The following is a 55250-nucleotide window of genomic DNA, read 5'->3' on the forward strand; positions in this document are numbered from 1 at the left end:
CGCCGAGGCGGTCGAGCGCGGCGATCACCACCACAAGCAGCAGCACCCCGTTGGCGATCGAGAGGATGAAGTTCTGCAGGATCTCGTCGAGCCCGGCACGCTCCAGCAGGCGGCGGATGATTGCGATCACGCCTTTCGCGATCCAGCGGCCGACCACGAAGACGGCCAGCGCGATGAGAATGTTGATGCCCCAGGGGAGCGCGTAATCATTGATCCATGCAGTGGATGCCATCTTGTCGAACATGTCTTTCCTGTTGGTTATTGAAGTTGTTGGGCGGCACACGCGTCGTCGTGGGCCGTGGCGATGCGCAGCTGCGCTGCGCGCCGTCCGCGCGGGACGGAACGGCCTCGCCCTTTCCTGACGCCTGCGGGTGGCGATGGTTCCGCAGTGCAGCAACCGAAGATGCGGCTATCGACGCATCAGCGTCGACTTTCCGAACATGCTCTCGATCAATTCCACCGCGACTTCGGCGGTCCGGTTGCGCACATCCAGGGCCGGGTTGAGCTCGACCACGTCGACTGAGGCGAGGCGTCCGGTGTCGGCGATCATTTCCATGCACAGCTGGGCTTCACGGTAGGTGGGGCCGCCCGGCACGGTGGTTCCGACGCCCGGCGCGATGTCCGGGTCGAGGAAGTCTACATCGAAGCTGACATGCAGGTGGGTGCGGCTGTCGACCAGCGCCAGCGACATCTCGACCGCATCGCGCATGCCCATCTCGTCGATGTAGCGCATGTCGAACACCTCGAGTCCGACATCGTGCACCAGTCGCTTCTCGTCGGGATCGACCGAGCGGATGCCGAGCTGGCGGATCTCGCCGGCCGAAATTGCGGGAGCGCTGCCGCCGAGGCGGGTGAGCGCGTCCGGGCCGTGACCGCACAGGCAGGCTACCGGCATGCCGTGGATATTGCCGCTGGGGGTGATCGCACTGCTGTTGAAATCGGCATGGGCGTCGAGCCACAGCACCCGCAGGCGCTTGCCCTGCCGACGGCAATGCTGCGCGACCGCGGTGATCGAGCCGATCGCCAGGCAATGGTCGCCACCGAGCAGGATCGGCAGGCGGTCGTGTTCGAGTTCGCGCGCCACCGCGGCGAACACAGCCTGGTTCCAGGCGGTCACCTCGGGCAGGTGCCGATAGCCCTGTTCCGGCGGCAGCCAGGGGTTGTGAGGGCCAACGAGATTGCCGGTATCGATCACGTCGAGCCCGCGCGCGCGCAGGCGGGCCTCAATGCCTGCCACGCGCAGTGCTTCGGGGCCCATCGAGGCGCCTCGGGCGCCCGCGCCGATATCGGTCGGCGCGCCGATCAGGCTGACAGTCGTGCGCATTGTGCGGCCTCCACGCTGGCGAACGCGGACGAGTGTGGCACAGAGTCGTGCCGCTGTTTAGTCACCGCCCTAAAGTCCACCGCTATCCTGCCGTTGGTGGCTCAGCGGGCCGCCCGGCCCGCGAAACTTCGAACGGCATGGCGGGTGCGGTGAATCTGAAGGCGGCGGTACATTCTTTCGTGCTGGATATCAGCAACGAGTTCCGGGAGGGCATGAATTGGCGTGCCCTCATCGTCACGCTCGCACTGCTCGCCGGTGCCGGCCTGCTGGCCTGGATGGCGGGCAGTGTCGACCCGCGTTATCACAGCTTCTGCAGCCGGCCCAGCGATACCGAGATCCTGATCTTCATGTCCGGCCTGCCCTTTCTTGCCGGCGCCGCGGTATGCGCGATCGGGGAACTCATGCTGTGGTCGCGGGAGCGCCGACGCGGCCAGCGGCGTGCGCTGCGCCACGCCTGGCGTGCGGCCACCTGCGGTAGCGTGGCGGTCCTGCTGGGCGCACTTGCCATCTGGCGGTTCAGTACGCTCTGTCTCTGATTTCCGGGCTGTGCCGGCGCATACGGCGGTCAGAAGCGCGATCGTTTCAGGCGCTGGTGCAGCGCTTGTAGCGCCTTGCGCAGGGCTTCCGGCTTGAAGGGCTTGAGGATGTAGCCCTGGACGCCGATCGCCATGAGCGTTTCGATCTTCGCGCGGTCCGCTTCGGCAGTCACCATGATGACCGGCGTGGTCGCACCGCGTGCACGCAGCTCGCGCACGAATTCCTCACCGTTCATGTTCGGCATGTTCCAGTCGCTCAAGATCGCGTCGAATCGCCTCATCGCCAGGGCCTGCAGGGCCTGTTCGCCGTTCGAGGCCTGGGTGACGTCGAAGTCGCAATCGCGCGCGATCGAGCTGACCACGCTGCGCATCACGTCCATGTCGTCAACCACCAGCAATTGTTTCATGTTGCGCTCCGGCGCCGGGTGCCAGGTTTGTCTGTGTCGGGGTTCGATGTCTGCGGCACGGCGGCGCCACGACGTTTGCTGCCGGCTCGCAAGGCGCGCCGGCCAATGCTTCATCTATCGGCACGTTCGGTGCCGCGCTTTAGACCGGCCTGCGATCGGGTATCCTCGGCGCTTTCCTGAAAACGGCCCGGGACGGCACCGGTGTGACCCAGCCAGCACTTCGTTCTCTTTCCGACCGGCTTCGCCAGATCGCGCTTTTCGAGCTGGGCGGCCTGTTCCTCATCACTCCGCCATTCACCTGGCTGAGCGGGGTACCGATGGAGCAGTCGGCCGGCCTGCTGGTGATGATGGCGATCATTGCCGCGCTCTGGAACGGCAGCTACAACACTGTCTTCGACTGGATCGAAGGGCGCCTCACCGGCCGCACCGCGGACCGGCGTCCATTGCGGATGAGGATCCTGCACGCGACCGGTTTCGAAGGCGGGCTGTTGCTCATGTCGCTGCCGGCGATCGCGTGGTGGACCGGAATGGGATGGATGGAGGCGCTGCTGGCCGATCTCGGCCTGAGCGCGGCCTATCTGCTCTACGCCTTCTGTTTCAACCTGCTTTACGACCGGCACTTCCCGATCGGCGCATGAACGGTCTTTTTTGGCCGATGTGCGGTATGTCGTGACGCATTTCCGCATTCCGTAGGCTGCGCCAGCGTGACAATTCGTCACACTGCAGGCCCCTTTTCCGCCTGCGGAAAGTACGGGGAGCAGTGTGGCGATAGCGGCGATGTGGCGAATACTTCTGGCGGGCGTGGCGACGATCGGCGTGGCCGGCTGCCTGCAGGGCGCGAATCCGCCGGAACATGAAGCATACCGTGCCGCTTCCATACCGGCGGCGGCGCGGGTCGCGCTGGTGCTCGGCGATGGCATGGCGCCTTATCTGGATGATATCGAGAAGGGCGCGCAGGCCGCTGCCCGGGAGAATCACGTCGAAGTGCTGCGGGTCGACGGCCGGGCCGATCCGTCCGGCGAGGTCGAGCGGCTCAGGCGCTCGGGAGCCGGCGCCATCGTCTTCGTTTCGGCGAGCAGTGCGGGGCACGAGTCACTGTTCGACATGGCGCGCCGGGCGGGCATTCCGCTCGTCGCGGTCGGCGCGGTGCCTGATCCCGCCGCGGCGCTGCCCTATGTCGCCGTCGATGACGAGCAATCCGCCTATCTGGCAGTCACGGCGCTGCTTGCGGGGGATGTGGATGGGTTGCAGGTGGCGGTGCTCGAGAGCGGTAGCGAAAGCATCCAGACCCGTGCGCGCCGGGCGGGCATCGATCGGGCGCTTGCCGAGCATGGCGAGGTACAGGTGCTCGCGCGGCAGAGAGCCAATGGCAGGATTGACCAGGCCTACGAAACCACCCGCCAGCTCTTTGCCGCCCATCCGCAGATCGACCTGGTGATCGGATCGAGCGACGCGATGGCGCTCGGCGCGCTCAAGTATCTGCGCGACAGCCGCAGGCCGCAGGTGCGGGTGGCGGGTTTTGGCGCGCTGCCCGAGGCGCGTGCGGCGCTGACCGGGGGCGGTTTCGCACTCACCGTCGATCCGCGCATCGAAAAGCAGGCCTATCTCGGCGTCGAATATGCGGCCCGCAGCCTGCGGGGCGGCGACGTGCCGCCCGTGACCCTGCTCGAAGCCGATCTGCTGCTGAGCCCCAGGCCGCGCCCCTGAGAGACTGCGGTTCCGGTTGATGCAATAGGCGGGTACCATCCGCACTCCGCGTAGCCCCGCCCCGACATCCAGTCATGCAGCAGATCCAGCGCGATTTTCCCCTCCAGGCACTCAACACCTTCGGCCTGCCCGCCCTTGCGGACCGTTACGTCGTGGTCGACTCGGTGGCCGGGTTGCAGGCACTTGTACGGGCCGGTGCGCTGGCCGGCACGGCCCAGCTGGTGCTCGGCGGCGGCAGCAACGTGATCTTCGGTGGCGACTTCAATGGCCTGGTGCTGAAGGTCGCCATCAAGGGCCGGCGGCTCGTGCGCGAGGACGACGAAGCGTGGTATGTCGAGGCGGGCGCGGGTGAGACCTGGCACGACTTCGTGCGGTGGACCCTGCAGCAGGGCTGGCCGGGCCTCGAGAACCTCTCCCTGATCCCCGGCACCGTGGGTGCCGCGCCGATCCAGAACATCGGTGCCTACGGGCTGGAGATGTGCGCGCGCTTCGAGTCGCTCGATGCGGTCGATCTAGGCAGCGGCGAGTCTCGCCACATGGACGCCCCGGCCTGCCGCTTCGGCTACCGAGACAGTGTCTTCAAGGGCGAAGCCGCCGGGCGTTATCTGATCACCTCGGTGGTGTTCCGCCTGCCCAAGAGCTGGCAACCGATCACCGGTTATGCCGATGTCGCGCGCGAGCTCGAAGCGCAGGGCATCGCCCAACCGGATGCGCTGCAGGTCTCCGATGCGGTAATCGCCATCCGCAGCCGCAAGCTGCCCGATCCGGCGGTGCTTGGCAATGCCGGCAGCTTCTTCAAGAATCCCGTGGTCGACATGCCCACTTTTGCGCGGCTCGAAGCCGCCCATCCCGGCCTGCCGCACTACGCCCAGCCCGATGGTCGCCAGAAGCTGGCCGCCGGCTGGCTGATCGAACAGGCCGGCTGGAAGGGCCGTGACCTGGGGCCCGTCGGTGCCTTCGAAAAGCAGGCGCTGGTCCTCGTGAATCGCGGCGGCGCACGGGGTGAGGATGTGCGGCGTATCGCCGAGGCGATACGCGCCGATGTGCGGGCACGGTTCGGAGTGGAGCTGGAGGCGGAACCGGTATTCGTGTGAGGCGCGTCGACACGCTGCCTGCCTTTGCGGCGGGCATCCCGTTGTCGGCACGGTGATGGCGCGTCGGGCTGGCAGGCGTACGCCAGCGGGCGATCGCCTGTCCGGGCGCGTCGCGCGTTGCGTGGTTTCAGTCAGCGGCGAGGCGCACCGTCACGCGGCGGTTGCGGGCACGCCCCGCGGAACTGGCGTTGTCTGCCACCGGTTGGCTTGCGCCCCGACCGACCGCCTCGAGGCGTCTTTCGTCGGCGCCGTGGCGCACAAGCTCGGCGAGCACCGCGCGTGCACGCGCGGCCGACAGGGCGGAATTCGCAGCCACGCTGCCGCGCGCGTCGGTATGGCCCTCGATGATCAGGCGCCGCTGGGGCTCGGCCGCATGGAAGGCCAGGATTTCCTGCAGCGCCGGGCCGCTCTCGTGACGCAAGGTGGCGCTGGCGAAGTCGAAATAGATGCCGTACACGTCCACCTTGCCGTCCCTCCTGAGGGCAGCGGCAAGACCCGCGGGTCGCGAACCGTCGTCGTAGGCGGCAAAGGCGGCAAGCTCGGTCCAGGTGTCGTTGCCCCAGTTGCCGGTGATCACGAACTTGAGCCAGCGGGCTTCCACGGGCGCGATCTGCACTGCCTGGTCGTTGCGGTTGCGCTCCAGCTCGAAGGAGGCCACCCGGGTGAGCCGATCCGGGCGTTCGCTTCCAACCCAGACCTCCACATGTCGCGCGGCGATTCCCGGGTAGGCCATCTCGTCGTTGAGCGCATTGTTGAAGACCAGGGTGGTGAGCCACTGCCTGCGCCGGAACTCGAACAGCACCCAGTGAGGGAAGGGGGCCTGGTCGGCGCTGCACCACACGAAATCGTTGAGGTCGACACCGGCCTGCTCGAGAAGCGCACGTGGAGGCAGCAGCACGTCGAGATCGGCGCCGCCGGCGGCGGAACTGAAGCCCGCCACCCGCGCGCCCGACTCCTGCACGAGCAGGTTGGGCGGCGTCCCGGCACGAGCGACAAGGGCCAGCATCACGGCCGCGAGGCCTGCGAGCCGCCTCATCGCGCGGCGCATGTGCGTCTCGCGCCCGTGACGCGTGCCGACCGGCCAACCCGGCCGAGCGCTGCGAGGCCGCCCAGCAGCAGGGCCAGCGAACCCGGTTCCGGTACCGAGGTGGGCGGATCCTGCGCTTCGGGCAGTACGGCGCCGGCGCGGACCTCGAAGACGTAGCGCCCCATGACCCCGGAGTTCCGGGAATTGTGGATCAGGCCGGTGTCCTGGTTGGTGTCGAGCAGCGCGCCGTGGACTCCCGAGCCCTCGAACTCGAAGGCCTGGCCGGTCAGCGGGTTGACCCATCCCACCCTTGCCACATCGGGTGTCCGGTCGGGGTCCCACCAGGCGGCGTCCGAGGTGTCCCAGCCGATGTGGTCGTAGTTGAACTCGAAATCGAAGGCGCCCGCGCCCGCGTCGAGGCGCTCGGTGATGATCAGCTGGAAGCTGTTGGTGAGCTCGGGCCGGTTGTTGTAGGCACGCACCTCCAGCCACTGCGCACCGAGCACGCGGCGCCCGTCGAGCTCGTCGAAACCCCACTGGATGACCCCGCCGTGGCGGTTGTCGACGTTCGCAAAGAAGGGTGCGAGCATCGGGGTGATCTGGGTCAATTGGTTGAAGTTGATCGGCCACAGGTTGCCGTGGGAGATCACCCCGTTGCTGTTTACCGACAGGCTCTGCGCCTGGGTGCCGAGGAAGTTCAGCGGAAAGCTCGCGAAGCTCCCCGAATTGTTGTCATCGAATGGCATGAGGGTGTGGTCCACGAACAGGGCGGTGTCGCGGATGGCGCCGGCCGAGACCGTGGCGGAGGCGAGGCCGAGCGTGGCCGCGAGCAGGACTTGCTTGATTCGGACGTTCATGACGAGTAGGCGTTCGGTTTAGGTGATTGGGGAGGCGCACTCAGTTGCGTGCCAGGGCCCCTGACGGGCTGCGGGGCGTGAAATCGACATAGGGTGTGCGTACCGCTCCGCCGGGCGGCACGTAGGCGGGCACAGCCTGGCCGGCCGGCCCAAGACCGCGGATGAAGCGATACACCGCCACGAGGTCGGCATCGGTCATCGCCCGCAGGCTGGGCGAAGGCATTGGCGGGCGCAGTGGCGTACGCGCGAGCGCAAGCCAGGCAGCCTCGTCCAGCGTCGCTGCGCTGGCGCGCAGGTTGCCCGCGTAGGTGGTGCCCCACGGCCCCTGGAAACCGACATTGCTCCCGGTGAGCCACTCCGCTTCGGGAAGCGCTCCGCCGGATTCTGCATAGCCCGGGCTGTGACAGTCGTTGCAGCCGCCGACGGCGATCAGGTAGCGACCGCGTGCATGCTCGGTCGTGGCGGCCGGGTCCGCGGCGAAAGCGGTGTGGGTGATGAGGAGGCCGGCGAGAAGCGCCGTTGCGGATCGTGCGTTCATGAATTCGTCCCTTGGCTGGTCTTCGAGGAGGACTCCTGCCCGGTTCCGGAAGGTGTCCATGTCTGGTGTGCACAGACTAGGGAGGAGGCGGCTTGCGGGCATCGCCCATAAGAGCCACGAGGCGTGCCGCTGCGGGCCACGCCGAAGTGCCGCGAAGGCGGTCGAACTTGGTCACACCGGCGCCGGCGATGCGCGGTAATCTTTCGATCTGGAGCCATTCTTCGACAGAACCCGCCGCATGCCGACGCTCGACTACGCCGCCTTCGCCCGTGCCAAGATCCAGCAGCCGCGCCTGCGCATCGAGCAACTCGAGCGGCCTGCGCTAGAGCAGCGTCTCGAACACGCGCTCGGCGCGCGCGCATTGGTGCTCGTCAGCGCACCCGCGGGCTATGGCAAGACCGTTCTGGTGAGCAGAGTGCTTGGCCGCTGCGCCTTGCGCCACGCGGTGGCGTGGGTGAGCGCCGACGAGGACGACGATCTCCAGCGTCTGGTGCACGCCCTGGTGATCGCGCTCGAGCCCTACGACCTGCCCTGGCGGATGGCGCCGGAAGCTCTCGGCACCCTCGCCGCCGCCGGCCAGCGCCAGTCTCTCGATGTGCTTCACGATGCGCTGGCAGGCGCCGAGATCGGTCGCGGCGTGATCGTCATCGAGGACGCCCATCGCCTCGGCGACCCGTCGATCTTCGAGTGGCTTGATCGGCTCGTCGAACGTTTGCCGGCCAACTGGAGCGTGGCGCTCACTTCGCGCGTGGATCCGCCGCTGTCGCTCGCGCGCTTGAGGGCGCGCGGCGAGCTTGCGGAATTCCGCGCCGAGGACCTGCGCTTTTCCCGCGACGAGGCTGAGGCCCTGGCCGCCACCCTGGCGCCCGAGGCCGGTCAGCGCGTCGTTGCGCTGTGGCAGCGCACCCACGGTTGGCCTGCCGGCCTGCATCTGGCCCTGCGCGCGGGAACGGCGGGCAGTGGCTGGAGCGGCGACCGCCACACTTTCGACTATCTTGCGAGCGAAGTGCTGGCCGACATGCCGCCCGGCCTGCAGGTTTTTCTGCAGCGTTGCGCGGTGCTGCCGGAGCTCACCGCGGGCCGTTGTGCGGCGGTGAGCGGTGACGGCGAAGCGGTACATTGGCTCGACGAGATCGAGCGGCGCGCGCTCTTCGTCACGGCGCTCGAGAGCGGCGAGCGTACGCTGCGGCTCCACGACCTGTTCCGCGATTTTCTCGAGGAGCGCCTGCAGCGCTACCACGCTGCGGAGCTGCCGGCGCTGTTGCGTCGTGCCGCTGAAACCGAACCCGATCCGGTGCGCAAGGTGGGTTACCTGCTGCGTGCCGGCGATCTCGCCGCCGCCGAACGAGCCCTCGCCTCGGCCGCTCCCGTGATGCTGCTGGAGGGTGCGGCCGCCCAGGTGCTGCGCCTCATCGAGCTCTTTCCCGGCGCCCGCCGCGAATCCTCGGCCACTCTCGCCTATGCGCATGGTCTGTGCGCGTGGCCCAACTTCGACTGGGTAACCCTGCAGCGCACCATGCGCATGGCCGCCGACGGCTTCGAGCGCAGTGGCGAGACCGCGCAAGCGCTGCAGGCGCGCGCCTTCGAGACCATGGCCCTGCTCAACCTGGGACGGCTCGACGAGGCTGCCGTCCGGCTCGCCGCGCTCCCGCCGCATCCCGATGATCCCGAGCTGGGCGCCTTCGCCGAGTTGCTCCGGTACTGGGACAGCGGCGCCCGCGGTCCCATGGAGGGCCCGGCGCGCCACCTCTCGCGCATGATCGACCGGCTCGAACAGCATCCCAGTGCGGAACTGTGGCTGCGTTGCCTGCCGCATTTCCTGTTCCTCGGCCATCCCGGCGTGAGCGCGCAGATGGCGCGCTACGTGGCGCACGCGCTGGCTCTCGCCGGAGAGACCCATCCGCAGCTGCGAGCCGGCGCCAACACGCTCAAGGCCTGGCTGGCGATGTGGGATGCCCGCCTCGATGACGCCGAGGCGCTGCTGCGCGAGGCCGAGGCCGACGCCGAGTGGCTTGGTCGTCCCAACAACCTGCACCACGCGATCACCGTGGTCCATGGCGTGATCCACGGGCTGCGTGCCGAGCGCGAGGCGCGTGACGAAGCCGTGCGGACCCTTGCCGCGGTGGACACCGATGGCGAGCGGCGCCGCACCTGGCAGGGCATTTATCTCTACCAGGTGAGCCGCTGGTATCTGGTCAGCGATGACTGGTCGGCCATCGGCATGCTGCGGGGCCAGCTCAATGCCAAGAGCACCGATGGCGAATGGCCCTACGTGGCGGTGGCGCGGGCCGCCCTGAACGGTCTCTGGGCCCTCAACGAAGACGATTCCAGCGGTGCGCTCGAGATCATTGCGCCCTGGCTCGACGCTGCGGATCGCTACGACATCACCGCCACCCGCAGCAATGTGCGTCTCACCGCGGCGCTGGCGATGGCGCGCCTCGGGCGGCTTGCCGAGGCCTGGGACACCGCCGCGCCCGCCATCGCGCTGTCGCGCCAGCCCGGGGAGAAGCTCTCGCTCATGTTATGTGGTGCAGCCATGTTGCGGGCCTTCGCCGATCAGCCCTGGGGGGCCCTGGCGCCCGCCGAGGACCTGGCCTGGGTGCGCTCACTGGCCGAACTGGGGCTCGCGCTGCGCCGTGCGGCACCCGCCCCGGCGGCGGGGGTGCGCACTACTCTCAGCGAACGCGAATGCGAAGTGCTCGACCACATCGCGGCCGGTCACAGCAACAAGCTGATCGCCCGCGCGCTCGCACTCTCACCCCACACCGTGAAGCGGCACGTGGCCAACATCCTCACCAAACTGGGGCTCGAAACCCGAGGCCAGGCCGCCGCCTGGTGGCACGCGCAGCACAACGCCGACCCGCCACGCGTGCCCGTCATTCCCTGACGAAATCCCAGTCCACGCCGAGATCCCTGGCGGCGCAGCTCCAGCTCCCGGACAGGTGGTCGGGATTCGTGTGGTAGAGCAGGTCCCCGCCCGACGGACAGGTTCGCGAGTCTACCCAGGCCGCTACCGTCGAGGCGGGGATGGTGACCGACTGGCCACTGCACTCGAGCGTAAGCGTCGCGCCTTCGGCCGGTTCCACATAGAAGAAGTAGGCGTTCTGATAGGGTGGGCTCGCCAGATCGTTGAACACCGACATGCGCGTCGCGGGCGAATCGGCACTGCCCGCCGAGACCGCAATCGAGAATGGCAGGGGTGCGCAACCCGACATCGTGAGCGTGCCCTGCAACACACCGCTGCCGGTGTAGTCGCTCACATCCACCTGCTCGTCGGCAATGTTCCAGTTGATCGTGGCGGTCGCATCCAGATCGCTGCGACGAATACGCGCGCTGCCGCTGTAGCTGCGGCCATCACCGATGATGGTGAGGTTGGATACCAGCGTGGTCCGCTTGCTCGATCCCAGGTGCTGAAAGTCCACACTGACCGCCACGACGGCCGGATCGGGCTTGACGTCCGGGGCCAGATACTCGAGATCCGTGTTGCTGACGGCATTCACGAGGTCGATCAGGCCCACCGAGCCGTTGCCCCACTTGATGCCATTCACCGACCAGCCGTCGCCGCCGTAGAGCATGTAGTCATCGTCATCGATCGGGCGGCAGCCCGGAAGGAGAACGTGCACGTCGACATCGTCCACGAGCGGCGCGACGCACTCGAGCACTCGCAGGCGCAGCGACTCGCCCACCTTCACGCCCGCTTCGGGCGGTGACAGCAGCAGGCGGGCGATCAAGGACCAGTCGCTGAAATGGGCGGTCTGCACCGATACCGTCCCTGCCTGAGGATCGAGTGTCGGCGTGCCCGCGACTTGCCAGATGCCGTCAGCCCGCTGGTAGAGAGGCATCAGCTGATCGGCTGAGCTACCAGCCACGTCCGCGGCACCATAGTGGAAGCTTAGCGTGACCGGCAGTGCAAAGTTTTCGCCGTGGGGCGACAGGCGGTAGGCGGTGCCATTGCCCTGCCGGGTCATGTCGCTGATCGGCTCGATGCTCACGGTGGTGTCCGTCGTGAGCGCTCCCGCAGGTATCTGGATGGACAGGCGGCCATCGGGTGACGCCAGGCTGCCTCCGGCGGCACCGATCACCGTGCTGCTGGCTTCCCCGAGGCTCTGGCCGACAGCGGTAGCGCCGGGCGGCTGCGGTCCGTTCCCCCCGCCCAAGGCTGCATCCTTGCCACCCCCGCCGCCGCACGCCGCAAGCAGCATTGCGCCTGCAAGCATGGCGCCGCGCCACATCGTTCTCTTCATGTGCATTTCTCCTGATCTTCAAGATTGACGAACGAAAGGCGCAGGCAGAAAAGCGCCTTCCGGTGATGATCAAGAGTCGCTCGATCCACCCCTCGGCGACATCGCCCGATGGAGCCATCCGCATGGCCCGCGGCGGGCCATGCGGCGGAAACGCGGAGCCCGCTGAGGAGGGCGAACGGATCGGCCGATAACGAGACTCCGGTTTCCGCAGGTGTTGTTGCGCGTCATTCACGACGGGACAGCGATCGGCTCGGCATGACGGGCGGGGCGGACAGGGCTTGAGCACGGGGTCGGAAGAGGGGCTGCATTGAACGGTGTCCAGCGGCTGAATGCTGGCGTGCGCTGCGTATGCGAGTTAGATTTTCGAGGTGTCGGGTCCGGGCCACAGAACCGGATTCCGTTCATGACCCAGCTGTACTGCAAAAGCCATGGAGGTCACGGGAAAATCATGCAGAAACTCATCGTGTCGGCAATATTCGGCGTCCTCGTCTTGCAAGGCGGCAAATACTGGGAAGCCGGGGGCCATCAGGCCGCAGCCGCGGTTGAGGTGGCCGAGCGTGCGGAGGCTCCGCGGTCCCGGCCTCGGCCGCTCGATCCGCCGCCGCAGTCTGAGAGCCGTAAACGCTTCCGCTGCGATGGTCGCCAGTATTGCTCGCAGATGCATTCGTGCGAGGAGGCCACCTTCTTTCTCCGGAATTGCCCCAGCGTGAAGATGGACGGCGACCACGACGGCGTGCCTTGTGAAAAGCAGTGGTGTAACTGAGTTCGGCCTGCCCGAGGGCGCGAGTGGCTGGCCGCTCGCGACGCACGGTGATTTTCGAACGCGGTGAACCGGGAAAGAGCGCGACCCGACCGCCGGGCCTGCCGGAAGCGTTCAGGGCCGCTCGCCGCCCTCTTCCCGCGGCGCGACCGACAGGCACGCCATGATTCCCGTGGCGATCCCGTCCGCCATGCGGGCGCGGCGGGCGGGGTCCGTCAGGGCCAGCTCCTCGTCACGGTTCTTGATCACCCCGGCTTCGAACAGCAGCGCCGGCAGCGCCGTGCGGTAGAGGACCACCAGGTTGTCGTAGTAGTGCACCGCCAGCTGCTGGTCGGCCCACGGGCGACGGCGGGCGTTCTTGTCGGTGGGGACGAAGCCCATGTGCTGCAGGCGGGCGCCGATGCTGCGGGCGCATAGCAGGCTGCGCGGCAGGTCGGGGTTGTCGCGCGAGACGAATAGCGAGTGGCCTTGCCACACGTCAGAGTAGGTCTGCGGCTCACCGTTCCAGGTCCACGGCTCGAGTTCGGATTCACTGACCGAGTCGTGATGGATCGAGACGAAAAGGTCGACCTCGCCGGCTGCCTCGGGACGTGCGGCAAGCGAGGGGATGAGGCCGTCGTCGTTGATCAGGGTGACGACCGCTCCACGCGCATGCAGGGCATCGACCAGATCGTGGGCGAGATCGCGGTTGAACTCGAATTCGGCCCGCCCGCGGGCGCTGGTTGCGCCCCCCGCTGCCTGGGTGTGGCCGATGTCCACCGCGACCCGCGGGACTGGCGCGGCGCAAAGGGCAGGCGCCCCCCAGAGCGCGGCGGCGAGGGCCAGTGTCGGGAGCAAAGCGTTCATGGGCCAGAGTCTAGCCGGTTTCGGTCGCGGCTCGTCGGTACAGGCTGTGACGCCGATTGGCGCTATTGCGGTAGCGCGGCCGCACCGCTCACGCCGGCGCGCAGGGCTTGCTCCCGGATCGAGCGTGCCGCGGCCGGGTTTGTCGCCCGCAGCCGCGCGTAGGGTACTGCGGCGCTTTGCGCATCGCCTTGCATCAGCCAGCCCATGGTCTGCAGGGCGAGCGCGCCGGGATGGTTCGGACTGCGTTTGAGCACGAGGCCGCTATGCTCGCGTGCCTTGGCGGGCTGACGGGTGGCGAGGCAGGACTGGGCCAGGTAGAGACGCGCGTCCATTGCATCGGGATTCAGTGAGAGCGCTTTTTCGAGCGCCTCGATCGCGCGGCCGTATTGACGCCTGTTCATCTGTGTCTGGCCGAGGTTGACCCAGGCGTTGATCGAATCGGGGTCGAGGCGCACTGCGGTCTCCAGCGCCTGTGCCGATTCATCGAGACGGCCGAGGCGCATCAGGGCGTAGCCCTTGCTGCTGCGCACTACGGCATTCGAGGGTTCGATGGCTTCGGCGCGGAGGAGGTAGGCGAGCGCGCCTTCGATATCGCCCCGGTTGCCGACGGCTTTTGCGAGCGACAGCAACAGGGGCGTATTGGCGGCATCCATCCGTTCCGCCCGCTTGAGGGTCGCGATGCCTTCGTCGGTCCCGCCGGTGGCGATGAGGGCCTCGCCGAGACTGGTCAGATCGGATACGTTCGCCGGCCCCAGGCTTTCGAGCTTGCGATAGTTCGAGACTGCGCCGGCAAAGTCGTTCTGGCGCATGCTGGCGATTGCCAGAACGCGCCAACCGGCCTGCTGCTGCGGCGACAGCGCGGTGGCTCGGCGGCCGTCCGAGATTGCCGCGTCAATGCGGCCGAGCGCCAGCCGCACCAGGCCGCGATTGGCGATGTGCGACGTATTTTCGCGCTCCAGTGCGATTGCCTTGTCGAAGGCGCGCTCGGCCTCTTCATCACGCTTGCTGTGATTGAGGACCTCGCCGAGCAGGGCCCAGCCGGTCGCGTGATCGGGGCGCAGCGCAACCGCCTTGCGGGCCGCGTCCTCGGCTGCGCGCAAGCGGCCGCCGGCCAGTTCGCTGGCGGCGATGTGCTCCCAGGTGGGCGCCTGCGACGATGGCGGCGCATTGGCAATGGTTGCGCGCGCGCTGTCGCCAGCGCCTTGCTGCGCCTGCAGTTCGGCCAGACGTAAGCGCAGGGCATCTTCGGTTGCACCCAGCTCGAGCGCGATTGCGAATGCCCGCGTGGCGGCTGCGCGGTTGCCGAGCGCGTCTTCCACGCGGCCCAGCAGGCCCCAGCCGTTCTGATTCAAAGGATCCAGGCGGGGGCTCTCGAGCGCTTCGCTACGGGCCTCGTCGTATCGCTTGGCGTGCAGCAGCCATTCCGCGCGCAGGCGGTGTGCCCCGGCGTTGGCCGGGTATCCGTTGCGTGCGCGCTGGATCAGTGTCTCTGCACCGGCAAGGTCACCGCGGGCATGTCGCAGGATTGCCTTCTGACCCAGCGCGAGCACATGGTAGGGGTCCCTGGCGAGCGCCTCATCGACGGCTTCTTCGGCTTCATCGCTACGGTTCGTCTCGGTGAGCGCCATGGCGAGGTTGAAATGGGCGAGGGCGGAATCAGCTTGCTCGGAGATCCAGCGACGGCTGAGTTCTTCGAGCCCGTGCCAGTCTTTGGCCGCGGCCAGTCGCAGGGCCTCTTGCGGGCGGTCGGGTTCGGCTTCGGGAATGGTGATTGCGGGGCGGCTGGAAGACGGGCGGTCGAGCAGTGCGTCGATGCGGTCGGTACCGATCGCGAGACTCAATCGCTGGCCGGTTCCCAGGCTGGCCGCGGTGATACCGACGAGCCTGCCCGACAGATCGAACAGGCCTCCGCCGCTCGAGCCGGGCGAGACGGGGGCCGAGGTGATGAAGCGCGATTGGCCGCTCTGCCCGGGGGTGGCGACGGCGATGCCCGAGCTGGCGGCGAGCCCGAAGCCGAGCGGGTTGCCAACCGCCACGACGGGCTCGCCCACGGCGAGTTCGGAGAGCTTGCGCCGCGGTGCCGGGCGCGTGGCGAGTCCGTCGACCTGCAGCAGGCAGAGGTCGATTGATTCGTCTTCTCCGTGTCGCTGTGCGGGCAACGGGGCGGCGCCCGAATCCGCCTCGATGCGGGCGCCATCGCGGATCACATGGCAGTTGGTGGCCAGCAGGCGGGGCGCCACCACGACAGCGCTTCCCTGGCCCAGCTCGTGGTCGGTCTCGTCGAACACGCGAATCGTGACGACGCCCGGCGCGACGAGCGCATAGATCGCATCGGGACCCGCGGGATCGGCCGCCCCGGCCGCCGGTCCGGGGAGGAGGCCAGGCAGCGCGAAGGCGAGCAGGTGGGCGAATGCCAGGCGCTTCATTGCGGCAACGCCTGGTAGAGCGTCATGAGGCCGGTGCAGGACTCGTCCGCCTTCGCGGCGTCGACTTCGCGCATCGTGACGCAGGCCTTGCGTACCCCGTCGCGGTCTCCGGCCGCATGGAGGGCTTCGATCAGGGCGCCCCACACCTTGGTCTGTCGCGGGTCGAATTGAAGGGATTTGCGCAGCGCCGGAATCGCCTCGGCCTGCCGGTCGAGGATGGCCAGCACGAAGCCGTGCTGTCGCCAGGCATTGACGTCTGCGGCCTGGCGCACGATCAGGTCGGAGGTGATCACGAGCGCTTCCTGCGGACGACCGCCGTCCTTGAGATGGACCGCCTGCCAGAAACGAGCCTGATCGTTTTCCGGCTGCAGCGCCACGGCCGCGCCCGCGGCCTGGATCGCCTGCGGCCAACGCTGCTGTTTGGCGTAGAGGATCGACAGGGTGAGCAGCGCGTCCGCGCGTTGGCCCGCGTCGCCGGCGTTGGCGCCCGCATCGCGGAGCAGGGCGACGGCGTCGCGGGTTCGGCCGAGACGCTGCAGGGTCAGGGCCCGCAGGCGAATCGCGGCGGGCGTGCCAGCGATGGCTTCGGGGAGCCGCGCGAGGTTGCGCCAGGCACGCTGTGGTTGATCCGCCTTCAGAAGCGCTTCGACGAGTGCCAGGCGGACCCGGGGGTCCTCGGGCAGCAGGCCGCCAATGCGCGCCCAGATGTGAACCGCCGCATCATGGTCGCCGCGCTGGCCGGCAAGCGCAGCGAGCCCTGCCCATGCACCGATCTGCCATGGATCGCGCTCGACCACCTGACGATACGCGGCTTCGGCCTCGTTCGTGCGACCGGCTGCGGCGAGCATGCCGGCGTGAAGTTGCAGCAGATCGGCGTCGCCGTCGTTTCCGGCGAGCGCTGCGGTGCTGGTCGCGAGTGCCTCGTCGCGCCGTTGCTGACGCAGCAGGCTGACCACCAGGCCGGCAAGGGCTGGTCGTGAGTCGGGTTGCAGGGCGAGCAGTTTCCGCCACCGGATCTCGGCGTTCGGCCAGTCGCCACGCTCTGCGGCAGCGCGAGCGTGGAAGGCGCATGCCTGTGTGGAACGCGGGTCGGCGGCGGTCCATTCCGCGCTCATGGCTTCAAGTGCATCCCAGTTGCCGTTGCGGATGAACTCTCCCGCGCGGCTGCTGCGCGCGTGGTCGGCGGCGCGGGCCGCAGCGCGCGATTCCAGGCCCGAGAGCAGCGTAACCGGTTGTGCGAAGCTTACGTTGTGCCCCCCGTACGAGGGGTCGTCGATGATACCGATGAGCCGCCCATGCTCGTCCACCAGTGCGCCACCCGCAGCGCTTCGGGTGAGTGGTGCGGTGAACTGGATCGAAGGGCCGTCGCGGCCATGGCGGATGCCGGCTATGACGCCGTCGGCAATGCCGACTCCGAAGTCCTGCGTGCTGGCGATCGCATAGACCCGGCTGCCGGCGCCGGCCAGAAGGGGGGTGTCGATGGCCAACGGGGTGGCGCCCGCTGTGCTGTCGGCTTCGAGCAGGCACAGTCGATGTTCGTCGTCACGGGCGAGCAATTGCACCGCGCGCATGCCGGCGGCGCCTTCGAGCTGAAGCCGTACCGCGTTCTCCAGGCCTTCGCATTGCGTGATCAGCCGCGTGGCGGTGACCTGCACCGCGCTGCGTCGCGTGATCGTGTTTCCGTCCGCGTCCAGCAACTCGAGCGGGAACACTGCCGGTGCGATGCGGGCGTGGATCTCGGCTGCGGTCATTGCGTTAGCCAATGGCGCGCTGGCGAGCAAGCATAGGCTTGCCAGGAGTTTGATGAGACGGCCCATCGTCGTCGGCTCCGTTGCTGTGGAGGGGGGGGCGCTCCGCGGTTGCGCCCGCTTCGATGCGATTCGACAGGCCGGGCTGGAATGGAGCGGAGCGTACCCGGGAACGCCGTGCCAGTAAATATCCCAAACGGATTTCTTGGCGGGGTGCAGTGCGTTGCGTTTGCCGCCGCCGGCAGGCTGCGTCGTGGCGCTGTTCAGGACTGCCCGGTGAAGCCGAGCCGTCGCGAGATCTCGCGCGCGCAGGCGAGCAGCTTGCTGGCGGTGGGGCTGTCCCATTCGGTTTCGAAGGTGCCGGCAGGCCCCATCGCGGTAATGCACAGGGCGATGTTGCCGCCGCTGTCGAACACCGGCGCGGAGAAGGCGTTGATGCCGGGGATCGGGTTGCCGAGGGCGCGGGCGAGGCCGTGGTGGCGGACTTCGTCGAGCATCTCGTCGGCGAGCTTGCGCGAGGGGCGCGGCGTGGGCTGGTCGACGAGGACCAGCCTGGCGAGCTCGCCCTCGATGATCGGCCGGGTGATGCGGTCCGGCAGGAAGGCGGCGAAGAGGCGGCCGGTGGCGGAAGCCATGAGGGGTGTCATGACGGTGCCGGGGCGCATGTTCACATGGATCGGCTTGCTGCATTCCTCGATCCGTACCACCGTCGGGCCGTGGTTGCCCCACACTGCGACGGCGATGTTGAGCTGGATCTCGTCGGCCAGCGGCGCGATCTCGGCCAGGGCCACGCGTAGCGGGTCGAGGCCATGCAGGGCGGCGAGGCCCATCTGCAGCGCGAAGGGACCGAGGCCGTAGCGGCCGGTGAGCGCGTCCTGCTCGATCAGCCCGAGCTTGCCGAAGCTCACCAGGTAAGGGTGGGCCTTGGCGGGCGGCATGCCGGCTTCGCGCGCCAGATCGCGCAGCATCATCGGCGCGCCATTGCGCACCAGCGCCTGCAGCAGGTTGCCGCCTACCTCGATCGACTGGATGCCCCGACGGTCCTTTTCCACAGCGCTCATTGATGTCCCCTTTCGGCGGGCGATGTTAGCAGGTTCGCGGTCACGAAAGGCTGGTCAGGGTTCAGGATAAAAATTAATCAATAGCAAATAGATTGACCAATAACGAATTCGTAGCTAGGATACACCTCAACTCGGCGCGGTCGAGTTGGCATCGCAGCCGTCCCGCCGGTCCCCGCACAGATGAATTCAGGAGCACGCACATGAGCAAAGCCTTTGCCTCGCAGGCCGATCTGGAAGAAAAGAAGACCACTTTCGAACAGCTCTCCGAGCACTGCTGGGCCTACACCGCCGGGGGTGATCCCAACACCGGGGTGATCATCACCGACGAGGCCGTGCTGATCTGCGACACCCTGGCAACGCCGCTGATGGCGCAGAACCTCATCGCCGAGATCCGCAAGATCAGCCAGGCGCCGATCAAGTACGTGGTGCTGTCGCACTACCACGCGGTTCGCGTGCTTGGTGCCTCGGGCTACAAGGCCGAAGGCATGGAGCAGATCATCGCCAGCCAGGGCACCTACGAGATGATCGTCGAGCGCGGCGAACAGGACATGCGCTCCGAGTACGAGCGTTTCCCGCGGCTGTTCCAGAACTTCGAGTCGGTGCCTGGCCTGACCTGGCCGACGATGGTGTTCAAGGAAGAGATGACGCTGTGGATGGGCAAGCTGGAGGTGAAGGTGATGCACCTCGGGCCCGGCCACACCAAGGGCGACACGGTGGTGTGGGTGCCGGCCGAGAAGGTGTTGTTCTCGGGCGATCTGGTCGAATGCGACGCGGCCTGCTACACCGGCGATGCCCAGCTCGAGGAATGGCCGGCAACGCTCGACGCGATTGCTGCGCTGGGGGCCGAAAAGCTGGTCCCGGGCCGCGGCCCGGCCCTGACCAGCCCGCAGAAGGTCGCCGAAGGCCTGGCCTACACCCGCGACTTCGTCACCACCTTGTTTGCCTCGGCTCGCGAAGCGGTGGCGCAGAACATGGATCTCAAGGCGGCGATGGCGCATGCGCGCAGGAACATGGACCCCAAGTTCGGCCAGGTCTTCATCTACGAGCACTGCCTGCCCTTCGACGTCACCCGCGCGGTCGACGAGGCCAGCGGCATCAAGCACCCGCGCATCTGGACCGCGCAGCGTGACAAGGAGATGTGGCACGCGCTGCAGGAAGGCTGACGCAACCCCCCGACAGCGATGACGGCGGCGGCCCGCGGGGCGCCGCCTGGGAATGCACAGAGAACCAGCCGGCAAGTCCCCACAAGACCGGCGGTCCGCTACCAAAGTCCAAAGGAGGACACGTCGTGTTGAGTACCTATCAGTATCCGAAATTCGAGTACCGGCGGCCGCCGGAGCTGTCCGACGAGACCGGTGCCGGCACCGGGCATTATCCGGTGGTGGTGGTCGGAGCGGGCCCGGTGGGCCTAGCCGCGGCCATCGACCTGGCCCAGCAGGGGCAGCAGGTGCTGCTGATCGACAACGACGACACCGTGTCGATCGGTTCGCGCGGGGTGTGCTATGCCAAGCGCACGCTCGAAGTGCTGGACAGGCTCGGCTGCGGTGACGAGATGGTGGACAAGGGCGTCACCTGGAACGTCGGTCGCACCTTCTTCCGTGAAGAGGAGGTGTACAACTTCAATCTCTGTCCGCAGCCCGATCATCACCGTCCGGGCATGATCAACCTGCAGCAGTATTACCTCGAAGACTACCTGGTGCGCCGGGCGCGCCAGCTGCCCGGGCTCGAGATGCGCTGGAAGAGCAGCGTGGTCTCGGTGCAGCCGGGGGCGGAGCTGGTGACGCTTCAGGTCGAGGCGCCGGACGGCATGTACCAGATCGAGACCGACTGGCTGGTGGTGGCCGACGGCGCCCGCAGCCCGATCCGCACCATGCTGGGGCTGGACATCGAAGGCAAGATCTTCATGGACCGCTTCCTGATCGCCGATGTGGTGATGAAGGCCGATTTCCCGACCGAGCGCTGGTTCTGGTTCGATCCGCCCTTCCACCGCAACCAGTCGGTGCTGCTGCACCGCCAGGCCGACAACGTCTTCCGCATCGATTTCCAGCTCGGCTGGGATGCCGACCCGCAGGAAGAGAAAAAGCCGGAGAAGGTCATCCCGCGCATCAAGGCGATGCTCGGCGACGATCGTGAGTTCGAGCTCGAGTGGGTCAGCGTGTATACCTTCCAGTGCCGTCGCATGCACGAATTCCGCCACGGGCGCGTACTGTTCGTGGGTGATGCGGCGCATCAGGTGTCACCTTTCGGTGCGCGCGGTGCCAACTCGGGCATCCAGGACACCGACAACCTGGTGTGGAAGCTCAAGCTGGTGATGGACGGCAAGGCGCCGGCATCGCTGCTCGACAGCTACTCGCGCGAGCGCGTCTTCGCCGCGGACGAGAACATCATGAACTCGACCCGCTCGACCGATTTCATCACCCCCAAGAGCACCACCAGCAAGACCTTCCGCAATGCCGTTCTGGGCCTCGCCGAGCACTATCCCTTTGCGCGCGCGCTGGTCAATTCCGGCCGGCTTTCGGTGCCGGCCTACCTCACCGAATCGACGCTCAACACGCCGGATACGGACGATTTTGCCGGCGACATGGTGCCGGGCGCACCGATGGACGACGCGCCGGTGGAAGCCGCCGGCGGGGAGCGCTGGCTGCTGAAGGCGGTCGGCAACGCCTTCCAGCTGCTGTATTTCGCCGACGATGCCTCGGCAATCGATGCTGCGCAGGCGCAGGCGCTGGCCGGGCTGGCCGACGCGCCGATCCCGGTGCAGGCCATCGTGGTGGCACGCGGCGGCGTCGCGCCGACCGGGCTGGCCAGCGTGTTCGACAGCAAGGGGCGCGTCGCCGAGCGCTATGACGCGCGCGTCGGCACCTGCTACCTGATCCGCCCCGACCAGCACGTCGCCGCCCGCTGGCGCAGCTTCGACGCGGGTCGCATCGCCGCCGCCCTTGCCGTGGCCACCTGCAACGCCTGAGGAGAACACCATGTCACTGATCACCACCAACAACTTCTCCGAACCCGGCAAGCGCTACTTCCAGACCTTCAGTCCGGGCGATGACTTCTACGAGTCGCTCATCGACATGCATCGAGATCTCTCGGACGAGCAGTCGGCCATGGTCAATGCGCGGCTGATCCTGCTCCTCGCCAATCACGTCGGCGACATCTCGGTGCTGCGCGAGGCGATGAAGATCGCCTGCGAAGGGGTGTAGCGGGGGCCCGCGTGGCGGGCGGCGGGCGCCCACTATTCGCCGAAGCCCGCATGCTCGGCCACGTAGCGAAAAAGGAAGTCCCGGAAGCTCTGCGCCGCCGGCGAAAGCGAACGATTATTCCGTGTGAATACGTAGAAGCGTCGGGTGACCTGCGGATCGACGAGTGGGCGCATCTCGAGGCGGTACAGCCTCACCAGCGAAGCGGCGTAGGTGATGCAGATCGTCACGCCGAGGCCGGCATTCACCATCGACAGCGCGGTGGACATGAAGGCCACCGAGGTGTGCGGCTCGAGCGCGCGGCTGCGGGGCGCGCTGCCGAGGTCGACCGCGAGGCGTTCGGTGAACTGGCCTTGCAGGGTGATCAGCGGGTGCTCGGCGAGATCCGCCCAGCTCACCTCGTGCTGCCCGGCGAGCGCATGGCCGGGCGGAAAGACCGCCACGAAGGGCAGTTCGAACAGGGTCGTGGCGGTGATCTCGGAGTTCGAATCCCGCTCCGGTCCGACCCCGAAATCAACTTCGCCGGAGAAGACGCGGGACACCACGCTCTCCACCGCGCAGTCCACCAGGCGGATCTCGATCTCGGGGTGCGCCACCCCGTAGGCGGCGATCACTTCCGGCAGCAGGGTCGAGGCCATCAGCTGCGGCGCGGCGATTCGCACCAGACCCTTGCGCAGCGCCTTGAGCTTGGATACCTCGTCGAGCACGCCGTCGAGGTCGTCGAGGATCTTGTCGATCAGCGGATAGATGTTGCGTCCCACTTCGGAGAGCTGGATGCGCCGGGTGCTGCGGTCGAACAGCCGCAGGCCGAGCGCCTGTTCGAGCTCCTTGATCAGGCCGGAGAGGGCCGACTGGGTGATGAACAGGCTTTCGGCGGCGAGGGTGAAGCTGCCGGTACGCGATACGGCAATGAAGGCGCGCAGCTGCTTGAGGGTGATATTCATCTGAAAATCCGATAAATCGATCGTAAAAAGTCGTTTGTATGATAGATCCGTTTGCGCTGTAATGAATCCATCAGCGGTGCGTCAAGGCCGCCGGCACCTGCCCGGCAAGGGCAGCGAACGAAAAACGAAGGAGACAGCCATGTCATTGATCCGCAAGATCCATCACGTCGCGTACCGCTGCAAGGACGCGCTCGAAACTGCCCGCTGGTACGAGAAGCACCTGAGCATGAAGCTGGTGCTTTCGATTGCCGAGGATGCGGTGCCATCCACCGGCGAGGCCGACCCCTACATGCACATCTTCATGGACGCGGGCATGGGCAACGTGCTGGCGTTCTTCGAGCTGCCGACCCGCAAGGCCATGGGGCGCGACGAGAACACCCCGGCCTGGACCCAGCACCTGGCGCTCGAGGTGGACTCGGTCGAAACTCTCATGGCGGCCAAGGCGCGCCTCGAGGCCGGGGGCGTCGAGGTGGTCGGCCCCACCGACCACGCGCTGTTCCAATCCATCTATTTCTTCGACCCCAACGGCCACCGTCTCGAACTTGCCGCAAACACGCTGCGGCCGGGCATGCTCGAGGCCCTCGACGAAGTGAAGTGGGACATGCTCGAGGAATGGGCGCAGACCAAGAAGGCGCCCAAGCACGCCGCCTGGATGCACGACGGACGCTACAAGGAGATGTTCCAGTGAAACTTGCAACCCTCAAGACAGGCGGGCGTGACGGCACGCTGGTGGTGGTCAGCCGCGACCTGACCCGTTGCCGCGCGGTGCCGGTGATTGCCCGCACGCTGCAGGCTGCGCTCGATAACTGGGGCGAACTCGAGGTGCAACTGCGCCAGGTGTATGAGGCGCTCAACAGCGGTGCGCTCGAAGCCGAGCCCTTCGATCCCGCGGCCTGCCATTCGCCGCTGCCGCGGGCCTACCAGTGGGCAGACGGTTCGGCCTATATCAACCATGTGGAACTGGTGCGCCGGGCACGCAATGCCGAGGTTCCGGCTTCGTTCTACACCGATCCACTGATGTACCAGGGTGGCTCGGACAGCTTCATCGGTCCGCGCGACGCGATCGTTGCCGACGAGGCCTGGGGAATCGACTTCGAAGCGGAGGTCACGGTGGTCACCGGCGACGTGCCGCTGGGTGCGACCCCGGCCGAGGCGGCGAAGGCGATCCGGCTGGTGATGCTGGTCAACGATGTGTCGCTGCGCAACCTCATCCCCGCCGAGCTGGCCAAGGGCTTTGGTTTCTTCCAGTCCAAGCCGGCCAGCGCCTTCAGCCCGGTGGCGGTGACGCCGGACGAGCTCGGCGACGCCTGGCAGGGCGCCAAGCTCCACCGGCCGCTGGTGGTGCATCTCAACGGCAAGCTGTTCGGCAAGCCGGAGGCCGGCGTGGACATGACCTTCGATTTCGGCCAGCTGATCGCCCATGTGGCGAAGACGCGCGAACTCGAGGCGGGCTCGATCATCGGCTCGGGCACCGTCTCCAACAAGCAGGGCGACCTGTGGGGGTCGTCGATCGACAACGGCGGCGTGGGCTACTGCTGCCTCGCCGAGCTGCGTACCTACGAGACCATCGAGCAGGGCAAGCCGCAGACGCCCTTCATGAAGACTGGCGATACGGTCACGGTCGAGATGCTTGATGCCGCGGGCGAGAGCATCTTCGGCCGCATCGAAAACACCGTGGCGCCGCTCGCGCGCTGAGCATTGCAGCAAGACGGAGGAGACAAGGACATGAAAAAAATCATTCGAAGTGGCGTGCTCGCCATCTGTGCAACTCTCGGTGCGGGTGGCGTCGGCGCGGCCGACCCGATCATCCTCAAGGTGGCGCATTTCTGGCCGCCCACGGCGATGAGCCAGCAGAAGGTGCTGGAACCCTGGTGCGCGAAGATCGAGAAGGACTCGGCCGGCCGCATGAAGTGCCAGATCTACCCGGCGATGCAGCTTGGCGGTACCCCGCCGCAGCTGATCCAACAGGTGCAGGACGGCGTAGCCGATATCGTGTGGACGCTGCCCGGCTACACCGCCGGCCGCTACCCCTCGATGGAAGTCTTCGAGCTGCCCTTCATGACCAACCGCGCCGAGCCGGCCAGCCGCGCCGCCTGGCACTACTACGAGCAGTTCGGCAAGGAAGACTTCGCCAAGGTCAAGCCGCTGGCCTTCCATGTGCATGACGAAGGCTATGTTCACAACAACAAGCACCCGATCACCAAGCTGTCGGACTTCCGCGGCCTCAAGATGCGCGCACCGACGCGCCTGACCAACAAGATGATCGCCGCCTTCGGCGCCACCCCGGTGGCGATGCCGCTGCCGGCCGTGGCCGAGGCGGTGTCCAAGGGCGTGGTCGACGGCTACGTGCTGCCCTGGGAAGTGATTCCGGCGGTCAAGTTGCACGAGATGACCAAGTACCACTCCGAGACCGACAAATCGCAGCCCTCGCTGTACACCGCGCTGTTCATCGTGGCCATGAACCCGGCCAAGTACGACAGCCTGCCGGACGACCTGAAGAAGGTCATCGACGCCAACTCGGGCGCCGACTTCTCGGCCTCGATCGGCAAGGCCTGGGATGTCTCCGCCCCGCCGGCGCGTGAGAAGGCGGTCGAGCACGGCAACCAGTTCGCCATGATCTCGGCCGACGAGCTGGCCAAGTGGCGCAAGGTCACCGACAAGCTGGCGGCCGGCTGGGTCAAGGAGATGGATGGCAAGGGCTACCAGGGCCAGGCCATGCTCGATACCGCCAAGAGCCTGATCCAGAAGTACAACGCACAATAAGACGACGGCGGCCGGGGCGCATCGCGGGCCCCGGCCGCCGAATCGCCAGCGCGTCCGCGACGCGCGCCTCAGACCGAGAGATTTCCATGGCTGAAGCAATTCCCCGATCCGGCGATGCGCCGGATCCGCGTCCGCGCGACCCCCTCGGACGCTTCCTCTACGGCTGGTCGAAGCTCTCCGCCATCGGCGGCAGCCTGGTGCTGTTCGCCATCTGCGGGGTGTCGGTGTACAGCGTGGTCGGCCGCTGGCTGACCGACGAGCCGGTGCTCGGCGATGTCGAGCTGGTGCAGATGGGCTGCGCGCTCGCCGTGGCCGCCTTCCTGCCCTGGGCGCAGATGAAGAACGCGCACGTGATCGTCGATTTCTTCACCCACACCGCCTCGCCGGCCGTGCGCCGCGTGCTTGACCGCATCGCCGCGATCATCCTGACGGTGCTGGCCTTCATCATCTCCTGGCGCAGTTTTGCCGGCGCCTGGGAGGCCTATCAGACGGGCGAGACCACCATGCTGCTCGGCTGGCCGCTGTGGTGGTCCTACACCACGCTCGGCCCCGGTTTCTTCCTGCTCGGCCTGACCGCCGCCTACACCGCCTGGAAAGGCGTGCTGCACAGCGAAGGGGGCATGGAATGACGAGCGTCGAAATCGGTTTCACCATCGGCGCCTTCACCCTGGTGCTGCTCGCCCTGCGGGTGCACATCGGCATGGCCATGCTGCTCGGCGGCTCCATCGGCTATACCCTGGTGTCCGGCTGGGACCCGCTGATGAGCTACTTCAAGAACCTGGCCTACGGTCGCTTCTCGGTTTACGACCTGTCGGTGGTGCCGCTCTTCCTGCTGATGGGCAACATCGCCTCAAAGGGCGGCCTGTCGCGCCGGCTGTTCGAGGCCACCAACGCCTTCCTCGGCCACTATCCCGGCGGCGTGGCGATGAGCGCCATCGGCGCCTGCGCCGGCTTCGGCGCGATCTGCGGTTCCTCGCTGGCCACTGCCGCCACCATGGGCCAGGTCGCGCTGCCCGAGCTGCGCCGCTGCCACTACTCGCCCTCGCTCGCCACCGGTGCGCTGGCGGCCGGCGGCACGCTGGGCATCCTCATCCCACCCTCGGTGGTGCTGGTGATCTACGCCATCCTGGCCGAGCAGAACGTCGCCGCACTGTTCATGGCCGCGCTGGTGCCGGGGCTCATCGCCATGTTTGGCTACATGCTGGTGGTGAGTCTGTATGCGCGCTTCGTGCCCGGCAGCGGCCCGGCCTCGGCGCCGCTGCCGTGGCGCGCCCGGCTGCATGCGCTGGGCCGGGTGTGGCCGATCCTGGCGGTGTTCGTCACCGTCATCGGCGGCATCTATGGCGGCATCTTCACGCCCACCGAGGCGGCCGCGGTGGGCACCTTCGCCACCACTGCGCTGGCGGTGATCTCGCGCGAGATGCGCTGGCGCGAGTTCGTCGCGGCGGTGCTCGGCGCGGCCGAGGCGACGGCGATGATCTTCCTGATCCTGCTCGGCGCCGACGTGCTCAACGCCTTCCTGGCGCTGTCGCAGATGCCGGTGGCGATCGCCGAATGGGTGCTGGGCAGCGGTCTGCCGCCGATGCTGGTGCTGTTCGCGATGATCCTCGCCTACCTCGTGCTGGGCTGCGTGATGGACAGCCTGTCGATGATCCTGCTCACCATCCCGGTGTTCCTGCCGATCATCATGGGGCTGGATTACTGGGGGCTGGATCAGGGCGACAAGGCGATCTGGTTCGGCATCCTCGCCTTGATGGTGGTCGAGATCGGCCTGATCACGCCGCCGGTCGGCATGAACGTGTTCATCATCAATTCGCTGGCCAAAGACGTCCCGATGAAGGAGACCTTCCGCGGCGTGCTGCCTTTCCTTGCCTCGGATCTGCTGCGCATCGTGCTGATCGCCTTCTTCCCCGCCATCGCGCTGTGGCTGGTCCATCTGCTCGGTGGTTGAAGACCCCGGAGATCCTCATGAAGCTTTACACCTACTTCCGTTCATCCGCGGCCTACCGCGTGCGCATCGCCCTCGGCCTCAAGGGCATCGAATACCAGAGTGTGGCGGTGCACCTCGTGAAGGAGGGTGGGCAGCATCGCAAGCCCGCCTACCTGGCGGTCAATCCGGCCGGCCTGGTGCCTGCGCTCGAGACCGAAGACGGCACCCTGCTGACGCAGTCGCTGGCGATCATCGAGTATCTGGACGAGTGCCACCCCGAGCCCCCGCTGCTGCCCGGCAGCGCGCTGGATCGCGCACGCATCCGCGGCATCGCCCAGGCGGTGGCATGTGACATTCATCCGGTGAATAACCTGCGCGTGCTCAAGTACCTGCAGGGGCCGCTGGGGGTGAGCGACGAGCAGAAGAACGCGTGGTACCGGCACTGGGTGGAGCAAGGTCTGGCCACCGTCGAGGCGATGTTGCTGCAGGCGTCCCGGCGCGGCCGCTTCTGCCATGGAGACACGCCGACGCTGGCGGACTGCTGCCTGGTCCCGCAGGTCTACAATGCGCGGCGTTTCGACTGCAGGCTCGATGACCTGCCGACCGTGACAGCGATCGTCGACGCCTGCGAGGCCCTGCCGGCCTTCCAGGCTGCGGCGCCCGCAGTGCAGCCGGACGCTGAGTGAGCTTCGTGCGAAGCCGCCGCCGCATTGTTGCGGCAGCGGACGTTTTTCCCCATCACTGCCGAAGCATGACCAGCCCGATTCCGGCGCGCACCATGCACCGGGATCGGGTCGGCTGAAACGTGTGCCGGATCAGGCACCCAGTTCGTAGCGCAGCAAGCCGCGCTTGCCGGCGCCGAGCAGCATGGCGTGCTCTTCGGTACGGTTGCCCGCCTTGAGGTGCACCGTATATTCACCGGCGGGCAGCGGGCCGACCACGCACTTGCCGTGGGCACGGGCGAGGATCACCCGCCGGCCGCTGGCATCTTCAACGCGGACCTGGATCGCGTCCGATGTCTCTTCATCGGTGGTCCGCGCGACCGGACGCAGGGTCAGGGGAAACAATGCGGCCTGTGCCGCCTCTTCTTCGGCGCGTCCCCGGGTACGGGAGTTGCGCTTGCTTTCTACGCCAGTCATCGATTGCTTTCCGGTCAGCGGAGCTGCATGTGCGGTGCCCGCGGCAGTGGGGACGGCCAGGGCTACGGCGGCGGTGCACAGCAATTGGCGCATGGCCAGATCGGATTTCCTGCTCATGTCGAACTCCGTGGTGCGATGGACGTTGTGCGTCCATTGTCGGCCTGAGGCCGAAGGTTGAGAAGGGTAGTTGGGGACTGATTATTGCAGTGCAAGAGGGTTCCCCGAATTTTCGTATTTCTTTCTGACGAACAGGGTTTCAGCATGTAAATAGATCGCATTTCAGGTTTCCAGCGCAAGTGCGGTCGGCGCGGGGGCGGGTGCCTGAGGTGTGTCGCCCAGTTCGATGCGGCGCCGGTGATGACGGGCAAGGCTGCTGCGATGGGCGACGCTCACCACGGTCGTGTCCGGCAGCTCGCGTTGCAGCAACTCGTAGAGGCGGGCTTCGGTGGCTTCGTCGAGCGCCGAAGTCGCTTCGTCCAGGAATACCCAGCGTGGCTTTTTCAGGAGGACCCGCGCAAAGGCCAGGCGCTGCTGCTCGCCGGGCGACAGTTCGCGACTCCAGTCGCGACGGGTGTCGAGCCGATGAGCCAGTTCAGGCAGAAGAACTTCGTCCAGCACCTGCTGCAGGCGTGCATCCGACGCATCGTACTCATCACCGAGTACTTCGCGCAAGCTTCCCGCCGGCAGGTAGGGCTGCTGTGGCAGGAACAGGCTGTCCGCTTCCGCAGGTACGGTGAGCGAGCCTCTGCCATGCGGCCACAGTCCGGCCAGCGCGCGCAGCAGAGTGCTCTTGCCGATGCCCGAGGGGCCGGCAATGAGCGCGTGCTCTCCCGGGGACAGCGTCAGGGCGTCGAGGCGACCGAGGACCGTACCGTCGGGTCGGCGCGTCTCGAGGCCCTCGATCGTGACACCTTCGCCACCGGTGCTGCGGCTGATCCCGCTGCGGCCCGCCTGTGCATGGGTTGCGGCGATGGCCGCTTCGAAACCGCTCAGGCGGTCAATGGTGGCAAACCATTCGGCGAGGCTGGCGTAGGCATCGACGAACCAGCTGGTCGCGCCCTGGACCTGGTCGAAGGCCTGGGCGGTCTGCATCAGTCCGCCCAGTTCGATGCCGCCCGAGAAATAGCGCGGTGCCGCGGCCAGAAAAGGAAAGATCACCGCGAGCTGGCCGTAACCGGACGAAAACCAGGTGAGCCGTTTGATGCGCAGGATCAGGGCGTACCAGTTGTCGAGCAACAGGCCGAAGGCGCCTTTGAGGCGTACCTGCTCGGCCTGCTCGGAGCGCGACAGGGCGATCGCCTCGCCGTGCTCGCGAGCGCGCACCAGGCCGAAGCGGAAATCCGCCTCGCGGCGCTGCTGCTCGGCATTGAGATGCGTCAGCGGCCGGCCCAGCCGGTGGATCAGCCAGGAGCCGACGATCGAATAGACCAGTGCCGCCCACAACATGAAACCGGGGATGCGGATGCCGCCGGCGACCGGCAGCACATAGTCGCCCGACAGCACCCACAGGATGCCGGCGAACGAAACCAGGGTCACCACCGCGTTGAGCAGGCCCAGCCCGAGTTCCAGCGTGGACGACACGAACAGCCGCACGTCCTCGGCGATCCGCTGGTCCGGGTTGTCCGGGCTGCCGCCGTCGGCGAAGCGCATGCGGTACTGGATACCGCTCTCCAGCCAGCGCCCGAGCAGGCGCGCGGTCATCCATTCGCGCCAGCGCATCTGCAGCAGCTGGTTGAGATAGAGGCGATACACCGCGGCGACAATGAAGGCCGTGGCGAGGCCCGAGAAGATCAGCAGCTGGTGGCCGAAAGCGGCGGCGTCCTTGCCCTGCAGGCTGTTGTAGAAAGCGCTGTTCCAGCTGTTGAACTGGACGTTCAGCCACACGGTGCCGAGGGTCAGGCCGACCACCCCGACGAGCAGGGCCAGCGCCGGGCGGCTCTCGCGGGTGCGCCAGAACGGGGCGGCCAGTCGCCACGCCAGGACCAGTCGGTTGGGCCGTACCGGTGGGGACGACATGTCAGGCGTCCATCTCGAGTTCGAGCACGATGGTTCGGCCGGCGATGAGTTCCATCCGGTGCAGGGTGGTGTGCCCGGAGGTCTTGACCAGCAGCGTACACGGGCCGGCCTGCAGGCCGCCGAAGCTGCAATGCCCATGCACCGGGCTCTGCAGCAGTTTGTGCCCGTGCCCGTCGAGCAGCCGAAGTTGGGCGGCCGGATCGGGCACACCCCGCCAGCGCGGTTCCAGGGTAAGACTGGCGTTCCGGGACTGGCCATTGCGCACGGCGTCCGACCTGTGCCCGGCTGCGCGAACCTGTGCACTGCTGTTGGGGAGAGCCTCGGGGAGGTCGTCGTCGGCGAGGGCCGGGATGCTGTCGGCGCCGAGCGCGAAGGCGATCGCCGCCGCACGCATGAAGCCGCGCAGGATTGGATCTCTTGTTCGTCGGGATGTCATCCGTTCATCGCCTTGTGGATAGCGCGGCCCCGTCGCGAGGACGGGGCCGGTGTGGGTCGTCAGCCGAGCTCGATCGGCACGAAGATGCGCGCATCCTGGCGCTGCACAAGCACCGCGATGTGCTTGCCCGATTTGCCGACAGCGCTCTTGAGCTGGTCCACGCTGTCGATCGCCTTGCCATTGACGGCCAGGATCAGGTCACCCTGCTGGATGCCGGCGCGGGCCGCAGGTCCGGCTGCATCGAGGACCAGCAGACCGCCCTTGGTGTCGGCCTGCTGTTGTTCCTCCGGGGTCAGCGGACGAACCGCCACACCGAGCCGCCCCTGGTCCGCGGGCGAGCTGTCGTTTGCCGCGGTCTGGGTGTCCTTGAGTTCGCCCACCGTGACCGTGATGTCCTTGCGCGCACCCTTGCGCCACACCGTCAGATCGGCCTTGGTACCGGGCTTCATCGCGGCGACGAGTGGAGGCAGGTCGCTCGAGTTGCCGATGTCGCGGCCGTCGACGCCGAGGATCACGTCACCCGGTTCGAGCCCGGCCTTGGCAGCCGGGCCATTCTTTTCGACCTGGCTCACCAGCGCGCCGTTGGCGGATTTGAGTCCAAAGGACTGGGCCAGACCCTGATTGAGGTCCTGGATCATGACGCCCATGCGACCGCGGGTAACCTTGCCGCTGGCAAGGATCTGGTCCTTGACATGGGCCGCGACGTCGATCGGGATGGCGAAGGAAAGACCCTGGTAGCCGCCCGAGCGGGAATAGATCTGCGAATTGATACCCACGACTTCCCCCTTGAGGTTGAGCAGCGGGCCGCCCGAGTTGCCCGGGTTGACCGCCACGTCGGTCTGGATGAACGGCACGTAGCCTTCGTCGGGCAGGGAGCGGGATTTGGCCGAGATGATGCCGGCGGTCACGCTGTTCTCGAAGCCGAACGGCGAGCCGATGGCGAGCACCCAGTCGCCGACCCGCGCGCTGGCCGGATCGCCGAGCGCCACCGTAGGCAGGTTGGTGGCGTCGATCTTCAGCACCGCCACATCGGTGGGTTTGTCGATGCCGATCACCTTGGCGGTGAATTCGCGCTTGTCGGTGAGCTTGACGCGTACCACATCGGCTTCGGCGACCACGTGTGCATTAGTCAGGATGACGCCATCCGGGCTGATGATGAAGCCCGAGCCCTGGCCGCGCACCATCTGCTCGCCCTGCGGCATCTGGAACTGCGGGCCGAAGCGGCGGAAGAACTGCGAGAACGGATCATTGGGGTCGAGGTTGCCGAAGGGGCTTGCGGCACGCGCGGAAGTCTTGACCGTGCCTTCCACACTGATATTCACCACCGCCGGACCGTTGCGTTCGACGATCGACTCGAAATTCGGCATCGAGATGGTAGGTACCGTCGGCGCCGCAGCCGGCGCAGTGGCCATGGTGCTGACCGGAGCCGGCGCAGCATGCGCCGACGAGACCGAGTGACGCGCGAATTCGTAACCGCCGCCAACGGCCAGGGCCACGGCCAGCGCACCTGCGGAGAGTTTGAGTGCGGTTGTGTTCATGTCTGACTCCTTGCGTGAAGAACTGCGAGGGCTTCTCGCGATGGAGTCACTGTAGGCGCACGCAACTTAAAGCTGACTTAAGGAACGATCGGGCGGTCGCACCTCGTCGCTGCAGACAGGGCTAAGCTCGCTGCCGGCGAGGTCTAGGGCGACCTATTGTTTGGCAAAGAGCTGTCCGATGTCGGCGAAGGCCTTGAACTCGAGGGCGTTGCCCGATGGGTCGAGGAAGAACATGGTGGCCTGCTCGCCCGGCAGGCCGGCGAAGCGGATATGGGGTTCGATGATGAACGCGACGCCGGCAGCCCTGAGGCGGGCGGCGAGCGCATGGAAGTCGTCCATTGCCAGCACCACGCCGAAGTGCGGCACCGGGACCTCGTCACCGTCGACCGCATTGCTGGCCTGACGGCCACCGCGACCGGGTGCGAGATGGGCAACGATCTGGTGGCCGTACAGGTCGTAGTCGATCCAGTGATCGGCGCTGCGGCCTTCCGCGCAGCCCAGTAAGCCACCGTAGAAGGCGCGCGCGGCGTCGAGATCGTCGACCGGGAATGCGAGATGGAAAGGTTGGACGGGCATGGTTGTCTCCTCGAGTGCGGGCACGTTGTCACTTGCCGTCGATAGGGGCAGACTCTCACCGGACTTGGTGTGAATCGTTTGCCAACACTATACGTTCGGGAGTGGATCATGGGAAAAGGCAGGGGGGCGTATACCGGCGCGGTGCTGCTCGCGGCGACGACGCTGTTTGTGGCGGCCTGTGGTGGCGGGGGAGGTGGCAGTGACGGAAGCGGTTCGGGCACCCTCTCAGTGTCGCTCACCGACTCGCCGGCCTGCGGTTTCGACGAAGTCAACGTCTCGGTAGACAGGGTGCGGGTGCATCGGAGCGCGAGCGCAGCCGATACGGATGCCGGCTGGCACGAAATCGTGCTGCCCACGACGCGACGCATCAATCTGCTGGATCTGACCAATGGCGCACTCGAATCGCTCGGCGAAACGCAGCTGCCCGCAGGCCGGTATACGCAGATGCGTCTGGTATTGGCCGCCAACGGTGGCGCGACGCCGATGGCCAACTCGGTGGTGCTGAGCGGCTCCGGGAACGAAATCGCGTTGACGACCCCGAGCGGCCAGCAGAGCGGCCTGAAAATGAACATGGACGTCGATGTGCCGGAGGGGAAGGTGGCCGATGTGGTAATCGACTTCGATGCCTGCAAGTCGGTCGTCAAGCGGGGCAATTCCGGCCTCTACAACCTCAAGCCGGTGCTCAGCGCGATCACGGTGCTTTCGGACGCGGGGATGCGGGTGATCGGCTACGTCGCGCCGGCGATTGCAGGCACGTCTACGACCGTGTCGGTGCAGTCGAACGGCGTCCCGGCGAAGGCCTCACCGCCTGACGCGAATGGCCGCTTCGAGCTTTACCCGGTACCGGCGGGCACCTACGACCTCGTCGTCAGCGCGGCGGGCCGCGCGACTGCGGTGGTGACCGGGGTGCCGGTCGTCAACACCGCGCCCACCTCGGTCAATACCGCCGGACAGCCGATCGATCCGCCATCGTCCGCCGAGCGCCGGGCCGCAGGGACCGTCCTGAACAGCGACGCCAGCGTGCCGGCGGCGATCGTAAGCGCGCTCAAGCCGCTCGCGGGCGGGGCAAGTGTCGAGGTGGCCGCGCAGCCGACCGACGCACTTGGCGGAACGTATGCCTTCGACCTGCCGGTGGCCAGAGCGGTGCGGGCCGCATACGTGGTCAGCCCCCAAGTGCTGTCGTTCGCGCCGGATCAGGCCGCGCCGGCCGGTGCCTATGTGCTCGAGGCGACAGTCGATGGCCGCGCGCCCCAACAGGCCGACATCGATCTCAGCACTGCGCCGGACGGCGAGGATTTCGTCTTCGCGCCGTGACGCTCAGCTTTCGTACGGCGCCGGCGGGAAGCCGACCCGCACGCGCAGGCCACCGGAATCCGAGGCTTCGAGCAGCAACGCGGCGCCGTGACGATCGGCAATCGCTTTGACGATCGCCAGGCCGAGGCCGCTGCCGGGTTGTTCCTGGCCGGCGTGGCGGTAGAAGCGGTCGAGGACCCGCTCGCGTTCGGCCGGTGCGATCCCTGGCCCGGAGTCGCTGACTTCGAGCCAGACGAGGTCCGCTTGCCTGCGTACCGCGACGTCGACGCTACCGTTCCCGGGCGTGTAGCGGATCGCGTTGTCGACCAGGTTGCCAAGCAGCGTACGCAGTGCGGCCGGGTCGGCGCGGACGATCGCGGTGTCATCGAGGGTGGTTGCGCCGAGGTCGATCCCGCCGGCGTCGGCCATCGGCGCGTGTTCGGCCAGTACGCTTCGCGCCAGATCGGCCAGCGGTACCGTCTCGTGGATCTGGCGTGTGGCGCCGTCGGGCTCCTGGCGGGCCAGGGTGAGCAGTTGCTGTACCAGGTGGATCGCCCGCTGCAGGCCCTGACGCAGTTCGGCAAGGGCGGCCTTGCGCTCGATCTCGTTGTCGGCACGTTCGGTCAGCTGCAGCTGCAGCTGCAGCGCGGTGAGCGGGGTGCGCAGTTCGTGGGCGGCGTCGGCAACGAAGGCTCGCTGCGCGGCCAGCGCGTGATCGAGACGGCCCAGCAGGCCATTGAGCGATTCGACCAGCGGTTGGGCCTCCGCCGGTACGTCCCGGCTCGAGAGCGGTGCCATGGCGTCCGGGCGGCGGCTGCGCACTGCGCCGGCGAGGCGGTCGAGCGGACGCAGGCCGCGGCCCACGAGATACCAGATGATGAAACCCATGAGCGGCAGGATCAGCAGCAGGGGGCTCAGTGTGCGCAGTGCCGCACCCGCGGCCATGCCGCTGCGCACGCGCATCGGCTGGGCGACCTGGATCACCCGGTCGTGCAGCGGCACCGAGAACACCCGCCAGCTTCCTTCGCTGGTGGCCACCGTCGTGTAGCCGAACTGGGCGCGATCGGGCAGTACCGTGTGCGGATGCGACAGATAGAGCCTCAGCCCGTGGCCGTCCCAGATCTGGATGACGATGTCGAAGGCTTCCTCGGGCGCGACGATGGGCGCCGCCGGCTGCCCGAAACTCTGGTCGCGTAGCGACAGCGCGAACTGGCGCAGATGGTAGTCCATCACCTCGTCGATCTCGACGCGGGCCATGCCGTAGGTGGCGATGCCACCCACCAGGAAAACCGCCACGACGGCGCCGAGGAGGCTTACCAGCAGTTCGCGGCGCAGCGATTTCATGGCGATTCGGGCACGTAATAGCCGACGCCGCGCAGGTTGCGCACCCATTCCGCGCCGAGTTTGCGTCGCAGTGCGTGGATATGGACCTCGATGGCGTTGCTCTCGACCTCCTCGCCCCAGCCGTAGAGCCGCTCCTCGAGTTGGGTGCGCGACAGCGGCCGGCCTGCGGCATCCATGAGCGTCTGCAGCAGGGCGAACTCGCGCGCGGAGAGGCGGATCGGCTCGCCGTCGAGGCTCACCGAGTGGGCCGCCGGATCGAGTACCAGGCGGCCGCGGGTGATCAGCGGCTCGGCCTGCGCGCGCTGACGGCGGGCCAGCGCGCGTACCCGTGCGGCGAGCTCGTCGAGATCGAAAGGCTTGACCAGGTAGTCGTCGGCGCCGGCATCGAGCCCGCGTACCCGGTCGCTGACCGAATCGCGGGCGGTCAGCACCAGTACCGGCAACGGATTCTTCTCGGCACGCAGCCGGTTGAGGACTTCGATGCCGTCGCGTCGCGGCAGGCCAAGGTCGAGCAGCATCAGTTCGAAAGGCGTGTCGCGCAGCGCCAGTTCGGCGGCCACGCCATCGCGTACCCAGTCGACCGCGTGGCCATCCTGGCGCAGGCCGCGCTGCACGCTGGCGCCGATCATCGCATCATCCTCGACCAGCAGGATTCTCACGCGGCCTCCCGCCGGGCGAGGAAATGGGGGGCGAGCAGCCGAGCCAGTCGCGCGGCTTCGGCATACACATCGGGGTGCCGACGGAAGGTGTCGCGAAGCTGGCGCCAAGGGGGGCTGTGCCGATGCAGTAGCTCGTGAATCAGCGTGTCGAGCAGCTCGAGCGCACGCGCTTGGTCGAGTTTGGCGAGGTAGCGGCCGTTCAGGCACAGCGTGTCGGATAGCCAGCGATACTGCCCCAGGGTGCGGCTCGCCTCGCCGATGCGCACGGCGTCGATGCGACGCGGCGGGGAAAGGTGCGGCAGGCGGGCGGCGATCGTCGCCATGGCCAGTTCGATGTCGCGCAGGCTCATTGCCGTTCAGGCGCGGCGTCCCCGGATCACACGCCCCAGGTGACCGGCACCTTGTCGCGCAGCGAGTATTCCATGAGCTCGATCAGCGGCACCGCACGTTGGGCAAGGCTGATCAACTGTACCCCGGTCTTGGGATCGACCCCGGGGTCTTCGCTGCCATGCTCGGCCTGACGGGTCTTGTCTTCCTGCACCGCGGCCTTGAGCTTCGCGATGGCGTCCGGCAACTGCTCGACCGTGACGATTCCCTTCGCATCGTTCTGGTCCTTGCCGATGATCTCCAGCATCTGCTTGCCGTTCTTGCCGAACATGATGACGTCGCCGCTGGCGGCGGATTTGAAGGTGATCAGCATGGTCGCGCTCCGGCTTTGATGGTAGTGACCGGATTGTAGCCCCGCTCGCGCCGGGGCGTCGGCGATGTACCTCGCTCTCGCGCCCTGCCGTATTTCGTGTAACTTATGCGGACGGGCTCGTTACGCAGTGCCTGGTCACCCCGAGATGCAGTCGAGAACAGCGTGTCAAGCGATTCCAGCGATATCTTTCTTTATGACGTACGAAATCTTCCGACCAGTCTGCGGGTCGCCTTTGCGCTTCGCCAGATGCTCGAAGATCCGGGTACCGACCTGGCACAGATCGAAGACCTGTTGCGTGCCGAACCGGTACTTGCGTCAGCGCTGATCCGGGCAGCCAACGCATCGTCCTACGGTTCGCCGATGATGCATCCGTCGGTGAGCGAAGCGATCCAGAAACTTGGTTTTTCGGCGGCACGGGTACTCTCCATCTCCCTGGCCGTGCAGCAGCTTCAGCGCGGCATCGGGAATGCAAGTGCGCGCTTGATGGCCGAGGAGCTGTGGGAGTTCACCTTCGAAGTGGCCTGTCTGTGTGAAGCGGTCGCGGTTTTTGATCGCTCGCCGACACCGGAGCTGTCGATGCTCCATGGCCTCACGCATACCTTGCCGCAGTTCGCCTTTCTGGCCAGCCTGAACAACTCGCGCACGGCACGTTTCGATCGCAGCCAGATTCTCGATCTTGCGCGACGCGCGCACCTGCCGAGCCTCTACCGGATTCTCACCGATCTGGGTCTGGAGGAATTGGCGCATCCTTCCGAGCCAGATCAGGTGCGAATCGATCTGGCCAAGACTGCGACGCGCATGAGATCGCCCTTCGCGTCGGAACACGACATTCCCTTCGATGCGACGATTCTCGGCCCTGCCGAATGGTTCGAGCAGGCCCAGCGCCGGGTTGACAAGCTCAAGCTGATGATCAACTCAGCGAACGCGCCGCGTTATTGAGTCTTTGGGGGCTGTGGTTCAGCCTGGCCTGTCTTCGCGTCCGTTGCTTTCGCGGATCACCTCTCCCTCGATGATCAGACCGCCCGGTGGGTGGTCCCGCATCTGCTTGCGCAGGTCGCGTGTCTTCCACCACAGATAGCCCCACACCACCGCGCCGGCCGTCAGCACGACGGCGAACAGCATGACCGAGAACATCAGCGCGAGACCGAACACGCCAACGGTGGCCAGTGCAGTGAAGAACTTGCGCAACGGGCTCATCGGCGTGGTTTGCCCTCGCGCAAAACTCTGGAAAAACCTGATCTGTTCCGGATCGATCCGCATCGTGAATCCTTTTCATTGCCACCCTTTCACGGGGGGCGGGGTGTCAGGGCCACGGGCCGATGGCCCACATGGCTGCGGCTTTTGCTGCACGCAGGCAATTCGGACCGCGCCCGGGCGGATTGATTCCCGACCGAGGCGATCGGGTGCAGTCGGAGGCGGTCGCAGCGTTCCCGCTGCGCGTACATGAGCGAACCCCCGAAAACATTGCGGCCATTCCACGATGTTCCGTGGAATGGCCGCAGATCACGGCCCGCAGGCCGTATTGCCGGTCAGCCCCGCGCTGCGGCGAGCGCCTGGTTGAAGGTCGTGCTGGGGCGCATCACCGCCTTGCACTTTTCCGATTCGGCAATGTAGTAACCGCCGATATCGACCGGCTTGCCCTGCACCGCGGCGAATTCCTCGACGATCTTCTGCTCGTTTTCGGTCAATGCCTTGGCAAGCGGAGCGAAATGGGCGGCCAGCTCCTTGTCCTCGGTCTGGGCGGCCAGCGCCTGGGCCCAGTACATCGACAGGTAGAACTGACTGCCCCGGTTGTCGAGCTCACCGGTCCGCGGCGAGGGCGACTTGTTGTTGTCGAGCAGCTTGCCGGTGGCTTCGTCGAGCGTCTTGGCGAGGATCTTGGCCTTGGGGTTGCCGCTCTTGATGCCGAGCTCCTCGAGCGAGACCGCCAGCGCGAGAAATTCGCCAAGCGAATCCCAGCGCAGGTGGTTTTCCTCGACCAGCTGCTTGACATGCTTGGGTGCCGAACCGCCCGCCCCGGTTTCGTACATGCCGCCGCCGGCCATCAGCGGAACAATGGAAAGCATCTTGGCACTGGTGCCCAGTTCCATGATCGGGAACAGGTCGGTGAGGTAGTCGCGCAGGATGTTGCCGGTGACCGAGATGGTGTCGAGACCGCGGATGACACGCTCGAGGGTGTAGCGCATGGCGCGCACCTGCGACATGTGCTGGATGTCGAGGCCGGTGGTGTCGTGATCCTGGAGGTAGGTCTCGACCTTCTTGATCAGCTCGTTCTCGTGCGGACGATACGGGTCGAGCCAGAAGATCGCCGGCATGCCGGAATTGCGGGCGCGGGTGACGGCCAGCTTGACCCAGTCGCGGATCGGCGCGTCCTTGACCTGACACATGCGCCAGATGTCGCCCTCTTCGACGTTCTGCGAGAGCAGCACCTCGCCGGTGGCGAGATCGGTGATGTTGGCGACGCCTGCTTCGGGAACCTCGAAGGTCTTGTCGTGCGAGCCGTATTCCTCGGCCTGCTGGGCCATCAGGCCGACGTTGGGCACCGTGCCCATGGTGGTCGGGTCGAAGTTGCCGTTGGTCTTGCAGAAGTTGATCATCTCCTGGTAGATGCGGGCGAAGGTCGATTCCGGCATGACCGCCTTGCAGTCCTTGGGACGGCCGTCGGCGCCCCACATCTTGCCACCGATGCGGATCATGGCCGGCATCGAGGCATCGACGATGACGTCGCTGGGCGAATGGAAGTTGGTGATGCCCTTGGCCGAGTCGACCATCGCCAGTTCGGGGCGGTGCTCGTGGCAGGCGTGCAGGTCGCGCAGGATTTCCTCGCGGCGGGACTCGGGCAAGGTGGCGATCTTGTCGTAGAGGTTGGACATGCCGTTGTTGACGTTGACGCCCAGCTCCTCGAACAGCGCCGCGTGCTTCTCGAAGGCGTCCTTGTAGAAGATCCGCACGCAGTGACCGAACACGATCGGGTGCGAAACCTTCATCATCGTCGCCTTGACGTGCAGCGAGAACATCACGCCGGTTTCGCGCGCGTCCTCGAGTTGCTCTTCGTAGAACTCGCACAGCGCCTTCTTGCTCATGAACATCGAGTCGATGATCTCGCCATCCTGCAGCGAGACCTTGGGCTTGAGCACGATCGACTTGCCGCTCTTGGTGAGCAGTTCCATCTTTACGTCGCGCGCCTTGTCGAGCGTCATCGACTTTTCGCCGTGGTAGAAATCGCCATGGGTCATGTGCGCCACGTGGGTGCGGGAAGCCATGCTCCACTTGCCCATCGAATGCGGGTTCTTGCGGGCGTAGTTCTTGACGGCCAGCGGTGCGCGGCGGTCGGAGTTGCCTTCGCGCAGCACCGGGTTGACCGAACTGCCGAGGCAGCGTGCGTAGCGTGCCTTGATTTCCTTCTCTTCGTCGGTCTTCGGGCTCTCCGGGAAGTCGGGCACCTTGTAGCCGCGTTTCTGCAGTTCCTTGATCGCCGCGGTGAGCTGCGGAACCGATGCGCTGATGTTCGGCAGCTTGATGATGTTGGTCTCGGGCAGCAGAGTGCGGCGGCCGAGGTCGGCAAGCGTGTTCGGAACCTTCTGCTCGTCGCTCAGGTAATCGGGAAACTCGGCAAGGATGCGTGCCGATACGGAGATGTCCGCCTTTTCGATTTCGACGCCGGCCGGCTCGGTAAAGGTGCGGATGATCGGCAGGAACGCACAGGTCGCCAGCAGCGGCGCCTCATCCGTGAGTGTGTAGATGATCTTCGACTTCTTTTCAGCCATGTTCTTCCCCTGATTGTTATATGACATGCCGCCTTGCGAATGCTCGAGCGAACCGCAACTCCCCCCGCGAACCGACTCTGGCGTTACACAGCCGCTAAGTGTAATGAATTCTGCGGGTGAGTTCAGAGTTGGCCCCGCAGTTTCGGCCATTTTTTCGGCAAGAATGGATTTGCTTTCCGTCACCGGAACACCCGGCCGCGCCGGGGCGAAGCGGCGACAATCCGCACACGTCGTGCCGATCGGTGGCGAAGATTCGCACACTGTGTCTGTGTGCGCACCGATGCCGATTTTCAACGCCTTGATTGAAAAGAAAAAAATGATCGGCTTGGGTCTGGCGCGGAGCTTGCGATAGGCTAGGTCGAGTCGAGCGCATGTTGTCGGGTTCGGCGACCATAACAATCGAGGAGACATGAGCATGAAAGCAGTGAGCAAAATCCTGGTAGGCCTGTGCGCAATCGCAATGGTGCCGCTGGCCGCCGCCGAGCAGAAATTCGTCAACATACTGACCGGTGGCACCAGCGGTGTTTACTACCCGCTCGGGGTCGCCCTGTCTCAGCAATTCGGCAAGGTCCTGCCCGATGCGAAGATCAGTGTGCAATCGACCAAGGCGAGCGCCGAGAACCTCAATCTGCTCCAGGCCGGTCGCGGCGAGGTAGGCTTTGCTCTGGGCGACGTGGTTTCCGATGCCTGGAAAGGCGAGGCCGAAGCCGGTTTCAAGGCGCCCCTCAAGAAGCTGCGGGCTTTCGCCGCGATCTATCCGAATTACATCCAGATCGTCGCCTCGAAGGAGTCCGGCATCAAGACGCTTGCGGATCTGAAGGGCAAGCGGGTCTCGGTCGGGGCGCCCAAATCGGGCACCGAACTCAATGCACGTTCGGTCCTCAAGGCAGCGGGATTGGCCTACGGTGATCTCGGCAAGGTTGAATATCTCCCCTTCGGCGAATCGGTCGAACTGATCAAGAACCGTCAGCTCGATGCGACCCTGCAGTCAGCCGGCCTCGGTGTGGCCTCGTTGCGTGATCTTGCGTCGTCGATGGACATCGTGGTGGTGCCGGTGCCCGCCGACGTGGTGGCGAAGATCGGTGACGCGGCCTACCAGCCCGGCGTGATCCCCGCCAATACCTACACCGGCCAGACGGCAGACACCCCGACAGTCGCGATCCGCAACATCCTGGTGACCCACGAAGGTGTCGATGCCGACGCCGTGTATGCCATGGTGAAGGCAATGTTCGGCAACATGGACGCGCTGGTCGCCGCCCACGCCGCGGCCAAGGGGATCAAGCTAGAGAGCGCCGCGAGCGGTCTGCCCCTGCCCCTGCATCCGGGTGCCGAGCGCTTCTTCAAGGAAGCGGGCGTCCTCAAGTAAGCGCTCCGGCGGCCGGCAACACCGGTCGGTTGCTGCCTTTTTCCTGGGACGCCGTCGTCGCGGCCGGGTCGCGTCGGCAGGCCGCGACGGCGGACCAGGGGGCCTTGATGCCCGGTCCGCGTATTCGATATCAGAGCCAGATGAATCGATGCATCCGCAACCGGGTGCAGGGAGATCCGCATGTCGGAGATGAACGAAGGTGCCGTGAGGTCGTTTGGCTGGTCGGACGGCGGCGCGGCAAGATTGCTTTTTGTGGTCGGTGTGTTGTTCTCGGCCTTTCAGATCGTCACCGCTTCGTTCAGCCCGCTCTCGTCGAGCGTGGTGCGCGCGGTGCACGTCGGTTTCCTGCTGTTCATGGCCTTCGGCCTGTTCCGCGGGGGTGCCGACCGTCCGTTGCAGAGTGCCTTCTCCTGGCTGCTGGCGGCGGTCGGTTTTGCGCTCGCCTTCTACCACTGGATCTACGAGGGTGATCTCATCCAGCGCGCGGGTGATCCCACGACGCTGGACCTGTTCGTCGGTGGCATCACGGTGTTGCTGGTGTTCGAGGCGACCCGACGGGTGATCGGTTTCGCGCTGCCGCTGATCTGCTCGCTGTTCCTGGCCTACGCGCTGTTCGGCGAATACCTGCCGGGCGAACTCGGCCACCGTGGCTATGCCCTGTCGCAGGTGATCGACCAGCTCGGCTTCGGTACCGAGGGCATCTACGGCATTCCGATCTACGTTTCGTCGAGCTACATCTTCCTGTTCATTCTCTTTGGCACCTTTCTCGAGCAGGCCGGCATGATCCGCCTGTTCACCGACGTGGCGCTCGGCACCGTCGGCCATACCCGTGGCGGGCCGGCGAAGGTGGCGGTGGTGTCCTCGGGCCTGATGGGCACGATCAGCGGCTCCGGCGTGGCCAACGTGGTCACCACCGGCCAGTTCACGATTCCGCTGATGAAGAAGTTCGGCTATCGCGCGGAGTTCGCCGGTGGGGTCGAGGCGACCAGCTCGATGGGCGGCCAGATCATGCCGCCGGTAATGGGCGCGGTGGCCTTCATCATGGCCGAGACGATCGGCGTGCCCTATGTCGATATCTGTCTCGCCGCGGCGATCCCCGCGGCGCTGTATTTCTTCACCGCCTTCTGGATGGTGCATCTGGAGGCCGGCCGCGCCGGGCTGATGGGCATGCCCAAGGCCGAATGCCCCGACGCGTGGGCTGCCGTCAAGCGCGACTGGCACCTTCTGCTGCCGCTGGTGGTGCTGGTGTGGCTGCTGTTCTCCGGGTTCACGCCCCTGTTCTCGGGTACGGTCGGGCTCGCGCTCACCGCCATGCTGATCTTCGGCGGGGCGGTAGCGGTGGGCATCCGCGGCACCGGGCTGCGGGTTGCCTTCTGGATCGTGCTGGCGCTGGTTTCAAGCGCCTTCATCAAGTACGGCATCGGGGTGTTCTATGTCGCAATCACCGCGCTGGTGATCGCCTGTGCCTTTGTCACAGGCGGCCGTGCCACTCTCAAGATGACCGTCGAGGCGCTCGGCGAAGGCGCCAAGCACGCCTTGCCGGTGGGCGTGGCGTGCGCGCTGGTGGGGGTCATCATCGGCACCCTGACGCTGACCGGTGCGGCCACCACGGTGGCCGGCTCGATCATCTCGCTCGGCAAGGACAACATGTTCCTGTCGCTGGTGCTCACGATGCTGATCTGTCTCACCCTCGGCATGGGCATCCCGACCATTCCCAACTACATCATCACTTCGTCGCTGGCCGCGCCGGCCCTGCTCGAGCTGGGCGTGCCGCTGGTGGTCAGCCACATGTTCGTCTTCTACTTCGGCATCATGGCGGATCTCACGCCGCCGGTGGCGTTGGCCGCCTTTGCCGCCGCGCCGATCGCCCGTACCAGCGGCCTCAAGATCGGCATGCAGGCGATGCGCATCGCAATTGCCGGCTTCGTGATTCCGTACATGGCGGTGTATGCGCCCGAGCTGATGCTGCAGGGCGACTGGACGATCGCCTCGGTGGCCTACATCGTGTTCAAGGCACTGCTCGCGATCGTGTTGTGGGGCGGCGCTTCGATCGGGTACCTGGGCAAGGCGCTGAATCTGCCCCAGCGGCTCCTGGCCGGCGCTGGCGCGGCGATGATGGTGACCGCCCAGCCGCTGACCGACGAGATCGGTTTCGGGCTGGCGGCGGTGTTCTTCCTCTGGAACTTCGTTGCGGTGCGGCGCAGCGGTGCGACGCGGGGCTGACGGGCGGCATGGGTCCGTTCGGCGCGCGCTGTGAAAAAGCCGCTGTCGCCTGGCGCGGCGGCCGGGATATCCTTCCCGGCCATCTCCTCCCTGGGGGCGACGCCTGCCCCGACGCGATGCCTGGTTCCCCGATGATGCCGACCTCCCGCTTCGTGCTGCGCCTGCTGATGGTGCTCTGCGCGGCCTGTGCGGTCGGCGCCGCCAGCTACCGGCAGTTCCTTGCCAGCGAGTGCGCGCAACTGGCCGAGGCCAGCGCCACCCGGCTCGACTTCTATCGCACTACCCTGGTGCAGACGCTCGAAGAGTTCCGCCTGCTGCCTGAGGTCCTCGGACTGGATCGGCGCGTGAATGAACTGCTGAGCGCGCCGCACGACTCCGCGCTGCGCGACGCGGTGAATCGCTATCTTGAAAGTGTTTCCCACGATGCCGCGATCCACGCCGTTTTTTTGGTGGATGCGGACGGCTTGACGCTTGCCTCCAGCAACTGGCAGGACAGATTGTCCTTCGTCGGGCACAACTACGGTTTCAGGCCGTATTTCCAGTCGGCGATGCAGGGACGGCCGGGGCGCTTCTACGGCGTGGGGGTGACCACCCAGGAGGCCGGCTTCTTCCTCTCCGCGCCGGTGCGTCGCGACGGGCGGGTGGTGGGCGTGATGGTGGTCAAGATCCGCCTCGATGCGCTCGAGGATGCGTGGCGCCGCTCCGGCGAGTTGCTGCTGGTGTCGGATCGCCTCGGCGTGGTGCTGCTGGCCTCTTCTCCGGGCTGGAAGTTTCGGAGCCTGCTGCCGATCTCTGATCCGGCGCGGGCGCGTCTGGCGCATACCCGGCAGTATCTGCATGCCGACCTCAGGCCGCTCGTCGCCTCGGACGGCGCGCCGCTGCTCAAGGCGGACGGCAGCGGCAGGCAGGTGCGGCTCGCCCCCGACGCACAGCCCTTCGTCCAGGGCCGGGCGCAGGTACGCGATTACCTGACCCAGTCGCAACTGGTGTCGCCCTACGAATGGCGACTGCTGATCATGAGCGATCTTGCCGAGGCGCGTGCCGCGGCGCTGACGCGTGCGTTGACCGTGACCCTGGCGGTGCTGCTGGTGCTCTCGGCCGCGGTGCTGTGGCGCATGCGGCGCCGGCGCGCGCAGGAGCGCAGTGCCGCACGCCAGGCGCTCGAGCGGAGCCAGGCCGATCTCGAGGCACGCATCGCCGAACGTACCGAAGCCCTGGTGGCGGCCAACCGCTCGCTCGAGGGCAAGGTGCTGGCGCTCAAGGACGCCGAGCAGATCCTCACCCGCACCCGCGATTCCGCGGTGCAGGCCGGCAAGCTGGCGGTGCTCGGGCAGATGTCGGCCGGCATTACCCACGAGATCAACCAGCCGCTCGCGGCGCTCACCACGCTGGCCGACAATGCCGGGCGCCTGATTGAACTCGGCCGTGACGAGGAGGCCTGCGAAAACCTCCACACCATCCGCGACCTTGCCCAGCGCATGGGCCGCATCGTCGCCCAGCTGAAGACCTTTGCCCGGCGCGGCGAAGCTTCACCCGAGCCGGTCGCGGTGGCGGCCTCGGTGAGCAATGTGCTGCGGCTGCTGGCGACGCGCGGGCTGCGCCCCGAGATCGTGGTGCGGGTCGAACACCGCGAGCCGTCGCTGGCCGCGCAGGCCGATCCGATCCGCTTCGAGCAGGTGCTGCTCAACTTGGTGATGAACGCCGCCGATGCGATGGAAAAGCAGCCCTCGGGCGAACTTCTGATCCTCAGCGAGTCGCGCGACGGGCAGGCCGTGGTGACACTGCGCGACAACGGTCCCGGCATACCCGAAGTCGTGCTGCCGCACCTCTTCGAACCGTTCTTCACCACCAAGCCGGCAGGCAAGGGGCTCGGTCTCGGTCTCGTGATCTCGCGGATGATCATCGAAAGCCTCGACGGACGGCTCGATGCCGGCAACAACGAAGGCCGCGGCGCCTGGTTCCGGGTATCCCTGCCGCTTGCCGTGGGGCTCGCCAACCATGACTGATCCGGTTCAGGCGCTCGTCGTCGAAGACGATCCGGTGGTCTGCAAGGGGGTGCTGCAGGCGCTCGACCTCGCCGGAATCACGGCACGCGGCTTCGACCGCGCCGAGAGCGCCCTGGCCCTGCTCGATGCCGGTTTCGGCGGGGTGCTGGTGTGCGACGTGCGCCTGCCCGGCATGGATGGCCTGGCCTGTCTCGCCGAGGTGCAGCGGCGTGACGGCGAGATCCCGGTGATCCTCATGACCGGCCACGGTGGCATCTCGATGGCGGTGCAGGCGATGCGCGAGGGCGCCTACGACTTCATCGAAAAGCCCTTTACCTCCGACCGGCTCTGCGATGTCGTGCGGCGTGGCCTCGACCGGCGCCGGTTGGTGCTCGAGAACCGCCGTCTGAAGGAGCAGGTGCTCGAGAAAAAATCGGTCTTCCTGCTCGGCGACAGCGCGCCGATCCAGCACATCCGGCGCATGGTCGCAGCGATCGGTCCGACCGAGGCTGACGTGCTGATCTACGGCGAAACCGGGACCGGCAAGGAAGTCGTGGCGCGGGCCCTGCATGCCGCCAGTGGCCGTAGCGGCGAGTTCGTGGCGATCAACTGCGCGGCCTTGCCGGAGAGCGTATTCGAGAGCGAAATCTTCGGTCACGAGGCTGGTGCCTTCACCGGCGCGCTCAAACGGCGGATCGGCAAGATAGAGTTCGCGCGCGCCGGCACCCTGTTCCTCGACGAGATCGAGAACATGTCACCGCAGCTGCAGGTCAAGCTGCTGCGCGTGCTGCAGGAGCGTGTCGTCGAGCGTCTCGGCAGCAACCAGGCCATTCCGGTCGATTGCCGCATCATCGCCGCCAGCAAGGCGGATCTGAAGGCCTTGTCGGATGCCGGCGAGTTTCGTGCCGACCTCTATTACCGGCTCAACGTGGTGTGCCTCGAGCTGCCACCGCTGCGTGCGCGAAAGTCCGACATTGCGGTGCTGGCGGCGCATTTCCTGATCCAGGCGGCCAGCCGCTACCACTGCCCGGCGCCGGCGCTGGGCGGGCGCGAGCTGGAGGCATGGATGGCGCACGATTGGCCCGGCAATGTGCGTGAGCTGCGTAACGCGGTGGACCGCTTCTGCCTCGGCGTGGTTGCCGCCGAGCCGATGCCGCAAGCCGGCGGCGCGGGCCTGGTCAGGCGGGTCGACCTGTACGAACGGCAGTTGATCGAAGCGGCCCTGCGAAGTTGTGGTGGTAACGTCAGCGCCGCCGCCGAGCTGCTGGAGATCCCGCGCAAGACGCTCTATGACCGGATCAACCGCCACGGCCTCGTGCCGGAGGACTTCCGCGGCGCATAGGCCGCCGCGGGCAAGGCTTCAGTGACCCTTCAGCGCGTAGATGCCCGGGGCATTGCGCCAGTAGCCCTTGTAGTCCATGCCGCAGCCGAACAGGAAGCGGTCGGCGACATCGAGACCGGTGAATTCGGCACGCATGCCCGGATAGGCCTTGCGGTCGTGCATCTTGTGCACCAGCACGGCCGAATGGACCTCGCGTGCGCCTTCCTTCCTGAGGTATTCGATGATCGCGTTGAGGGTATGGCCCTCGTCGAGGATATCGTCGAGCACCAGCACCACCCGGTCGCGCAGGTCCTGGCTGGGGCGCACCCGCCAGTCGAGCAGGGTGCCCTGCAGTGCGTGGCCGTAGCGGGTGGCGTGCAGATAGGCGACTTCAAGCGGAAAATCGAGCCGCGGCAAGAGGCGGCCGGCGAGGATCAGGCCGCCGTTCATGACCACGTAGATCAGCGGATTGCTGTCCTTCAGGCGTTCGGTGATGCCTGCCGCCAGGGCGTCGAGTGCGGCTTCGATCTGTGTTTCGTCACACAGGCAGTCGGCTTCGTCACGGGCTCGGCGGATTTCGTCCAGATCGATGGTCATGGTGGGTGCTCGGCGGCGGAGATGCGGTCGGGGAGCGGGTTGGGCATGCGCTCCCGGGCGTGAGGGCGCCTGCCGCGGGGCTGCGTTCAGGCGTCCGGTGTGCCCGATTCTAGCCCGGAACGCAGGCCCGGGACACGACCTGCCCGCGGAATGGGTGTTGCGGCGCAGCAAAACAATGGCCGGGCGGATCGGCAGGGAGTACACTCGCGCCGTCGTGCCGGACCGTCCGCAGCGGGACGAAAGGTGCGGCGCCCGATTTCCCGCCGCGCGAGGTTTTCATGTCCATAGTCGAGATCAAGCATCCGCTGGTGAAGCACAAAATCGGCCTGTTGCGCGAAGCCGAGATCAGTACCAAGAAGTTCCGCGAACTCACCGCCGAACTCGCCCGCCTGCTGGCCTACGAGGCCTGTCAGGATTTTCCGCTGGAGCGCGTGACCATCAAGGGCTGGGATGGTCCGGTCGAGGTCCAGCGCATCAAGGGCAAGAAGATCACCGTGGTGCCGATCCTGCGTGCCGGCATCGGCATGCTCGATGGCGTGCTCGACATGATCCCGAGTGCCAAGGTCAGCGTGGTGGGCATCGCCCGCGACGAGGAGACCCTCAAGCCGGCGCCGTATTTCGAACGATTCGTCGGTCAGCTGACCGAGCGCATGGCGCTCATCATCGACCCGATGCTGGCCACCGGCGGCTCGCTGGCGGCGACCTGCGAGATGCTCAAGCGCAAGGGCTGCGGCCAGATCAAGGCGCTGGTGCTGGTGGCCGCGCCCGAGGGGATCGCCGCAATGGAAGCCGCCCACCCCGACGTCGAGATCTACGCGGCCAGCATCGACAGCCATCTCAACGAGGTGGGTTACATCATCCCCGGCCTCGGTGATGCCGGCGACAAGATCTTCGGTACCAAGCACGGTTGAGCGTCGCGGCCCGTGTTGCGGGCGGCGCGCGGTTCCGTTTCGACGAGGAGGCCGACAGAGCCTGCCTGCCACAACATTCTCTCAATCGCATTGCGTACGGAGGCTGCGCGATGCCCGGAGAAACAGCAATGCGTGAAATTCCCGTTCAGGACGGTGAGCCGGTCTGGCGGCAGGCGATCGCCGGTGCCCAGATCCTCTTCGTGGCATTCGGCGCTCTGGTGCTGGTGCCACTGCTTACCGGTCTCAATCCCAGCCTGGCCCTGCTCGGTGCAGGGGTCGGCACCCTGATGTTCCAGGCGGTCACCGGTCGGCAGGTGCCGATCTTCCTGGGGTCGAGCTTTGCCTTCATCGCACCGATCATCTATTCGGTCCAGACCTGGGGCATGCCCGCGACGATGGGCGCGCTGGCCTGCGTGAGCCTGGTGTATTTCGTCTTTGCGGCCTTGGTGAACCGGCATGGCGCCGAGATCGTGCATCGTTTCATGCCGCCGGTGGTGATCGGGCCGATCATCATGATCATCGGTCTGTCGCTCGCCGCGGTGGCGGTGAACATGGCGATGGGCCGGAGCGGCGACGGCGCTGTCGAACTGGTCCCGTATGGCACTGCGATGCTGGTAGCGGTGGCCTCGCTCGTCACCACCGTGGCAGTGTCGGTGTTCGCCCGCGGCTTCCTGCGCCTCTTGCCGATCCTCTCCGGGGTGCTGGTTGGCTACCTGCTGTCGGCGGCGCTCGGCCTGGTCGACTTCAGCAAGATCGCGGCCGCGCCGTGGTTCGCCGCGCCGGATTTCGTTGCGCCGGTATTTGAATGGACCGCAATCCTGTTCATGCTGCCGGTGGCGCTGGCGCCGGCGATCGAGCATGTTGGCGACGTGGTGGCGATCGGCGGAGTGACCGGCCGGGACTACACCGAGAAACCGGGCCTGCATCGCACCCTCGCCGGCGACGGCCTCGCGGTGCTGTTTGCCGGCCTCATCGGCGGGCCGCCGGTCACCACCTATTCCGAAGTGACCGGCGCGGTCACCCTGACCCGCAACTTCAACCCGGCGGTAATGACCTGGGCCGCAGTGCTGGCGGTGGTGATGGCCTTCTTCGGCAAGTTCAACGCGATCCTGCAGTCGATTCCGGTGCCGGTGATGGGCGGCATCATGATGCTGCTGTTCGGGTCAGTGGCGAGTATTGGCCTGAAAACGCTGGTGGCAGCGCGGGTGGACCTCGACCAGCCACGCAATCTGGTGATCGTGTCCACGGTGCTGGTTTTCGGCATCGGCGGCCTCGCCCTCAAGCTCGACGGTTTCGCCTTGCAGGGCGTAAGCCTGTGCGGCGTCGTGGCGATCATCCTCAACATGGTGTTGCCGCGGACGCGAGCCTGATCGCCGCGGGCCCTACCTGCGGGTCTTCAGCGCGCGATCGGCGCCGCCGACAGCGGCGAGCGCGCTGCGCGCCCGCCTGTAGAGCTGCCAGCCGATGACGCCGCGCCGCAGCCAGCGCACGGTAGCGCGCGGCTTGAGCACCAGCAGGCCGATTGCCAGGGTGGTCACGATCGGCGCGTTGTCTCGCAGCCAGTTGGCGCCATCGCGCAGCCGGTCCACCTGGTCGAGCGCGTCGCCGATTCCGCCGAGCCGGCCGGCCATGTCCTCGCGCTGCATTCCGGCGCGGATCTGCAGGCGCTGCTTGTGCAGGGCAAGTTCGACCAGCTCGGGGCTCATTCGCCATGCCGCAGTGTTTCGCGGTCCTGCGAAAGTTCCGCCAGACTGGCGGAGAACAGGCGGTTGCTGCGCTTGAATTCGCGGGTGGCCCGGCCGGCAGTGAACAGCCCCGCCACAAACAGCGCCGCGGTGGAGATGCCGAGCACCAGCAGGCGGTGTTCGTCCCACCACAGAACCGTCAGAAAGACCGCCAGGAACACCACGCCGAAGGCGAGGAAGAGCGCCGAAAGCACGGTATTGAAAAGGAAGCTCGCGGCGCGCAGTTTCTCCTCGCGGACCTCGACGACGAGCAGCTCGATCCGCGTCTGGACGGTTGCCAGCGTACTGTCGATCAGCCCACGCAGGCTGGCCGACAGTCGCTTGTGAGGGGTGTCACCCATCGTCTCAGCGACGGCCGATCAGAAGCCCCAGCAGGAAAGTTACGCCCGCCGCGGCGCCGATCGCGCGCCAGGGGTTGTCATGAACGTAGTCGTCGGTGGCCTTGGCGACGACCTTGCCGCGCGCCACCACCTCCTCTTCGAATTCGCTGAGTCGGCCCTTCGCCGCGCCGAGCCGGTCGCCGAGGCGGCTGCGGACATCGGTGATCTTGTCGCCGGCCTGCCCGGCGGTGAGCTTGAGCAGTTCCTCGGTATCGGTGATGACCGCCTTGAGATCCGAAACGAGTCTGCTGGTATTGACCTGGCTGGTGTCGCTCATGCTGAACTCCTTGATGCTGGATAAGTGAGCGCCGGGGAAATCCCGGCACGTTCGAATACTGCGCCAGACTAGACCTGTGGCGGGCGAACTGCAATTTCGCCCCCCGGCGGCGCGGTGCTGCAGGCCCTCCGGAAGTGATCGAGGAACACCCGCAGACGGGGTGGCATCTGTGCGCGGCTTGGGAAGTACAGATGCGCCACGCCAAGTGAAACCGCATATTCGTCGAGCACAGCCACCAGCGAGCCTTCGGCAAGCTCCTGCGCCACGATGGAGCCTACTGTCTGCGCCAACACCAGACCGCGGCGCACCAGTTCGAGTTCCGCCTGGAGATCGTTTACGGTGAAGCGTCCGCTCACGTCGACTTCCAGCGGCAGCCCGTCGCGCTGGAACGTCCAGCGCGCGATCCGCCCGCTCGAAGCGTAGCGGTAGAGCACGCAGTCGTGCCCATCCAGGGCCTCGGGTGTCGCGGGTGGGGGGTGGCGGCGGAAATATTCCGGCGCACCGATGGTGACGAGACGTTCCGGGCCGCCCAGCGGTACGGCGATCATGTCGGCGGCAATCTGCCCGCCCATGCGCACCCCCACGTCGAAACCGTCGGCGACGATATCCACGAGGCGGTCCTCGAGCGCGAACTCGAGATTGACCTCTGGGTGACGCCGCGAGAATTCCGCGAGGTGGGGTGCGAAGAAGCGGGTGAAGGTCATCCGCGGCAGGGTGACGCGTACCGTGCCGGCCGGGCGGCTGCGCTGCGCCTCGAGCACGTCGAGTGCGCTGCCGAGGCTGGCCAGGCCTTCACGCACGCCTTCGAGGATGCGGGCACCTTCCTCGGTGAGGGCAACCCGGCGCGTGGTGCGCGCCAGCAGGCGTACGCCCAACCGGGACTCGAGACTGCGCAGCGACTGTGACAGCGCCGAGGCGGACAGCCCCATTTCCTCCGCGGCACGGCTGAAGCTGGCGTGGCGTGCAACGCATTCGAAAGTGACCAGGGCAGGCAGGAGCAGCGGATCGATTTTCAAGGATGGCTTCAAAGTGCATTCACGATTGAGGAGTCGATCTTAATACCCAACATGTCTAAGCTGAACCCAACAGTGCCGTGACGTGCGCTGGTGATCAATGTTTTGCCCTCACGGAGATTCCCGATGATCCAGTTCAGCCTCAACGGGCAGTCGGTAAAGACCGATCTGCCCGCAGACACCCCGTTGTTGTGGGCAATCCGCGACGGCTTCGAACTCACCGGCACCAAGTACGGCTGCGGCATGGGGCTGTGCGGTGCATGCACCGTTCATCTCGACGGCAACGCGGTGCGCTCGTGCTCCACGCCGCTGTCGGCGGTGGCCGGCAAGCAGGTCAGCACCATCGAAGCGGCGGGTGAGGCACGTGTCGGCGCGGCGGTACAGGCCGCTTGGCAGAAGCTCGACGTGGTGCAGTGCGGCTACTGCCAGTCGGGGCAGATCATGTCGGCGATTGCCCTGCTGAGCAGCAACCCCCGGCCGGATGATGGCGAGATCGACGCGGCGATGGGCGGTAACGTGTGCCGCTGTGCCACCTATGTGCGGATTCGCGCGGCGATTCACGAAGCCGCCCGTTCGCTGGCTTGAAGGAGGCGCTCCTCATCATGAACAACCGGACACGAATCGAAAACCTGTCGCGTCGCGACTTCCTCAAGCAGGGCGGCGGCCTCACCCTGGCACTGGTGCTGCCCGGCGTGGCCGCGGCGGCCGGCGCCGGGCCGGGCATCGCCGGCACCGCGCCGGTGGTGAAGGGTGATTTCACTCCCAACGCCTTCGTGCGCATCGGCAGCGACGACACCGTCACCGTCATCGCCAAGCACCTCGAGATGGGGCAGGGCACCTACACCGGACTCGCCACGCTGGTTGCCGAAGAGCTCGATGCCGACTGGGGCCGGGTGACAGTGGAAGGCGCACCGGCCGACGCCGGCCGCTACAACAACCTCTTCTGGGGGCCGGCGCAGGGCACCGGCGGCAGCACCGCGATCGCCAACTCCTTCATGCAGCTGCGCCAGGCCGGCGCGGCGGCGCGGGCGATGCTGGTCTCTGCCGCTGCCGCGCGCTGGCAGGTGCCGGTCGGCGAGATCACGGTGCGCGAGGGCGTGGTCAGCCATGCCGCAAGCGGTCGTTCCGCCCGCTTCGGCGAGCTCGCCGAGGCTGCCGCCGTTCAGCCGGTGCCGACCGAGCCGGTGCTCAAGGATCCGTCCACCTTCCGTCTCATCGGCCGTCATGTGCCGCGCAAGGACAGCCTCGCCAAGACCACCGGCAAGGCCATGTTTACACAGGATGTGCGTCTGCCTGGCATGCTGGTCGCAGTGGTCGCGCATCCGCCGCGCTTCGGCGCCACCGTGCGCGCGGTGCGCGACGACAAGGCGCGCGCGCAGCCCGGCGTGGTCGACGTGGTGCGCATTCCCACCGGCGTCGCGGTACTGGCGAAGGACACCTGGAGCGCCAAGAAGGGCCGGGACGCGCTCGAAATCGATTGGGACGAGTCGGCGGCCTGGCGCGGCAGCACCGAGGCGGTGTATGCACGCTACCGCGAACTGGCTGGCACACCCGGCAAGGTCGCCCGCCGCGACGGCGATGCCGAAGTGGCGTTGGGCAAGGCCGCGCGGGTGATCGAGGCCGAGTATGAGCTGCCCTTCCTCGCCCACGCGGCGATGGAGCCGATGAACTGCGTGGTTCGCCTCGACAAGGACCGCTGCGAAGTGTGGAACGGCGAGCAGTTCCAGACCGGCGACCAGCACGCGCTGGCCGCGCTGCTCGGCCTCAAGCCCGAGAACGTCCATCTGAACATGCTCTATGCCGGCGGCAGCTTCGGGCGGCGCGCTAACCCGCACTCCGATTACCTGCTCGAGGCAGCCAGCATCGTCAAGGCGATCAACGGTCGCGCGCCGGTCAAAATGGTGTGGATGCGCGAGGACGACATGCGCGGTGGGCACTACCGCCCGGCCTACGTGCATAGCATCCGCGCGGCGCTGGACGGGGCCGGTCGGCCGCTGGCCTGGTCGCAGCGCATCGTCGGCCAGTCGATCATCGCCGGCACGGCGTTCGAGTCGGGGATGGTCAAGGACGGTATCGATGCCACCTCGGTGGAAGGCGCGGCGAACCTGCCCTATGCGGTGCCCAACTTGCAGGTGGAGCTCCACACTACCAACGCCGAGGTCAGGGTGCCGGTGCAGTGGTGGCGCTCGGTGGGCTCGTCGCACACCGGCTTCGCGACCGAGGTGTTCCTTGACGAGCTGGCCAGCGCGGCCGGCGCAGACCCGGTCGACTACCGGCTGGCCCTGCTCGAGGCCCATCCGCGCCACGCTGCGGTGCTGCGGCTTGCCGCCGACGGCGCCGGCTGGAAGGCGCCGCTGGCAAAGCGCGAGGGCGTGCGCCGCGGCCGTGGCGTGGCGCTGCACGAATCCTTCAACACGATTGTCGCGCAGGTCGCGGAAGTGTCGCTGGCCGCCGATGGCAGCTACACGGTCGACCGCGTGGTGTGCGCGCTCGATTGCGGCGTGGCGGTCAATCCGGACGTGATCCGTGCGCAGATGGAGGGCGGCATCGGCTTC

General features: G+C 66.8%; 53 protein-coding genes (2 of these 53 only partly in view). 25 read left to right on the plus strand and 28 right to left on the minus strand.

Annotated elements, in window-relative coordinates:
- Together GQB03_RS05730 and rocF are read right to left on the minus strand one after the other, a co-directional pair.
- Positions 1-244 carry the 5' end (the start) of a mechanosensitive ion channel family protein gene (locus GQB03_RS05730; RefSeq protein WP_159685880.1) on the minus strand. The gene continues 590 nt to the left of window position 1, outside the view, so the window shows 244 of its 834 coding nt (coding positions 1-244); its start codon is at positions 242-244; its stop codon lies off the left edge, out of view.
- Between the two features lie 165 nt (positions 245-409).
- Positions 410-1324, minus strand: a complete 915-nt coding sequence (rocF, locus tag GQB03_RS05735; protein ID WP_159685882.1) for an arginase — start codon at positions 1322-1324, stop codon at positions 410-412.
- 149 nt (positions 1325-1473) lie between these two features.
- Between rocF and GQB03_RS05740 the strand changes: the two genes are divergently transcribed.
- The gene (locus GQB03_RS05740; RefSeq protein ID WP_159685885.1) at positions 1474-1860 is read left to right on the plus strand and encodes a hypothetical protein; all 387 of its coding nucleotides are present in this window, start codon (positions 1474-1476) and stop codon (positions 1858-1860) included.
- 29 nt (positions 1861-1889) lie between these two features.
- Here the strand turns inward: GQB03_RS05740 and GQB03_RS05745 are convergent, their stop codons facing one another.
- A complete protein-coding gene (locus GQB03_RS05745; protein ID WP_159685887.1) occupies positions 1890-2267 on the minus strand; it encodes a response regulator in 378 nt (125 codons plus the stop codon).
- Positions 2268-2470: 203 nt separating this feature from the next.
- On the opposite strand from GQB03_RS05745, the gene GQB03_RS05750 reads away from it, so the two are divergent.
- The 3 genes from GQB03_RS05750 (at position 2471) to murB (ending at position 5068) form a co-directional block, all read left to right on the plus strand.
- Entirely contained in the window at positions 2471-2905 is a 435-nt protein-coding gene (locus GQB03_RS05750; protein ID WP_159685890.1) for a PACE efflux transporter, read from the plus strand.
- Between the two features lie 139 nt (positions 2906-3044).
- The gene (locus GQB03_RS05755; RefSeq protein WP_159685892.1) at positions 3045-3974 is read left to right on the plus strand and encodes a sugar ABC transporter substrate-binding protein; all 930 of its coding nucleotides are present in this window, start codon (positions 3045-3047) and stop codon (positions 3972-3974) included.
- Between the two features lie 74 nt (positions 3975-4048).
- A complete protein-coding gene (murB, locus tag GQB03_RS05760) occupies positions 4049-5068 on the plus strand; it encodes a UDP-N-acetylmuramate dehydrogenase (protein WP_159685895.1) in 1020 nt (339 codons plus the stop codon).
- Between the two features lie 127 nt (positions 5069-5195).
- On the opposite strand, the gene GQB03_RS05765 is transcribed toward murB, so the two are convergent.
- Genes GQB03_RS05765 through GQB03_RS05775 form a run of 3 tightly spaced genes read right to left on the minus strand, consistent with a single transcriptional unit; the run spans position 5196 to position 7490 of the window.
- Complete coding sequence (locus GQB03_RS05765) at positions 5196-6116, minus strand: OmpA family protein (RefSeq protein WP_159685897.1); 921 nt, start codon at positions 6114-6116, stop codon at positions 5196-5198.
- Entirely contained in the window at positions 6101-6952 is an 852-nt protein-coding gene (locus GQB03_RS05770; RefSeq protein WP_159685899.1) for a nidogen-like domain-containing protein, read from the minus strand. The genes GQB03_RS05765 and GQB03_RS05770 overlap by 16 nt, the downstream gene beginning before the upstream one ends.
- 40 nt (positions 6953-6992) lie before the next feature.
- Positions 6993-7490 carry a cytochrome C gene (locus tag GQB03_RS05775; protein WP_159685901.1) on the minus strand — a complete coding sequence of 166 codons (498 nt, stop codon included), beginning with the start codon at positions 7488-7490 and terminating at the stop codon, positions 6993-6995.
- 238 nt (positions 7491-7728) lie between these two features.
- Here GQB03_RS05775 and GQB03_RS23155 point away from each other — a divergent pair, with 238 nt between their 5' ends.
- A complete protein-coding gene (locus GQB03_RS23155; protein WP_159685903.1) occupies positions 7729-10377 on the plus strand; it encodes a LuxR C-terminal-related transcriptional regulator in 2649 nt (882 codons plus the stop codon).
- Here the strand turns inward: GQB03_RS23155 and GQB03_RS05785 are convergent.
- A complete protein-coding gene (locus GQB03_RS05785; protein WP_159685905.1) occupies positions 10367-11734 on the minus strand; it encodes a hypothetical protein in 1368 nt (455 codons plus the stop codon). The two genes, GQB03_RS23155 and GQB03_RS05785, sit on opposite strands and share 11 nt — an antisense overlap.
- 403 nt (positions 11735-12137) lie before the next feature.
- Between GQB03_RS05785 and GQB03_RS05790 the strand changes: the two genes are divergently transcribed.
- Positions 12138-12497 carry an excalibur calcium-binding domain-containing protein gene (locus GQB03_RS05790; protein WP_200832124.1) on the plus strand — a complete coding sequence of 120 codons (360 nt, stop codon included), beginning with the start codon at positions 12138-12140 and terminating at the stop codon, positions 12495-12497.
- Positions 12498-12608: 111 nt separating this feature from the next.
- On the opposite strand, the gene GQB03_RS05795 is transcribed toward GQB03_RS05790, so the two are convergent.
- From GQB03_RS05795 to GQB03_RS05810, 4 genes are all read right to left on the minus strand, one after another.
- The gene (locus tag GQB03_RS05795; protein WP_159685907.1) at positions 12609-13340 is read right to left on the minus strand and encodes an N-acetylmuramoyl-L-alanine amidase family protein; all 732 of its coding nucleotides are present in this window, start codon (positions 13338-13340) and stop codon (positions 12609-12611) included.
- A gap of 62 nt (positions 13341-13402) precedes the next feature.
- Entirely contained in the window at positions 13403-15766 is a 2364-nt protein-coding gene (locus GQB03_RS05800; protein ID WP_159685909.1) for a serine protease, read from the minus strand.
- Positions 15763-17583 carry a serine protease gene (locus tag GQB03_RS05805; protein ID WP_159685911.1) on the minus strand — a complete coding sequence of 607 codons (1821 nt, stop codon included), beginning with the start codon at positions 17581-17583 and terminating at the stop codon, positions 15763-15765. The genes GQB03_RS05800 and GQB03_RS05805 overlap by 4 nt, the downstream gene beginning before the upstream one ends.
- Positions 17584-17777: 194 nt before the next feature.
- Positions 17778-18575, minus strand: coding sequence for an IclR family transcriptional regulator (locus GQB03_RS05810; RefSeq protein ID WP_159685914.1), 798 nt, complete (start codon positions 18573-18575; stop codon positions 17778-17780).
- 200 nt (positions 18576-18775) lie between these two features.
- Here GQB03_RS05810 and GQB03_RS05815 point away from each other — a divergent pair, with 200 nt between their 5' ends.
- The 3 genes from GQB03_RS05815 to GQB03_RS05825 all read left to right on the plus strand — a co-directional run bounded on the left by GQB03_RS05815 (position 18776) and on the right by GQB03_RS05825 (position 21775).
- Positions 18776-19738 (plus strand): MBL fold metallo-hydrolase, encoded by a 963-nt coding sequence (locus GQB03_RS05815; protein ID WP_159685917.1) that lies wholly within the window; start codon positions 18776-18778, stop codon positions 19736-19738.
- Positions 19739-19863: 125 nt separating this feature from the next.
- The gene (locus GQB03_RS05820; RefSeq protein ID WP_159685920.1) at positions 19864-21540 is read left to right on the plus strand and encodes an FAD-dependent oxidoreductase; all 1677 of its coding nucleotides are present in this window, start codon (positions 19864-19866) and stop codon (positions 21538-21540) included.
- Between the two features lie 10 nt (positions 21541-21550).
- Positions 21551-21775, plus strand: coding sequence for a DUF2783 domain-containing protein (locus tag GQB03_RS05825; protein ID WP_159685923.1), 225 nt, complete (start codon positions 21551-21553; stop codon positions 21773-21775).
- 32 nt (positions 21776-21807) lie between these two features.
- Here the strand turns inward: GQB03_RS05825 and GQB03_RS05830 are convergent, their stop codons facing one another.
- The gene (locus GQB03_RS05830) at positions 21808-22716 is read right to left on the minus strand and encodes a LysR family transcriptional regulator (protein WP_159685926.1); all 909 of its coding nucleotides are present in this window, start codon (positions 22714-22716) and stop codon (positions 21808-21810) included.
- A 139-nt stretch (positions 22717-22855) separates the two neighbouring features.
- Between GQB03_RS05830 and GQB03_RS05835 the strand changes: the two genes are divergently transcribed.
- The 6 genes from GQB03_RS05835 to maiA all read left to right on the plus strand — a co-directional run bounded on the left by GQB03_RS05835 (position 22856) and on the right by maiA (position 28095).
- Complete coding sequence (locus GQB03_RS05835; protein WP_159685929.1) at positions 22856-23404, plus strand: VOC family protein; 549 nt, start codon at positions 22856-22858, stop codon at positions 23402-23404.
- On the plus strand, positions 23401-24411 hold the full coding sequence (locus tag GQB03_RS05840) for a fumarylacetoacetate hydrolase family protein (protein WP_159685932.1): 1011 nt from the start codon (positions 23401-23403) through the stop codon (positions 24409-24411). The genes GQB03_RS05835 and GQB03_RS05840 overlap by 4 nt, the downstream gene beginning before the upstream one ends.
- 30 nt (positions 24412-24441) lie before the next feature.
- Complete coding sequence (locus tag GQB03_RS05845) at positions 24442-25479, plus strand: TRAP transporter substrate-binding protein (RefSeq protein WP_159685934.1); 1038 nt, start codon at positions 24442-24444, stop codon at positions 25477-25479.
- Positions 25480-25565: 86 nt separating this feature from the next.
- Positions 25566-26108 (plus strand): TRAP transporter small permease, encoded by a 543-nt coding sequence (locus GQB03_RS05850; RefSeq protein ID WP_159685937.1) that lies wholly within the window; start codon positions 25566-25568, stop codon positions 26106-26108.
- Positions 26105-27430, plus strand: a complete 1326-nt coding sequence (locus GQB03_RS05855; protein WP_159685940.1) for a TRAP transporter large permease — start codon at positions 26105-26107, stop codon at positions 27428-27430. The genes GQB03_RS05850 and GQB03_RS05855 overlap by 4 nt, the downstream gene beginning before the upstream one ends.
- A 17-nt stretch (positions 27431-27447) precedes the next feature.
- A complete protein-coding gene (maiA, locus tag GQB03_RS05860; RefSeq protein ID WP_159685942.1) occupies positions 27448-28095 on the plus strand; it encodes a maleylacetoacetate isomerase in 648 nt (215 codons plus the stop codon).
- Between the two features lie 129 nt (positions 28096-28224).
- Here the strand turns inward: maiA and GQB03_RS05865 are convergent, their stop codons facing one another.
- The 5 genes from GQB03_RS05865 to GQB03_RS05885 form a co-directional block, all read right to left on the minus strand.
- The gene (locus GQB03_RS05865; RefSeq protein WP_159685945.1) at positions 28225-28665 is read right to left on the minus strand and encodes a hypothetical protein; all 441 of its coding nucleotides are present in this window, start codon (positions 28663-28665) and stop codon (positions 28225-28227) included.
- Between the two features lie 162 nt (positions 28666-28827).
- Positions 28828-30564 carry an ABC transporter ATP-binding protein/permease gene (locus GQB03_RS05870; protein WP_159685948.1) on the minus strand — a complete coding sequence of 579 codons (1737 nt, stop codon included), beginning with the start codon at positions 30562-30564 and terminating at the stop codon, positions 28828-28830.
- A gap of 1 nt (position 30565) precedes the next feature.
- Positions 30566-31000, minus strand: a complete 435-nt coding sequence (locus tag GQB03_RS05875) for a hypothetical protein (protein WP_159685951.1) — start codon at positions 30998-31000, stop codon at positions 30566-30568.
- 59 nt (positions 31001-31059) lie between these two features.
- Positions 31060-32538, minus strand: a complete 1479-nt coding sequence (locus GQB03_RS05880; RefSeq protein WP_159685954.1) for a DegQ family serine endoprotease — start codon at positions 32536-32538, stop codon at positions 31060-31062.
- A 153-nt stretch (positions 32539-32691) separates the two neighbouring features.
- A complete protein-coding gene (locus tag GQB03_RS05885) occupies positions 32692-33114 on the minus strand; it encodes a VOC family protein (RefSeq protein WP_159685957.1) in 423 nt (140 codons plus the stop codon).
- A gap of 108 nt (positions 33115-33222) precedes the next feature.
- On the opposite strand from GQB03_RS05885, the gene GQB03_RS05890 reads away from it, so the two are divergent.
- Positions 33223-34428 (plus strand): DUF4382 domain-containing protein, encoded by a 1206-nt coding sequence (locus GQB03_RS05890; RefSeq protein ID WP_159685960.1) that lies wholly within the window; start codon positions 33223-33225, stop codon positions 34426-34428.
- A 3-nt stretch (positions 34429-34431) separates the two neighbouring features.
- Here GQB03_RS05890 and GQB03_RS05895 read toward each other — a convergent pair whose 3' ends face one another.
- From GQB03_RS05895 to GQB03_RS05910, 4 genes are read right to left on the minus strand one after another with little or no spacing between them, the layout of a single operon-like run.
- On the minus strand, positions 34432-35751 hold the full coding sequence (locus GQB03_RS05895) for an ATP-binding protein (RefSeq protein ID WP_159685963.1): 1320 nt from the start codon (positions 35749-35751) through the stop codon (positions 34432-34434).
- Positions 35748-36410 carry a response regulator gene (locus tag GQB03_RS05900; RefSeq protein WP_159685966.1) on the minus strand — a complete coding sequence of 221 codons (663 nt, stop codon included), beginning with the start codon at positions 36408-36410 and terminating at the stop codon, positions 35748-35750. The genes GQB03_RS05895 and GQB03_RS05900 overlap by 4 nt, the downstream gene beginning before the upstream one ends.
- A complete protein-coding gene (locus GQB03_RS05905) occupies positions 36407-36760 on the minus strand; it encodes a hypothetical protein (protein ID WP_159685969.1) in 354 nt (117 codons plus the stop codon). Before GQB03_RS05905 ends, GQB03_RS05900 begins: the two co-directional genes overlap by 4 nt.
- Positions 36761-36786: 26 nt before the next feature.
- On the minus strand, positions 36787-37110 hold the full coding sequence (locus GQB03_RS05910; protein WP_159685971.1) for a DUF1840 domain-containing protein: 324 nt from the start codon (positions 37108-37110) through the stop codon (positions 36787-36789).
- A 162-nt stretch (positions 37111-37272) separates the two neighbouring features.
- Here GQB03_RS05910 and GQB03_RS05915 point away from each other — a divergent pair, with 162 nt between their 5' ends.
- The gene (locus GQB03_RS05915; protein WP_159685974.1) at positions 37273-38049 is read left to right on the plus strand and encodes an HDOD domain-containing protein; all 777 of its coding nucleotides are present in this window, start codon (positions 37273-37275) and stop codon (positions 38047-38049) included.
- 18 nt (positions 38050-38067) lie between these two features.
- Here the strand turns inward: GQB03_RS05915 and GQB03_RS05920 are convergent, their stop codons facing one another.
- Together GQB03_RS05920 and GQB03_RS05925 are read right to left on the minus strand one after the other, a co-directional pair.
- Complete coding sequence (locus GQB03_RS05920; RefSeq protein WP_159685977.1) at positions 38068-38370, minus strand: hypothetical protein; 303 nt, start codon at positions 38368-38370, stop codon at positions 38068-38070.
- Between the two features lie 269 nt (positions 38371-38639).
- Positions 38640-40877: an NADP-dependent isocitrate dehydrogenase gene (locus GQB03_RS05925; protein ID WP_159685980.1), complete on the minus strand. Its 2238-nt coding sequence runs from the start codon at positions 40875-40877 to the stop codon at positions 38640-38642.
- 415 nt (positions 40878-41292) lie between these two features.
- Here GQB03_RS05925 and GQB03_RS05930 point away from each other — a divergent pair, with 415 nt between their 5' ends.
- The 4 genes from GQB03_RS05930 (at position 41293) to GQB03_RS05945 (ending at position 47793) form a co-directional block, all read left to right on the plus strand.
- Positions 41293-42243, plus strand: a complete 951-nt coding sequence (locus tag GQB03_RS05930) for a TAXI family TRAP transporter solute-binding subunit (RefSeq protein ID WP_159685982.1) — start codon at positions 41293-41295, stop codon at positions 42241-42243.
- A 180-nt stretch (positions 42244-42423) separates the two neighbouring features.
- Positions 42424-44466 carry a TRAP transporter permease gene (locus GQB03_RS05935; RefSeq protein ID WP_235026962.1) on the plus strand — a complete coding sequence of 681 codons (2043 nt, stop codon included), beginning with the start codon at positions 42424-42426 and terminating at the stop codon, positions 44464-44466.
- Between the two features lie 131 nt (positions 44467-44597).
- Positions 44598-46472: a sensor histidine kinase gene (locus GQB03_RS05940; protein WP_159685985.1), complete on the plus strand. Its 1875-nt coding sequence runs from the start codon at positions 44598-44600 to the stop codon at positions 46470-46472.
- Positions 46465-47793 carry a sigma-54-dependent transcriptional regulator gene (locus tag GQB03_RS05945; RefSeq protein ID WP_159685988.1) on the plus strand — a complete coding sequence of 443 codons (1329 nt, stop codon included), beginning with the start codon at positions 46465-46467 and terminating at the stop codon, positions 47791-47793. Before GQB03_RS05940 ends, GQB03_RS05945 begins: the two co-directional genes overlap by 8 nt.
- 18 nt (positions 47794-47811) lie before the next feature.
- Here the strand turns inward: GQB03_RS05945 and GQB03_RS05950 are convergent, their stop codons facing one another.
- Positions 47812-48369: a hypoxanthine-guanine phosphoribosyltransferase gene (locus GQB03_RS05950; protein WP_159685990.1), complete on the minus strand. Its 558-nt coding sequence runs from the start codon at positions 48367-48369 to the stop codon at positions 47812-47814.
- Positions 48370-48647: 278 nt separating this feature from the next.
- Between GQB03_RS05950 and upp the strand changes: the two genes are divergently transcribed.
- A complete protein-coding gene (upp, locus tag GQB03_RS05955; RefSeq protein WP_159685993.1) occupies positions 48648-49280 on the plus strand; it encodes a uracil phosphoribosyltransferase in 633 nt (210 codons plus the stop codon).
- Between the two features lie 128 nt (positions 49281-49408).
- The gene (locus tag GQB03_RS05960; RefSeq protein ID WP_159685995.1) at positions 49409-50650 is read left to right on the plus strand and encodes a uracil-xanthine permease family protein; all 1242 of its coding nucleotides are present in this window, start codon (positions 49409-49411) and stop codon (positions 50648-50650) included.
- 12 nt (positions 50651-50662) lie between these two features.
- Here GQB03_RS05960 and GQB03_RS05965 read toward each other — a convergent pair whose 3' ends face one another.
- The 4 genes from GQB03_RS05965 to GQB03_RS05980 all read right to left on the minus strand — a co-directional run bounded on the left by GQB03_RS05965 (position 50663) and on the right by GQB03_RS05980 (position 52698).
- Entirely contained in the window at positions 50663-50986 is a 324-nt protein-coding gene (locus tag GQB03_RS05965) for a YqjK-like family protein (protein ID WP_159685997.1), read from the minus strand.
- On the minus strand, positions 50983-51366 hold the full coding sequence (locus tag GQB03_RS05970) for a phage holin family protein (RefSeq protein WP_159685998.1): 384 nt from the start codon (positions 51364-51366) through the stop codon (positions 50983-50985). Before GQB03_RS05970 ends, GQB03_RS05965 begins: the two co-directional genes overlap by 4 nt.
- 4 nt (positions 51367-51370) lie before the next feature.
- Positions 51371-51682 (minus strand): DUF883 family protein, encoded by a 312-nt coding sequence (locus GQB03_RS05975; RefSeq protein WP_159686001.1) that lies wholly within the window; start codon positions 51680-51682, stop codon positions 51371-51373.
- 68 nt (positions 51683-51750) lie between these two features.
- A complete protein-coding gene (locus GQB03_RS05980) occupies positions 51751-52698 on the minus strand; it encodes a LysR family transcriptional regulator (RefSeq protein WP_235026963.1) in 948 nt (315 codons plus the stop codon).
- Positions 52699-52821: 123 nt separating this feature from the next.
- On the opposite strand from GQB03_RS05980, the gene GQB03_RS05985 reads away from it, so the two are divergent.
- Both GQB03_RS05985 and GQB03_RS05990 read left to right on the plus strand, forming a co-directional pair.
- Entirely contained in the window at positions 52822-53280 is a 459-nt protein-coding gene (locus GQB03_RS05985) for a (2Fe-2S)-binding protein (protein ID WP_159686005.1), read from the plus strand.
- A gap of 17 nt (positions 53281-53297) precedes the next feature.
- Positions 53298-55250, plus strand: the 5' portion of a protein-coding gene (locus GQB03_RS05990) for a xanthine dehydrogenase family protein molybdopterin-binding subunit (RefSeq protein WP_159686006.1). Its footprint extends 258 nt past the window's final position; 1953 of the gene's 2211 nt are visible here — the first part of the coding sequence; it begins with the start codon at positions 53298-53300; its stop codon lies beyond the right edge, outside the window.

The organism is Cognatazoarcus halotolerans (genome assembly GCF_009800965.1).
Classification (GTDB): Bacteria; Pseudomonadota; Gammaproteobacteria; order Burkholderiales; family Rhodocyclaceae; genus Cognatazoarcus; species Cognatazoarcus halotolerans.

What these genes read in the sequence shown, in the direction of transcription:
- rocF (WP_159685882.1), bottom strand. Translation starts at nt 1,324, where the DNA reads ATGCGCACGACTGTCAGCCTGATCGGCGCGCCGACCGATATCGGCGCG.
- GQB03_RS05745 (WP_159685887.1), bottom strand. Translation starts at nt 2,267, where the DNA reads ATGAAACAATTGCTGGTGGTTGACGACATGGACGTGATGCGCAGCGTG.
- GQB03_RS05755 (WP_159685892.1), top strand. Translation starts at nt 3,045, where the DNA reads ATGTGGCGAATACTTCTGGCGGGCGTGGCGACGATCGGCGTGGCCGGC.
- murB (WP_159685895.1), top strand. Translation starts at nt 4,049, where the DNA reads ATGCAGCAGATCCAGCGCGATTTTCCCCTCCAGGCACTCAACACCTTC.
- GQB03_RS05765 (WP_159685897.1), bottom strand. Translation starts at nt 6,116, where the DNA reads ATGCGCCGCGCGATGAGGCGGCTCGCAGGCCTCGCGGCCGTGATGCTG.
- GQB03_RS05770 (WP_159685899.1), bottom strand. Translation starts at nt 6,952, where the DNA reads ATGAACGTCCGAATCAAGCAAGTCCTGCTCGCGGCCACGCTCGGCCTC.
- GQB03_RS05775 (WP_159685901.1), bottom strand. Translation starts at nt 7,490, where the DNA reads ATGAACGCACGATCCGCAACGGCGCTTCTCGCCGGCCTCCTCATCACC.
- GQB03_RS23155 (WP_159685903.1), top strand. Translation starts at nt 7,729, where the DNA reads ATGCCGACGCTCGACTACGCCGCCTTCGCCCGTGCCAAGATCCAGCAG.
- GQB03_RS05785 (WP_159685905.1), bottom strand. Translation starts at nt 11,734, where the DNA reads ATGAAGAGAACGATGTGGCGCGGCGCCATGCTTGCAGGCGCAATGCTG.
- GQB03_RS05790 (WP_200832124.1), top strand. Translation starts at nt 12,138, where the DNA reads ATGACCCAGCTGTACTGCAAAAGCCATGGAGGTCACGGGAAAATCATG.
- GQB03_RS05795 (WP_159685907.1), bottom strand. Translation starts at nt 13,340, where the DNA reads ATGAACGCTTTGCTCCCGACACTGGCCCTCGCCGCCGCGCTCTGGGGG.
- GQB03_RS05800 (WP_159685909.1), bottom strand. Translation starts at nt 15,766, where the DNA reads ATGAAGCGCCTGGCATTCGCCCACCTGCTCGCCTTCGCGCTGCCTGGC.
- GQB03_RS05805 (WP_159685911.1), bottom strand. Translation starts at nt 17,583, where the DNA reads ATGGGCCGTCTCATCAAACTCCTGGCAAGCCTATGCTTGCTCGCCAGC.
- GQB03_RS05810 (WP_159685914.1), bottom strand. Translation starts at nt 18,575, where the DNA reads ATGAGCGCTGTGGAAAAGGACCGTCGGGGCATCCAGTCGATCGAGGTA.
- GQB03_RS05815 (WP_159685917.1), top strand. Translation starts at nt 18,776, where the DNA reads ATGAGCAAAGCCTTTGCCTCGCAGGCCGATCTGGAAGAAAAGAAGACC.
- GQB03_RS05825 (WP_159685923.1), top strand. Translation starts at nt 21,551, where the DNA reads ATGTCACTGATCACCACCAACAACTTCTCCGAACCCGGCAAGCGCTAC.
- GQB03_RS05830 (WP_159685926.1), bottom strand. Translation starts at nt 22,716, where the DNA reads ATGAATATCACCCTCAAGCAGCTGCGCGCCTTCATTGCCGTATCGCGT.
- GQB03_RS05835 (WP_159685929.1), top strand. Translation starts at nt 22,856, where the DNA reads ATGTCATTGATCCGCAAGATCCATCACGTCGCGTACCGCTGCAAGGAC.
- GQB03_RS05845 (WP_159685934.1), top strand. Translation starts at nt 24,442, where the DNA reads ATGAAAAAAATCATTCGAAGTGGCGTGCTCGCCATCTGTGCAACTCTC.
- GQB03_RS05850 (WP_159685937.1), top strand. Translation starts at nt 25,566, where the DNA reads ATGGCTGAAGCAATTCCCCGATCCGGCGATGCGCCGGATCCGCGTCCG.
- GQB03_RS05855 (WP_159685940.1), top strand. Translation starts at nt 26,105, where the DNA reads ATGACGAGCGTCGAAATCGGTTTCACCATCGGCGCCTTCACCCTGGTG.
- maiA (WP_159685942.1), top strand. Translation starts at nt 27,448, where the DNA reads ATGAAGCTTTACACCTACTTCCGTTCATCCGCGGCCTACCGCGTGCGC.
- GQB03_RS05865 (WP_159685945.1), bottom strand. Translation starts at nt 28,665, where the DNA reads ATGAGCAGGAAATCCGATCTGGCCATGCGCCAATTGCTGTGCACCGCC.
- GQB03_RS05870 (WP_159685948.1), bottom strand. Translation starts at nt 30,564, where the DNA reads ATGTCGTCCCCACCGGTACGGCCCAACCGACTGGTCCTGGCGTGGCGA.
- GQB03_RS05875 (WP_159685951.1), bottom strand. Translation starts at nt 31,000, where the DNA reads ATGACATCCCGACGAACAAGAGATCCAATCCTGCGCGGCTTCATGCGT.
- GQB03_RS05880 (WP_159685954.1), bottom strand. Translation starts at nt 32,538, where the DNA reads ATGAACACAACCGCACTCAAACTCTCCGCAGGTGCGCTGGCCGTGGCC.
- GQB03_RS05885 (WP_159685957.1), bottom strand. Translation starts at nt 33,114, where the DNA reads ATGCCCGTCCAACCTTTCCATCTCGCATTCCCGGTCGACGATCTCGAC.
- GQB03_RS05890 (WP_159685960.1), top strand. Translation starts at nt 33,223, where the DNA reads ATGGGAAAAGGCAGGGGGGCGTATACCGGCGCGGTGCTGCTCGCGGCG.
- GQB03_RS05895 (WP_159685963.1), bottom strand. Translation starts at nt 35,751, where the DNA reads ATGAAATCGCTGCGCCGCGAACTGCTGGTAAGCCTCCTCGGCGCCGTC.
- GQB03_RS05905 (WP_159685969.1), bottom strand. Translation starts at nt 36,760, where the DNA reads ATGAGCCTGCGCGACATCGAACTGGCCATGGCGACGATCGCCGCCCGC.
- GQB03_RS05910 (WP_159685971.1), bottom strand. Translation starts at nt 37,110, where the DNA reads ATGCTGATCACCTTCAAATCCGCCGCCAGCGGCGACGTCATCATGTTC.
- GQB03_RS05920 (WP_159685977.1), bottom strand. Translation starts at nt 38,370, where the DNA reads ATGCGGATCGATCCGGAACAGATCAGGTTTTTCCAGAGTTTTGCGCGA.
- GQB03_RS05925 (WP_159685980.1), bottom strand. Translation starts at nt 40,877, where the DNA reads ATGGCTGAAAAGAAGTCGAAGATCATCTACACACTCACGGATGAGGCG.
- GQB03_RS05930 (WP_159685982.1), top strand. Translation starts at nt 41,293, where the DNA reads ATGAAAGCAGTGAGCAAAATCCTGGTAGGCCTGTGCGCAATCGCAATG.
- GQB03_RS05935 (WP_235026962.1), top strand. Translation starts at nt 42,424, where the DNA reads ATGTCGGAGATGAACGAAGGTGCCGTGAGGTCGTTTGGCTGGTCGGAC.
- GQB03_RS05940 (WP_159685985.1), top strand. Translation starts at nt 44,598, where the DNA reads ATGATGCCGACCTCCCGCTTCGTGCTGCGCCTGCTGATGGTGCTCTGC.
- GQB03_RS05945 (WP_159685988.1), top strand. Translation starts at nt 46,465, where the DNA reads ATGACTGATCCGGTTCAGGCGCTCGTCGTCGAAGACGATCCGGTGGTC.
- GQB03_RS05950 (WP_159685990.1), bottom strand. Translation starts at nt 48,369, where the DNA reads ATGACCATCGATCTGGACGAAATCCGCCGAGCCCGTGACGAAGCCGAC.
- upp (WP_159685993.1), top strand. Translation starts at nt 48,648, where the DNA reads ATGTCCATAGTCGAGATCAAGCATCCGCTGGTGAAGCACAAAATCGGC.
- GQB03_RS05960 (WP_159685995.1), top strand. Translation starts at nt 49,409, where the DNA reads ATGCGTGAAATTCCCGTTCAGGACGGTGAGCCGGTCTGGCGGCAGGCG.
- GQB03_RS05965 (WP_159685997.1), bottom strand. Translation starts at nt 50,986, where the DNA reads ATGAGCCCCGAGCTGGTCGAACTTGCCCTGCACAAGCAGCGCCTGCAG.
- GQB03_RS05970 (WP_159685998.1), bottom strand. Translation starts at nt 51,366, where the DNA reads ATGGGTGACACCCCTCACAAGCGACTGTCGGCCAGCCTGCGTGGGCTG.
- GQB03_RS05975 (WP_159686001.1), bottom strand. Translation starts at nt 51,682, where the DNA reads ATGAGCGACACCAGCCAGGTCAATACCAGCAGACTCGTTTCGGATCTC.
- GQB03_RS05985 (WP_159686005.1), top strand. Translation starts at nt 52,822, where the DNA reads ATGATCCAGTTCAGCCTCAACGGGCAGTCGGTAAAGACCGATCTGCCC.